The sequence below is a fragment of the Mesorhizobium sp. L2C066B000 genome (genome assembly GCF_000502335.1).
Lineage (GTDB): Bacteria > Pseudomonadota > Alphaproteobacteria > Rhizobiales > Rhizobiaceae > Mesorhizobium.
In genome coordinates, this window is record NZ_AYWZ01000001.1 from 963,655 (window position 1) to 1,019,629 (window position 55,975).

Genomic DNA, 55,975 nt, shown 5'->3' on the forward strand with positions numbered 1-55,975 from the left:
TTGTTCCAACTGAAATGAAGAAGGCCCGGTCGCCCGCTTGTTCCACGCACGAAGCGGGATCTGGTTGCGGAGGCGAGGGCGGCTGTCGGAACCCGGCCGCCACTGAAAGCGTGGTTCAACGAGGAATGCTGGTGGACAGCGGCATTGCCGTATTTGCGTTGAACTCGTTGGCTATAGAATGTGCCTAACATCAATGATTCGCCTGTATCTCTGCGCGTCTCCGACTGCCGAGGCGAATTCCGGGGCTGACATGAACATCAACTTTGAAACTAACGTTTTTCCACTGTTTCATCCGCAAAGCGTGGATGATCTCAAGGACCCGTGTCCTGTCTTCGATGGCCGTGTCTGGCACGTCTTCGGGTCAAGCGGCACGGTCACCACCGAGACGTGGAGAATCTTGCATGCCACGGCGCCCGATCTGTATGGGCCGTGGGCCGAGCATGAGCCGATCGAACTTCCAATCAACGGCACTGGTGTTGCGGCTCCCGGTGTGACCCACGAGTGCGGCGTCTTCCACATGTTCATCCAGACGGAATTCATGAAGTCGGGTGGCCGTTGCGAGCATGCGGTTTCCAACGACGGGTTCCATTGGGTAGTCCTCAGTCCGGCCATTCTGGCCATCCCGGACACGGAAGAGGACGGAATTTACGATCCGCATCCGGCAGTCATTGGCGGTGGGCGCTACCTCGTTTATTCGGCTATGCCAAAATTCACCAGGGTGCCTCAGCCCGACATCTATCTGGCGCGTAGCCAGTCCGACTCGTGGTTCGGTCCGTGGAAGCGGATCGGCAAAATCCTCGACCACAACGATGTTCCCCACCATAACACCAGAGATGATCCCGACTACGAATGGGGCATTGAGGGCGCGCAACTGATCGAATTGCCGGACGGCCGGGTGCTTCTCAATGCCACGTGCTTTCTTCCGGACGGCCTTCGGGGAAACCGGCAACGGGTGTTTTTTGCCATAGCCGACGAGGTCAGCGGACCTTACGTTTCGATCGGCCCGGTGCTGGAGCCAGGTCAACCGGGCGAGAACGGCCACTCGACAGTGATGATCGAAGGAAGTCAGCTTTCGCTGTTCTACCAGAGCCGGGTTGCCACAACCGATCACCGATGGCGCTACGGTTTGGCCAGATGCGACGTCGCTCTCTTTTCAAAGGTCGCGTGATTCCAGGCTGCCATTAGCGCCTTGAGGCCGATGCGCGTCATGAAACTCCGGAGGGTTGAAGGTGATCCGCGTCGGTGACGTTAGCAAAGTGTCATCGCGACACAGACGGATCGACGGATTGCCGCGATTGCACTTGGGGGCGGCAAGTCGGGAAGGCTGGCCTTGACTCTGTGGCTTTAGCGAAATGATTTCAGCCCGTTCGTCAATTTTCTCCGTGGCATTGATGACACCGCCAGATGCCCGACTAATGGGCTCATAGCTATTTCTTCGGTCCCTTGACAGGGAATGTCGCGTCGCCGTCTTTTTTGCCGGAGATCACCCGCGGATCGGCGCTGGCGACGCCATCGCTTCCCCCGCCCTTGTGGTCCTTTTCCGACTGACCCTTTGCGTCCTGCTCGGGTGTCCGTTTTGATGTTCGAAGCGTCTTGTCCACCATCATGGCCTCGCGTTTGCCATCCAAACTTCCGGCAATTTCGAAAGTTCCACCGCCGCTTAGCAGGTCGAAGGAACCAGTGAGTTGGAACGTCGTGGCGGGACGTGAGTTGTAAGCGAGGATATTCACCCGCAGGAGGACGCTTATGGCTAACCGCCGAGAGCAGCAGACGGACCTCACGCCCGCCGAGGCAACAGACCGCATCTGGGAACTCGCCGAGGACATCGACGTCTGCATGTTTGTGACCTGGGACGGCGAGTACAATCGAGCCCGTCCGCTATCTGCGCGTGTGGTCCGTGAAGAAAACGCCATATACTTCCTCGTCAATGACGACAGCGCCAAGAGCAAGCAGCTGTCGACCTATCCAAAGGTCACATTGGCCTGGAGTGACAACAGCCACTACAAATACGTCACGATGTCAGGCCCGGCCACAGTGACAAATGATAGGGAAAAGATCGCCGAGCTCTGGGAGAAAACTGACTCAGCCTGGTGGGATAATGCCGATGATCCCGAGATTCGTCTGATAACGGTCAAACCCGACGAAGGCGAATTGTGGGACAGCCCGGGGCTAATGATGGCTACCGCAACGATGGTGTTTGCGGCCTTTACCGGCGCCAAGCCGAATGTGGGCGACAACGCGAAGGTCGAGCTCTGAGCGAGCGGCTAAACTAACCTCTGCTTTAGAGGCAGCGTCGATGAGCATTTTGGAAACCAGCAAGAAGGTGATCGAGAACGTCACCGGTTTCGCAAGACCGCGCAAGCAAGCTGTCGCCGGATTTGTGAGGCAGCGAAAGTCGAATGAGTTCTGGTTCAAGGATGATGGACTTGTACCCAATCATCCAGCATGGCCGCTCGTCGTTTATCGCGGCGCCGTCGAATTGCCCGAAGGACTTGATCCAGCAGCCGTCATGGAGGTGCTTTTCGATGCAAACGGATGGGGCGATAGCTGGCGAAACGGCATCTATGATTACGTTCACTATCATTCGCAAATACACGAGGTTCTGGGAATTGCGCGCGGAAATGCTGAAGTCCGATTTGGCGGCAAGAAAGGACGAACGCTGTCGCTGAAGGCCGGTGACGTCGCGGTCCTCCCGGCAGGGACCGGGCACCAATGCCTCTCGGCATCCGATGATTTTTTGGTTGTCGGCGCGTATCCTCCGTTTGGGAGTTATGACGAATGTAGGAGCAAGGATCAGCATAGCGATGCGCTCGCAACCATCCCCAGCGTGGGGCGTCCGCGCAAGGATCCTGCATATGGCAGCCAAGGTCCGCTGCTGAAAAGTTGGAAGCGCTAATTTAGTCGTCGGGGTCGAAAGCCTTGGCAACTGCGTCTTTCTCAGCCTGCGGCAGGACTGTCATTGTGAGAATGAAGGCTGACAGCAGGAGACAGACGCCATTCGTGATTATGATCGGCCACTCTGCCTTCATGATGCCGAAGGCCAGCCACAAGGCGAAGCCCAACACAGTGATGGCATACGTCGGCGCGGAGATGCCGCTTGTCTCCCGTGTCCTGATGATTTTCCAGGCTTGCGGGGTGAAACTGCTCATCGAGCAGACGGTCGCGAGATAGCCGATGAGCGTGACTGTCTGCATGGAAGCGGCCCTGGCCTACGTCGCAGATATGCGCTTGAGATCAGATACGCGGACCACGCCGTGCTGGCTGACAAAGGTCAGGGTGGAGGCCGTGCTCTGGCTCTGCGAAACGCCGGATATGCGATGGTCGCCTGTGTCATAAATCTCCATCTTTCCATGATCGTCGATGACCAGGCGGCTTCGCTCAGGAAACGCTGCGTAGCGCATATTGTTTTGAGAACCAGCGGCAGACGGGCTCCCAAGCTCCTCAGGCCACCATGAGCCGGCGTGGGCCATAGCTGCAGAACGATAGCTCACATTCGTGTCGGCGCGTTTTGGCTTGGCGGGATGATCGAGCAGGTAGGCCGAGAGCTCCGCCGCGATAGCGTTGAGCTTCGCCTTGAGGCTGTCATTGAACACGTCGCCGACCATCGTCATGCCGGAAGACCATTGTGACATTCCTCCGAAGTCGACGTGGCTGAACTGGGCCATGGTTCCACCACCACGCCGCAACGCCTCGAGGACAGCCATGACAGCGCCATCGGTGACGCCATGCTGGCGTGCAAGACGCGCAATCAGTTCAGCTTCCTTTTGACTGTTTGTCATCATTGCGTCCTTTGAATCGCTTGGCGCCGGAAGTCCTCATTGCTGGCATGACATGCGGCCAAATCTAATCACGAAGGAGCGCCACTAGGTCTTCAGGCTCCTTGCCGAGGAAGCTCAATCAAGTTCTATCCAGGCTGGGGCATGATCGCTCGGCTTGTCCCATGCACGCGTTTCGGCATCTACTCCGGCATTCTTCAGGCGATCCAATAGGGATGAACTCAGCAAGAGATGGTCCATCCGGAGCCCGGAACTCCGATCGTACCCGCCGCGGTAGGAGAAGTTCCAATAGGTGTAAATTCCCTTTTCTGGATGAATGCGACGGACGGCATCGATCCAGCCCTGAGCAAGCATTTCGGCGTACGCGCTCCGGCTCTCGGGGAAGTAAACGGCATCGCCAACCCAGCGCCCCGGCACCGCCGCGTCGATCGGGCCTGGAACGACGTTATAGTCGCCGCACAGGATGGTCGGTGAGCTATCGCCGAGCAGCACCTGGCCATAGGTGATCAAACGTTGGAACCAGCGAAGTTTGTAGTCGAACTTCGGCCCCGGCGCTGGATTGCCATTGGGCAAATACAGGCAGCCGACAACAAGCCCATTCACATCAGCCTCGATGTAGCGGCTGTGCGAATCGTCGGGATCGCCCGGCAGACCTCGACGACGTTCCAGCGGCTCAATCCCGCGAGCGAGGATTGCCACGCCATTGTAGGATTTCTGTCCGTGCCAGATTGCGCCATAGCCGGCGTTTCTAATCGCATCGACGGGAAATTTTTCGTCAGAGGTCTTCAGTTCTTGAAGGCAGACGATGTCATAGCCGGTTTCGCCAAGCCACTTGAGAAGCACTGGCAGTCGGCCGTTGACGCCATTGACGTTGAAGGTTGCGATGCGGGTCATCTCGACGATTTAACGTCTTTGCGCCGATTCGATGCGACATAGGGTCGGTAGCCAAATCTTGCCTTTTGTCATCGTCCATCTGCATTTTTGCTCGAAGCATTGGTGCTTTGACCGGAAGCAGCGGATGTCTTTGCATCTTTGGAATGCGCGGCAATCGCCGGACCCGCGCCGGTAGCTTTACGCATATCGCCGCTCCCCTTGCCGTCAGTCGATTTCTTGCTCAACAGTCCTGAGAAATATTTTCCAAAGAAGCCCATCCGACTCTCCATCTTGGCGCTCATTCGGCGACTTTGCGGGCCCTGAACTCATCTCTGCGCTGTTCTCGCAACTGCCGAGGATCGCTGCGCGAACCACCAAGGGCGCGGCGCCTGACCAGCGCGGCCGAACACTCAAGCAGGAAACATTCCAGTCCTTTGTAGATATGCGTGATCATGTCCTTCATCTCGCGGGACCGCCTCGGCACATAGGTCGCCGAGGCGGTTGGGTAGGCGATCAATCAAGCCGCTTTCCGTTCTGCCGCTCGTTCGTTGACGCCGGCTTCACCGAGGGCAGTCAGCGCCTCGTCGGTGGCCTTCTCCTCCTCAAGTGTCGCATTGAGGAGCGCAACCACGTCATCCTTGCCGAGCGTCGTAGCCCAGGCAATCAGGGTTCCATACCTGGCAATCTCATAGTGCTCCACGGCTTGCGCGGCACCGACGAGCCCTGCATCGAGCGAAGTCGAACCCTTGTACTCCTGAAGGATTTCAGATCCTTCCTCCAGGATGCCGTCGATCGCCGGGCAGGTTTTGCCGCGCGCGGCCGCGCCGAGAATCTCGAAGACCTCCTCCAGACGTTCGACCTGCCCCTCGGTTTCAGCGAGGTGCTTCTCGAATGCTGCCGAAACTTGCTCTTCGGATGCGCCTTTGGCCATCTTCGGCAAGGCTTTCAGAATTTTCTTCTCGGCATAGTAGATGTCTTTGAGGCCATCGAGGAAAAGGTCCTCCAGGTCCTTGTTGTTGCCATTGGCTTTCTTGGCAGTGGGCATTGTGCCGTCTCCTCTGTTGAAAATTGCCCGTCGCGAGCATTTTCTTAACTCGGAAACCCGAACCCGGTTCCGGGATAATGGAGATATCTAAATTTAAAGGGTCCTGCGCTTCACTGAGAACAACGACCACGTCATTCTCGTCGAAGAGCCGCGGCGGGGCGCACGCCATCGGGCTCCCGCCAACGGTCGTGCGGTCTGAGGGCCTGGGACTGCAGGAGACGCAAGTTCCGCGGCGGCAGCAGAGCAGTCGGGGCAACGCCTCTCAAGCCTCCTGACCGCTCTGCAGCCGCTTGATTGCTGGCCCTACTTGCATCCAGCAATTGGGTGACTGGACGCTGCGTATGCAACCAGAATACCTCAGAATGGTTCTAGCTATGATTTGAGCGGGATGGCAGCGAGCGCCGTCCAAAGGTGGCAATTTTTATGGACGTATCACTTTCGCGAACCGCAGACGACAACATCAAGGCCGGCAAGAGCGGCTTGCTGCTTGTCTCGGACAATTATGACGCTTTCGCCGTGCGCGTGCTGGCGGCAAGGAGCGCTGAGCGCAGCCTCGACCTGATGTATTACCTTTGGCATGATGACCACACCGGCCGCTTGCTGCTTCGCGAGGTTTTTCGAGCTGCTGAGCGCGGTGTTCGGGTACGCATGCTCCTTGACGACGTCAATCCGCGTAAAAATGATGCGGCATATCTGGCGCTGAACAACCATCCAAACATCGAATTGAAGTTGTTCAATCCGAGCGGTATCAGGCGCGGCCGGATCATGCGTGGTGTGGAAGTGCTGTTGCGGCTCTTTGCATTGACGCGACGGATGCACAACAAGGCTTGGATCGTCGACGACAAATTTGCCATTGTCGGCGGTCGGAATGTTGGCGATGCCTATTTCGATGCGGCAGAAACCAATTTCCGGGACCTCGATCTGCTGCTCCTGGGGCCTGCGGTACGGCAAACCGCGGCGATATTCGATGCCTTCTGGGCTTGCAATGAAGCCAAGCCAATCAAAACCTTGGGATCAGTGGCTCAGCATGAGCATGCCAATTGGCTTGAAGGAAGCGATACCGGCCCCGATCCCAAATTCCTGAACGGCATCGGCAACCGGGGCTCGATCACAGAGTTTATTGCGGCCAGCAACGACGTTCATTGGGTGGATGGTGTGCGGGTCATTTCCGATCCGCCGGAGAAGGTTCGTGGTTGGAGACGTCGCAGCTGGCTTATGAAAGAGCTGCGTCCCATCATCCAATCCACCCGCGGATGTCTGGAAATTGTGTCGCCCTATTTCATCCCCGGCAAAAGGGGCACAGCGATCTTGCTGGACCTTGTCGGCGCCGGTGTTGACGTTTCGGTTCTGACCAATTCCCTGGCCGCCACGGACGTCGCCGCGGTCCATGGCGCTTACGCAAACTATCGCAAGCGGCTGCTGAGGAATGGGGTCAAAATTTTCGAGCTTCAGCCGTTCAACCGGCGCTCGGCAATCTCGGTGTTTGGCTCGAAGGGCGCCAGTCTGCATACGAAAGCTTTCACAGTCGACGACAAGATCGGTTTCGTCGGTTCCTTCAACTTCGATCCACGGTCAGTGTCCTTGAATTCGGAAATGGGCGTGCTGTTTGAGGATCCGAAATTGGTCGCCGAGCTGCGGCATCGATTCCAATCAGAGATCTCTCCGGAAACAAGCTATCGGCTCGAACTGAAGCACAATGTTCTGCATTGGCATGGATGCGGCGAAGGCAAGATTCAGAACTATACGCATGAACCAGAGGCCGGATTTTTTCGCCGTATCCTGGCGGCCTTCGTCCGTCACCTTCCGATCGAATCTCAGCTCTAGCATCTGACGATGGCCGAGGACCCGGCGATCCCAGCGATTGCGCTCCCGGGGAATCGCGTGAGCGAAACGTGAAACCCTGATCTACCAGCCAGACCGCATCACACCCGGTTCTTCGACAACCGCGTCGCCAGTCCCATGCTGTCCGGCGTCCGGATCACTCGGCAACACATCGGAAAAATTGACTGTGGCGACCAGATATCCCGCTTCATCGTAGACCTTGATAGTCGATCCCGATTGCTTGGTCCCTGACCCAAGGTCCGCCGCCATTGCTACGCGCGCCATCTCTATTGCTCTCGGACTGGCCATCTCGGCGCTGGCTAGCTCTTCCTCGAATGCGGTAGTCTGGCCGGATACTGTCGTCTCAAAGCGAAATTTTGGCATGGGCAACCTCCTGTTCCCATGCAATTCCCTCGTCCGGGTTGCGTTCCAAAGAAACAGAATTGGTGGGAAGCAGCTAAGATCGCCGCGATGGCCAGACCCGTGTCGCCACGAAGGTCAGCAAACCCGTGATCACAATCCAGGCCTGCACCTCGCGTTGGATGGTTGGCCCAAGGTTCGATGTCTGTCGCGACGGGCTCTCTGCCTCGATTATCGGTTGAAGGTCGGACCGACTGCCGAGACGGACGGAATAGGCTCGTGTGAACTCGGCGCCGAGCAGGAAGATCTCCGACGAATAGTAAACCCAAAGCAGCACGACCAGCAGTGCACCCGCCGCGCCATAGGAGGATGCGATCGCGCTGGTTCCGATATACCAGCCAATCAGCGACTTGCCGATGGTAAAGAGCAAAGCGGTCACTGCCGCGCCAATTGCGACGTCGCGCCAAGCGAGCGACCGGTCCGGCAGGATCTTGAAGATCGCGGCAAACAGAGCGGAAATCAGCACGAATGATACAATGCCGTTTATCGACGCGAGAATGATCGTGCCGAACGGCAGATGGGCGTTGATGACAGCGCCAAGCGCGGAAATGGCGGCACTCGCCGCCAACGAGACAAGCAGTAGAAATCCCAACGCTGCAACCAGACCCAGGCTGGCCGCCCGCGCCCGCACCAATCGCGACACAGACATGGGTGGTGGGTCAATCTTCCAGATTGTGTTGAGCGAAAGCTGCATTTCGCCAAACACCCCGGAGGCTGTCACGAAGAGGGTGACGATGCCCACCAAGGTGGCAACAGTGCCGGCGGTTCTGTGAGAAGCGCTTTCGATGGTGCTGCGCAGAAGGTCGCCGGTTTGCGATCCCATCACGCCTGCGATTTCGGCCGACAGAGCGAGTTGAGCTGCTTCATGCCCAAAGACAAGTCCAGCAATCGCAACAACGATCAACAAGATCGGGGCCAGGGACGTAACGGCATAGAACGCCATCGCCGCACCGTGGCTGAGGGCATTGTCGTTGATGAATCCGAGGATGCTCTCCTTGCCAAGAACCCAGGCTTCGCGTGCCACCCGCATGGGGAATTCCTTTTACCTCAACAAGCAACCTAGTGCTGTCGGCAACGAAAGCGAGACCTGCCGCCAGTGCGCGAGGCGCGATTGCCGAGACACGCCCGCTTGTCTCTGCACGAACGGCCAGAAATGTTCCATGCGGCGCCGGAACTCGCCGGGCTCGTAATGGTTATCGGTCATCCGATTGGAGTGATCAAAAATGCCTGATAATGAAAACCGTCGCGAGACCGGCGCAACGAAGTACCCGGCTAGAACAGGTCCTGATCCTTCGGATGCGTTCTCTCAGGATGCGGCCGGCAACAAGAAACCCAAGAGTGGGGTCGGTCTGACGCGGCCAGTCAATGAGGTGGATGACAAGACGCACCAATCCGATGGCCAGAACGCCCCGGCGAGGCCGGGCGGCGGAAACACGGTTAAGCCATGAACGTTGCCAATCTTCAGCTTGAAGGGTTGATGATGGCGGTCGCGTCAATCAACAATCTGCTCGTTCACAAAGGTCTGCTGTCAATTGACGAGATCGATACCGCCCTGCGAAAGGCAGAGGCGTCCATGACAAGTGACGAGCGGACCTACGAAGACATGTCACCGGCCAACCGTGACGCGATCTGCTTCCCGATCCGGCTTCTGCAGATCGCAAACAACGCGCAAGGCGAACTGGACATCCCACCATTTTCAGAGCTTGCAAAAATGGTTGGGCAAACCAAGGAACCTTAACGTCAGCGGTGACGACATGACGTGTAGTCTCCGTGAAGGCCTACATTTGACGGCGATGCCACTCTGAAGCGGAAAAGCAGCATCGGCGCCGTCTCGGCCATGAACCGAACCAAATCTCACCCACTGCGTTGAGTCCGGCGTTGCGTCATTAGTCGGGGCACTTCCATGAAAACGGGCGAGCTTTCAACCTACCGGGCCAAAAGGGATTTCGCGAAGACGAAAGAGCCCAGCGGCGAAAGCTCGATTGCGGGTTCGAATCGACTTCGGTTTGTCATCCAAAAACACGCGGCCACGCGGCTGCACTATGATCTTCGCCTCGAGCTTGGCGGGGTCTTCAAATCATGGGCTGTGACCAAAGGTCCATCACTGGATCCTCACGACAAACGACTTGCCGTGGAGGTTGAGGACCACCCGCTGGAGTACGGCGACTTCGAAGGCACAATTCCCAAAGGACAATATGGTGGCGGCACGGTGCAGTTGTGGGATCGCGGATATTGGGAACCGGAAGGCGCCATGTCTCCCGAAAAGGCGTTGGAAAAAGGCGACCTGAAATTCACGCTGCAGGGCAAGCGCCTGCATGGAAGCTTCGTCCTCGTGCGCATGAAGCATGACCGCAATGGCGGGAAGCGGACCAACTGGCTGCTGATCAAACACCGCGACAAATACGCGACAGAGGGCAATGGCGATGCGGTGCTGGCTCAGGACCGATCCGTCGCCTCCGGTCGGAGCATGGAAAGGATTGCAGCGGGAAAGGGGGCAGGTCCGAAGCCGTTCATGATGAAAGGTTCATCGTCGGCCGATGCGGATGCCGTTTGGGACAGCAAGCGCGGCCATGCCGACAAGCGCGCCGCCAAGTCGGCAAAGCCTGCTCCGCGGCCGAAGCGAGCCGCTGGTGCCTCAGCGGCGAAGATGCCCGACTTCATCCCACCACAGCTTTGCGCAACGCTTTCCCGGCCGCCGGCCGGGACGAACTGGGTTCACGAAATCAAGTTTGACGGTTATCGCGTCCAGTTGCGCGTGGAAGACAAGGACATCGCCCTTAAGACCCGCAAGGGTCTTGACTGGACGGAGAAATTTGGCGCCATCGCAAAGGAGGCCGCCAGCCTCCCCAACGTCATCATCGACGGCGAAATCGTAGCGCTTGACGAGAACGGCGCGCCCGATTTTGCCGCACTGCAGGCGGCGCTGTCGGAGCGCCGGACGAAAGACCTGATCTACTTTGCTTTTGACCTGCTCTTCGCAAATGGCGTCGATCTGCGAAAGATGCCTCTCTCACAACGGAAGGAACGTCTGAGCGAGATGCTCGGCGAAGTCGATCGCGGCGCGCAAAATCTCATCCGCTATGTCGAGCACTTCAGCAATGGCGGCGACGCGGTGCTGCGTTCTGCCTGTCGCCTTTCGCTTGAGGGGATTGTCTCCAAGAGGGCCGATGCAACCTATGTTTCGGGGAGGACCGACACCTGGGCCAAATCGAAATGCCGCGCCGGGCATGAGGTGGTCATCGGCGGCTGGTCGACGACCAACGGCAAATTCCGGTCATTGCTCGTCGGCGTCAATCGCGGTGAACATTTCGCCTATATCGGCCGTGTGGGGACCGGGTTCAGCGAGGCAAAGGTCAAGCAGCTAATGCCCAGGCTGCAGGAGATGAAAGCCGCGACGTCGCCGTTTACCGGCGATGGCGCACCGAAAAGGAATTCAACCGTCTTCTGGACGAAGCCGGAATTGGTCGCGGAAATCGAGTTCGCCGGCTGGACCGGGGGTGGCAATATCCGGCAGGCCGCCTTCAAAGGCCTGCGTGAAGACAAGCCCGCAAAAGACGTCGAGGCCGAGCGTCCAGCTGATCCTCAAGAGACGCCGATTGCCGACCCTGCCAAGGTGACTGGCAAGACAGGAAAAAGCCCGGTTGTCATGGGCGTCATCATTTCCAAGCCGGACAAGCCGCTTTGGCCGAATGCCGGCGACGGTCAGCCCGTCGACAAGCTCGATCTTGCAGAATATTTCGAGACCGTTGGCCCCTGGATGATCAGACATATCAAAGGTCGTCCCTGTTCACTCGTGCGCGCGCCGGATGGCTACGCCGGCGAGCAGTTTTTCCAGCGCCACGCAATGCCAGGCACATCCAATCTGCTGGAACTGGTGAAAGTCTTCGGCGACCACAAACCGTATCTGCAAATCGACCGCGTCGAGGGTCTGGCCGCGATCGCCCAGATAGGCGGCCTTGAGCTTCACCCCTGGAACTGCCAGCCGGGTCATCCCGAAATACCTGGCCGACTTGTCTTCGACCTTGACCCCGGTCCGGAAGTCCCTTTTGCGAAGGTGGTCGCGGCAGCCAAGGAAATGCGCGATCGTCTCGAAGATCTGGGCTTGGTGAGCTTCTGCAAAACCACGGGCGGCAAAGGCTTGCATGTCGTGACGCCATTGACGGCCCAACGCAGCAAGACGACATGGGCCGAGGCCAAGGCCTTCGCAAAGGCCGTCTGCATCCAGATGGCGGCAGATAGCCCGGATCTCTACCTCGTCAACATGGCCAAGAAGCTGCGGACATCCCGGATTTTTCTCGACTATCTCAGGAATGATCGCATGGCGACAGCCGTCGCCCCTCTCTCCCCTCGCGCCAGGGAAGGCGCGACTGTATCCATGCCGCTGACTTGGAGTCAGGTGAAGGCGGATCTCGATCCGAAAAAATACACCGTTCGCACGGTCCCGGGCCACCTGAAAAAGACCGTCGCCTGGGCTGACTACGACGATGGCGAACGGTCGATCAGCAGTGCCATCAAACGGATTGGTTCAGCAAAGCTCGCCGCATGACGACGTCGGTTCGCGCTGGCTTGCAGGTACGCGGCCCAAAGTCCAACCTCCTGCCTCACCGGTCTCTGGGATTGCCCAGGGTGGGGTCGCGCGCTCGGGTGTAGCCCTCGACGCGAGGCAAACCGTCATCCATCCTGATAAACGGCAGTCGCATTTCCCAATAGGCCTGGGCTTGGGGATGGAACTTCTCGGGCGCGTCCATGAATCCGATCGAGATGTAGAACTCGTTTGGCAAGCCTTCATCGGTGTACCCAATCGAGGTGCCACATTCCGAACAGAAGGAGCGCACGACGCCCCTGGTTTTCGAGAATGTTTTTGGTTTTGGGCCGAGCCAATGGACCTGATCTGGACGATAGCCAATCCAGATCGTCAGTGGGCTGCCGATCGCTCGTCGGCAGTCATCGTCGTGGTCGAAACAAATCCAAAAGGGATCGCCACTGAATTCAGCTGTGATGGCTCCGCAAAAGCAATGCCCTCGATCAATCCGGGCCGGTTTTCTGATCGTCGTTCGGGGTTTGTCGTCCATGGTAATCTTCCCGCAAGCGTGGTGGCGTAACGCCGCAGACGGCAAGCAGTTCCTTTGGACGTCACAGAGCCGCAGATGCGCGCAACCGGCGGGCTGCTGGTCAATATCATTTGAGGCAGATCAGGCCTTAATTTGTTGGGAACATTTTTTCAGGTCCGCACTTTGTTCGCCGTCTGACCAAAGGAGGCGACCTTGAAAACACGACGCGTCGACAGGGAAAAGATCGAGAGGGCGGATCGAGAAGCCAAGTTGCTGTTGGAAGCGGAGCGGCATGCCAGGGAAGCCAAGACGGCGCGGCTTAGAGAACAGCGACAGTTGTTGGAGGCATCGATAGCGCAGACCCCGCCCGCGCCCGTAGCCGCAAAGCAGCCGCCCCGCCAACGAAAGCCGACGCGCAAGGTAATCGAGGTGGACTGACGGTTTGGTCACTTGGGGCTTTTGCCAAGGTGGGGAGTTGATATGACAGGGCAGGGGATCCGGCAGCATGAATACCAAAGCGGTAAGTCCGGCCGTCGCCAAAGCGGCTGCTCGGCGTGCTGGATCGGGGTCTCATCACCGGTGTGTCCGACGACGATCCTGCGAGAGCCGCTGAAAAAGGCGCCCGAGCGGGCCGAGAACCAGCGAATCCGGCTGGACACTTACGTCGGGAACAATCGCACGCGCGGACCGTTCCCCAAGCGATCTTCACGCTCAGGATTTGCTCTTGTTGCAGCGACCGGATGAAATTCTCAACGAGGCTTCGCAAACGGTTGGTGACCCTCTTGAGCGCGACGCAGTAGGTGGGGAGCCAACTGGCGATCGCGCCATCCCGCGTCGTCTGGTTGTCGTCTCGAACAGGCTGGGGAACATTCGCGATCTGTCGCAAGCCGGCGGACTTGCTGTAGGCATCGGGGATGCGTTGGCCGAGCGTGGAGGCCTGTGGCTAGGAGCAAGCGCCGAGTATCAGGACTACGCCGCGAGCGACGAACCGCTAATCCGCTTGGAACGCGTGGGAAAGATCGAGACGGCTGCGCTTACCCTGCCGTATGAGGAGTATTCGCTCTATTACAATGGCTATGCCAACAGCACGCTGTGGCCGCTTTTTCATTACCGACTCGACCTGGTGAACCACCGGGCAGAGTTTCTACACGCCTACCGGCAGATCAATGCGCGGTTCGCGAAGGCGCTCGCAGGACTGCTGTCGGGCAACGACGACTTGGTGTGGGTTCACGACTACCACCTTATCCCCTTGGCCGCCCAGTTGCGGCGGCTGGGAGTCCGGAATCGGATCGGTTTCTTTCTTCACATACCCTTCCCGCCGCCTGACCTGTTTGTAGCCACGCCCGACCATGAAGAACTCATCGATGATCTGCTTCAGTATGACGTCGTGGGATTCCAGACCGAAACGGACGTGGGGAATTTCCGGCGCTCAGTGCAGGCGGCCAACTCCATTACTTTTGATATCAATGGTTCGGCTGAGATGAACGGCCGCACGGTGTTATCGAGGTGTTTTCCGATAGGCATCGACGTCGATTCAATCGCACGCATGGCCAATGAGGCGGCGGAGGATGTGCAGATTGATTCCATGCGCCGCCAGATTCTGGGCCTCAAGCAAATCATCGGCGTCGATCGGCTGGACTACTCCAAGGGTCTCCCCGGCCGCATGCAGGCTTTCGCGCGTCTTTTGGAAAAGCATCCGGAACACGAGCGGGCGGCAACATATTTGCAGATTGCGTCGCCGACGCGCGAGGAGGTCAGCGCCTATGCCGACATCCGGGCCCAGCTTGAGGCAACCGCCGGCGCGGTCAACGGAAGATACGCGGATTTGGCTTGGACCCCGATCCGCTACATCCACCGTGCCGTATCACGCTCTCGGCTTGCTGGCCTGTTGCGCGCTAGCCAGGTCGGATTGGTCACGCCCCTGCGTGACGGAATGAACCTCGTCGCCAAGGAATACATAGCCGCGCAGGACGAAGCCGATCCCGGAGTGCTGGTATTGTCGCGTTTTGCGGGTGCGGCCGAAGAACTTGCCGAATCCTTGATCGTGAACCCGTATGCGGTCGACGAGGTTGCTGACGCGATCGCAAAAGCGCTCGCGATGCCGCTTGAGGAAAGAATTGCAAGGCATAGTGCACTGCTCAAGCGCATCACGCGCAATGACGCAGCAGAATGGCGGCGGTCATTTCTCGCCACGCTCGCGGGCGAGAACTAGCGCCTGGCATCGATGCCTGAATCCGTCCGTGTGTCACGCGTCCCACGCGGTCATAGCCCGGCCATAACCCGGCTTGCCTAGCAGTTCGAAAGGCCTTGAAGCTGATCGTGTATCTTGTCCGTCCGCATCAGAACCTTTTCGCTCGTTTGACGGAAGCGCGATAGCCCGCCTCAATCGGTGGACTATCGAAGGTTCCACGGAACACACCGCCGGTCCGGTCGTTTGGGCTCTGATAGGAGATCTGCGATGACAAGGAACCCCACGCGAAAGGACAGTGATCTCTCTGAAAAAGAGGCAATCAAGTTGGCCGAAGCCACCGACGTGTCACCCGGGCAGGCCAAAGAGCTTGCAGCCGAGCACGGCAAAGACGGAGCCAAGAAGGAAGCAAGAAATTACAAGGCGGAGGGCTGACTATGGCGGCCAGTGGATACGCAAACGACAGAGACGCACGAGCCACCCTCTACGCACAAGGAGTAATGGAAGCCGAGCGCAAAGCGCGGGAAGAGAAAACGGCGCGATTGCGCAAAGCCCCGTTGGCGCACGAGGCGATCAATCCGCCTGCACCCGAGCGGAAACCGGCAGTGCCGAAAGCCCCAAAGCGGGCCGCCAAACCAGGCAGCCGAAAAGCTGGAGAAGATTAGCTTCAGCTTTCTTCAGCTGTGCCGGTGGCCGGCGCCGGGGAAGAGCAGACCGTGCGGTCGATCTGCACGATAAATTTGTACTTCATCGAATGACACAAAGGAGTCCAGTGATGACGGAGCATGTGTCCCGGAAGGAAGAACAGCGTGGCACCCGAAATGTACTCGGGTGGGGCGTCGTCATTGCGGCTGTGATCTTCGTCGCACTGCTAGCCTTCTTTGTGTTCATACCCCTTTCAGGCGGATCGTGGCAGACATCGCCAGTAAAGCGCACCCCGGAACAGAACCAAGGCGGCAATGCCCCCGCCGAGACATCACCCGCGCCCGGCGTTAAAAAGAACCCGCAAGAAAATACCGAGATGCCAGGGCAGCAGTGATCGACCTTGGGCTGCGACCCAAGTTGGCCCTGATCTTCCTGGTCGTCTCATCGGCGTCATGATGGGATCAGGGCCTTCTGGGCGCAGGAACCGCTGAGCTATTGAGACTGGGGTTTCGCCCACATCGAGCGCAGAAAGATTACCGCAGCAGCATCGGTCTGGCGAACGAGGCGATGACGCCATCGTGGAACTCGAGGCACATCAAGATGCCTAGCTGCAGGCCGTTCAGTTGGGATTTTTCAGCTGCTTTGACAACAGCAGTTGCTGCTGCAGCTCAAGGGCGAGCTTCAACAGCCGTTCAGGTGTTTCCTCTTCCGCGATTTCGTCGAGCAGCGCTGCGAGTGCGTCGCCCTCAACAGGATCGCGGAATGAGTCAGGTTTGGTTTGCGGAGGTTTGGCCACGAGGATTTCTAGCAGGAATGCGGCCGTATTTGCAAGACGAAGCGAAGCGCTCTTGGGAGGGGTACCGTAGCGGGGGCGGTCGACAGGGCGGCCTGCGGCAAACTATCGGACAATCTCAATTCATGATGCCAGACCTGTCGTTGCGGAGCACCTCCTCCATGAGTGTATTGAGCCATTCGCTCAAGGGAAGGTCATGCCGCGTCGACAACCGCTCCTCCAGCGCCGCCTTCAATGTCCGTTCGACGAGGCGATCGGCCGCCTGTGGGTCGCCCAGCAGCAGCCGCGCGGACAGCCTCAGTTTTGGAAGAGCGCGGAAAACATTGTCTTCACCAAGCGCTGTTGATTGCGCGGCGAGGATCCCGGCAACCGTCCTGAACCCGGCCGGCTTGGAGAGGTTTTGGGTGTACCGGAACCGCTCCGGTAGGGTGATCTGATCGTTTCCGGAGAAGAATACGAACGGGATGCCTCTGTCCGTCAGCTCATCGGCGAGGGGAAAAACAGTCTCACCGTTAAGATCGATGTCCAGCACCGCCCCGTCCGCTGAATCGATATATCGTCGAGCCCGGCTGACTGACGACACCGGCCCCAAAACGGTCGCCCCACAATCGCTGAAATAAGAGGCAAGTTCGCTTGCCAGCAAGAATTCGTCCTCGACGAGCAGAATTCGCATGCCTAATAACATAGCAGCCCTCCGGGCTTTAAACGGCGGTCGCGTCCATCGGTTCCGTGGCTATCGGCGGTGCGGGATGGGAATTCGACCAGGAACGGTTTACACATTGGATCGAAATCAGCGCTGCCGCGTTGCATTTCACTGAAGCAGGACAATTGATGCAAAAGCTGCCGAGGTTCCCCATAGTCGGTATTGGCGCCTCTGCGGGCGGCATTGCCGCCATGGAGGGATTTTTTCGCGGGATGCCGTCTTCGAGCGGGATGGCGTTCGTGATCGTCACGCATCTCAGCCCGGAACGGGAAAGTCTGCTGCACGAAGTGATTGCGCTTTACACCGGAATTCCGGTTCGTGTCGCTGAAGATGCAATGGATATCCATCCTGACACCGTCTATGTGATGCCGCACAACGCGATCCTCACCATCGAAAATTCCAGCCTAAAGCTGCGCCAACCGAATTCGGTGTCCAGGGAGCGCAAGCCCATCGACATCTTTTTCAGCGCGCTGGCCGAGGATCAGGGCGAATACGCCGTCGGCGTCGTCCTGTCGGGCGGCGATTCCGACGGTACGTTGGGCATCAAGGCAATCAAGGAGCATGGCGGCCTGACGCTGGCGCAACTCTCCGACGAGTCGGGTCCGAGCAATCCCGACATGCCGCGCAGCGCGATCAGTTCCGGTCTGATCGATATCGCCATCCCGGCCGATGAGATGGGTGCGAAACTCATGGAATTTGCCCACAGCTTTGAACTGCTCGACGAGCTTGAAGCTGACGATGGCAAGGCCAGTGCTTTGAAACTCCGCAAGGGCCAGGAAGAAATCTACGCGATCCTGCGCAGCCATTCGGGACATGATTTCTCGGGCTACAAGGCCAAGACGTTCTTGCGCCGCGTCAGGCGACGCATGCAAATAACACAGAACACCGCGATCGATGCCTATATAGAGTTGCTTCGTTCAAATGCGGAGGAAGTGCGGTCGCTGTTTCGCGACCTGCTGATCAACGTGACAAATTTCTTCCGCGATACGGACGCTTTCAAGACCCTGGAAGAAACCGTCATCCCCAAACTTTTCGAAGGCAAGGACGCCAACGATACGATCCGCGTCTGGGTGCCCGGCTGCGCAACCGGCGAGGAAGTCTTCTCGATCGGAATGCTGATGCGCGAGCATATGGATACACTTTCGGCTGTGCCGCGCATCCAGATTTTCGCCACGGACATCGATGACGCGGCGTTGGGCATCGCACGTTCGGCGCGCTATCCGGAGTCATTGCTTGCGGGCGTTTCGCCTGAACGTCGCGAACGCTTCTTCAGCAATGACGGCACAAGTTTCATCTTGAGCAAGAGCGTACGTGATCTCTGCATCTTCTCGGCGCACAGCGTCATCCGCGATCCACCCTTCTCGCGCATGGACATGGTGTCGTGCCGGAACCTGCTGATCTATTTCGGCCCCGATGTGCAAAAGCAGGTTATTCCGACCTTCCATTATTCGCTGAAGCCCGGCGGCTATCTGTTCCTTGGCACCTCCGAGAGCATAAGCCAGCATGCCGATCTGTTTGCACCGGTCGACAAGAAACAACGGATATTCAAGGCACGAGAACATACGGCGCCGCCGCGGCTGCCGATCTTGTTGAATGCTGCGCCTGCAAGCAACTTTTCCAGCGCCAATGACACTCATGCCCGCCGCGGCTTGTCTTATTCCCTAAGGCAAACCGTTGAAGCCCATGTTCTCGAACGCTACGCTCCGGCCCATGTCGTCATCAATGGTGATGGAGATGTCGTCTATTACTCGGTCAGAACCGGCAAATATCTCGAGCCGCCGCAAGGGGTGCCGAGCAGACAATTGCTTACAATGGCACGCAGCGGCCTGCGTCTGGAACTGCGCGGCGCTTTGCGGGAAGCGGCCGAAGGCCGGCGCACGGTTGTGCGCGAAGCGATAGCCATTGAAGAAGATGAAGATCGTGTCCAATTCGTCACATTGACGATCGAGCCCTTGGTTGATCGCGGCAGCGGCGAGCCGCTGTTTCTCGTCCTGTTCGAACCGGTGGGCCAGCCGCAGCCGCGGCTGGAGGCTCTAAAGGTTCGTCAGCCATCCGGGATTGCTGATTTCGAGCGCGAGCTCCGCGATACGCGCGAGCGCCTGCAATCGACGATCGAAGAATATGAGACCGCATTGGAGGAGTTGAAATCTTCCAATGAGGAACTCGTCTCCGTCAACGAAGAAGCCCAGTCCTCCAATGAGGAGCTTGAGGCTTCCAAGGAAGAAATGCAGTCCCTCAATGAGGAATTGAACACAATCAATGCCGAACTGGTTTCCAAGATCGAGGATCTCGATCGGGCCAACAGCGATCTGAAGAACCTGTTCGAGAGCACACAGATCGCGACTGTTTTTCTCGATACCAAGCTGGTTATCCGCAGCTTCACGCCGGCGGCGTCTTCGTTCTTCAATTTGCTGCCGACCGACATCGGAAGACCGCTTACCGATCTTGCCAGCCGGCTCGATTATCCGCACCTGCGCGACCATATCGCGCAGGTTTTCAGGGCCGGCGAGATGATCGAGCACCAGCTACCGCGCGATAGCGACGGCATCCACTATCTCGTGCGGCTGATCCCCTACCGCGACAGCGTGCGGAAAATCCAGGGTGTGGTGGTGACCTTTGTCGATGTGACGACCATGGCTGAAGCCGAAGCCCACCAGCGGGTATTGATCTCGGAACTCAATCATCGGGTCAAGAACATGCTGGCCGTTACGGTCAGCATTGCCAGTCAGACCCTGAAAAATGCTCCCTCTTCGGAGGCTTTCGCCGAAGCGCTCATCGGTCGCCTGCGCGCCATGGCGCGGGCCTACGGAGTGCTCTCGCGCGAAAGCTGGAAAGAGGTCTCGGTAGAGGAAATCGTGCGGCAGGAAGTCGAGCCGTTCGGGCTGGAACGCATCAACACCACAGGCGAGGACATTCGGCTCAAGCCTCAGCAGGGCCTGTCGCTTGGCATGGTGATCCATGAACTTGCCACGAATGCTGGAAAATATGGCGCCTTGTCCGTGCCAAACGGCGTGGTGTCCGTGACTTGGTCGGCGTCGGATCACGGTTTTCAGCTCGAATGGTTAGAAAGCGGCGGTCCCGCTGTCACTCCACCTGAGAAGACGGGATTTGGTCTTTCGCTGGTAAAAGGCGAAATTGAGTATCGGCTTGGCGGAAATTTTGAAACATCTTTCGGTTCCGATGGTTTGAGCTTGCGGATTGAGTTTCCGTTTGATCATCGGGAGAGCGAAACGTGACTGCATCTCGTATCCTTATCGTCGAAGATGAATGGCTGGTCGCGGAGGAGCACCGCGCAATCCTGGAAGAGGCCGGCTTCGCCATCGCCGGGCCAGTGCCGTCCGTTGCTCGCGCGAAAAAGCTGATCGAGAGTGAAGTCATATCTGCCGCGGTCCTGGACATTGGTCTCGGCGGCGAGACCAGCGCTGCCCTTGTCCCTCTTCTAGCGCAACGCGGAATTCCGTTTGTTTTCGTCAGTGGGTACACGGCATCCGACATCCCGCAAGATTTGCGTCATCACAAGATGCTGTCAAAACCCGTGTGGGCTGCTGCGCTGGTCGAGGCCGTGCGAAATATGCTCGGTGTTCAACCGACAGCTTTGGCAAGACACCAGGACAGCGGAACGGTGCCAACCCAACGAGAAGCCCGGTAACGCACTTCTCGTGGGACAAAGACACGGGTTTTTCAACAGATATGCGACGACATTCGGGTCCAGGCCCGAGACGGCGTCGCCGGCAAGTGCCTGCGATCCGGCCGGCACGATTGGCATGCTCCCGGTCTGGCGTATTCCAGAGCCGGGCGAAACTTCGCGACCGCGCGACGATTGGTCAGGCGATGAGCCTAGCAAACAACGGGCAGTTCGCCCTCGGTTTGCTTCGCGTCGAATAGGACGCCAAGGCCGTAAGTGACGGCGCCAGCGGCAATCATCTCTGCCAACGCTGCGTTTGACACCGGGCAATGCGGCATGACCGCCTTGATCGCGAGTTCGGCATTCGCGATCGACACGAAATCGTGCCGTCGCTTACGGGTCTCCAGATATTGTTCGATCAACATCTGCAGTCGCCTTCTTTCTATTTCATCGCCAGCCATTGGTTCCTCCTGTAGACAGTCTGAAAGCCCACCACGCCTAAGGAGCGGTGGCCTTGGCGGCCCTTTTTGAGGACCGTGGACTCGAGTGAGGCGGGCAGCGTTGCTGACCAGGATGTCGAGACCGCCGAGGGTCGTTGCTGCTTCATCGGCCAGCTTTCTGCAAAAGGCCTCATTGCGGATATCGCCGGCAAGCCTTTTGACCTGCCGCTTTTATTAGGTCCACCAGTTCGTCGGCGTCTTCCTGTTCTTCGGGGAGGTAGCAGAAAGCAACGTCCGCACGCTCGCGCGCGAATGCAATCGCCGCCGCACGACCAATACCGGAATCGCCGCCGGTTATCAGCGCTTTGCGGCCGGCAAGCCTGCCTGATCCTTTGTAGGTCGTTTCGCCGTGGTCCGGGCGCGGCACCATTTTGCTGGCCAAACCCGGCCACTTCTGTTCCTGTGGCTTGAAAGGCGGCTGGTGATATTGCGTCACCGGATTCTGTTTTAGCATCGGGCTCGCAGGGCCTGCTTTAGCAGGCACTGTTCCCGTATCGGCTGACGCCGTGGAAGCATAAGCGGCGAGAATTCCTCCCGCCATGCTTCCGACGACAAGTCTGCGCGCTGCGTCTGGTACATTGTCATGCTGGTCGTGGTTCATCATGGGCTCGCTTTGACGGCAGGTGACCGTTACGGAAGTGGCACCTAACCGGCCGTCGACGCGAATGTTCCCTTGTGATTGCAGTGAGTGTCGGTCGCCTTGCCCGTCTTAGCTGTGAGGCCGCGTCACGACTTTGATACAGCCATCCTGCTTGTCGCGGAACGTCTTGTAGAGATCCGGCCCTGCTTTCAGATCGGCCCGGGGGTAATCACAAGGAGGGATCGATTGCGCCGTTCTGGACCATGGCCAATAAAGGTTCCAGGTAGCGTTGCGTATGCGTCTGGCCCATCCGGAAAGCCGGTCCCTTATTCATCGCCGCCAAACGGGATGTGATCGACCAGACCAACATAGACGCCGGGAACCGAGATGGTGCCGCCCCTGCGGCAGCGATAGATTGCCTCGCGCAGCACATGCGGCCTTGGGAATGCCAGCCCTTTTGATGACGCGAATATTGGCTCAGTCGCTGGACGCCGACCCCGGCTCGGCCATCCTACGGTGCTGTTCGGCCAAAGTGCCTGCCGGCGTGACATGCGCGGCGGCGACCTGCAGCTTGTTTTTCCAACCGCTGACGACCTGTTCATCACCGGCCATCATCGCCTCGTAACCCGTCTTGGCGACATCGGCCGGATTGTCCTTTTCATCGGAGCCGACCTTGGTATCCATCATTTCAGCGCGCTCGAAGAATCGCGTCTGCGTGGGGCCAGGCATCAGCACGGTGACCGTCACGCCGCTATCTTTCAGCTCATGGCGGAGCGCGATGGAGAAGGAATCGATGAACGCCTTCGTGCCGTTGTAGACGGCCTGGAATGTTCCGGGCATGAAGCCGGCGATCGACCCGGTGAACAGGATGCGTCCGCGACCTCGCCGGGCCATCTTGGCGCCGAGTTCATGCGCCAGATAGACCGTTCCGGTGACATTGGTGTCGATGATCCGGCGGACTTTTCGCCAGTCCTGGTCGACGAAGCCGTTGCCGAGCCCGCGTCCCGCATTGAGAAACAACAGGTCGATATCCCGATCGCCGATCTGGGAGATCAACCGATCGGCGCCCTCGACGGTCGCCAGATCGGCCTCAATGGCTTCGACCGTTACATTGTGGGTCTCAAGTGCCTCTGCCGCCTGCCGGATAGCCGGCTCGTCGGCGGCGATGATCAGGTCGTAACCGTCTTTAGCGCACAGCTTTGCGAGTTCCCTTCCGATGCCACTCGAGGCGCCGGTCACCACAGCGAGTTTGGCGTCCGTCATCATATCCTCCATCTTCGTGCCATCGGAACCACGAGCGGGCACAATTGTTCCGCGGCGTTTGGGCTGGATTGATCGTGCGCTGTCATGACGGTCAGGCGACGGTCGTCGTCGCGGTCCTTGCGCGCATTCATAGAGAGCCGTTGCGACAAAAACCGTTCTACGCCATGAGAACTCGCGATGGCCTACCTTCAAAAAAAGGCCCCCCGAACGCATGGATTGAGTACTCAGAACGGATCAGTTGAAGTTGGAACAAGTGGCCCAGTTGGAAGTTCGAACCGTGCAGCGTTGTTGCCCTCCCATGTTGATGCTGCGCGATCGGGTCATCCCCTCAGCCCGATCTGCCCGCGCTTCTCCGCGCCAAAGAGAAGCGCGGGCCCCCCCCCACTTTCACGGCTGTCCGGGATGGAGCGTTTTGTTACGTGGAACTAGCCGACCTCACAGGCTCGTCGTCGGTTTCGTTTGACGAGCTCTCCGAGCGCTCTAGATCATTGCTGCCGGACGCAGTTGGTTCGGGCCGGGGAGGAAATCCGCGTGGCGCATCCAACGCGCGCTGTACCCCATAACGACCGTCATTTTCCGGTTGGCTGGCTGTGCTTGCTTCTGATGCTAGCCGGGTTGGCCGGATGCTCGTCTTCCAATCAGGTGGCGCAGCAATCACGAACAGCGGCCTCCGCGGCACAGACCGTATCGATGGTACTGGATGCCTGGGTGGAGGGAGCGGCACCGTCCGCCTATGCCACGGCCGCACTGCACTCGGTCGGAAAAACGCTGGCCGATGTCGAGGCGCAAATTCGATCGGCCGAGACCGCTGAACCAGCCGGGCGAGCAGGACTGACGGCAGCAGTCAACAGTTTGTCGGTGGCGGTGGCGCATGCCGAGGCGGGATTGCGGGTGAACAATCGCACTGAGGTGAAAAGCGCACAACAGGATCTTCGGGCGGCCATGCGCTCGCTCGCCGCCGCTTACACCAGCGCTTTCGGACCAAAGCCGTGAAGAAGCTTCTGGAAATATCGCTTGGCGTCGTCACCAGTGTCGGAGGTTTCCTCGAAGTCGGGTCGATGGCTACGGCGGCGCAGGCGGGTGCCGCCTTCCGATTCCAGCTGATCTGGGCCATAGTTCTCGGCACCATATGCATCATCTTTTTGGTTGAAATGGCCGGTCGGTTCGCCGCGATGAGCCATCACACGATCTCAGAGGGCATTCGTGAAAGGTTTGGGTTCAACGTCTTCCTATGGCCGTTGCTCGTCGTCCTTCTCGTCAATTTCATGGTGCTGTCCGCTGAGATCGGCGGTGTGGCCATCGCACTCGAACTTGCCACCGGCATAGGCTTCCAGAGGTGGGCACTGCCGGTGGCGTTGCTGGCATGGCTGCTGCTGTGGAAAGGCACGTTTGGCTTTATCGAGAAAGGCATTTCGGTCCTCGGCCTCGTGACGCTGTGCTTCGTGGTCGGTGCGGTGATGTTAAAGCCCGACTGGACAGCGGTCGCTGTCAGCGCCGTGCCCTCGCTGCCGGCTCACGATGCCATCAATTACTGGTTCATGGCGGCCAGCATTCTCGGCGCCTCGATATCGCCTTATCTTTTCATGTTTTATTCCTCGGGAGCTATCGAGGACAAATGGGATGAAAGCCACCTTGGGGCCAATCGTGCCATCGCCGGGCTGGGCATGACCTTCGGTGGGACCATTTCGATCGGCGTGTTGATCGTCGCTGCTCTCGTTCTCGCGACGCGCGGCATCGACCAGGTGGACGACTATCACCAACTGCCGTTGATGCTGATCCCTATATTCGGCTTCTGGGGGTTCGTTCTTTTCGTTGCCTCGCTCGCCATTGCCTGTTTCGGCGCCGCACTCGAAGTCGGGTTGCAACAGGCATATCTGGTGGCACAGGGCTTTGGCTGGACCTGGGGTGAGGATCGCAAGCCGCGCGATGATCCGGGCTTCAGTGCCGTCTATACGGCATCATTGTTTTTGACCGCCATTCCGATCATGCTTGGCCTCGACCCACTGAAGCTGACCATCTTTTCCATGGCGGTAACGGCGGCGAGCCTTCCGCTGACGGTAGTTCCATTTCTCTTCCTGCTGAATGACGAACGCTATGTCGGCGAACATCGCAACGGCATCATTTCGAATGCCGCCGTTGTCTTCATTATCGCGCTTGCCTTCGTGCTCGCCGTGGTGACGATTCCGCTGCAGATATTCGGAGGCACATGATGGAATTGATGCGTGATCTCCTGGACAAGCAGGTGTTCGACCGCCGGCGGGTCAAGATCGGCAAGGTCGACGGAGTGGTGGCCGAGTTGCGGCGGGGCAAACCACCAAGGATTGTCGCGATAGAACTCGGCTCCATCACTTTGGCGCGCCGCCTTGGCGCGCGGCCCGGGGAATGGATGGCGCAACTGGCGACGAGGGTGGGTGGCAAACGCCACGCCGTGCCACACAGGATTGCGTGGAAAAAGGTGCAGGACAACGGGCTCGACATCGAATGTGACATCGAGGTGGGCGAGACGTCGATTTTCGCCTGGCAGGACTGGTTGCGCGATCATGTCATCGGGCGCATCCCAGGAGCGTGATGATGAGGACAGTCAACCTCGAACATCTTGCCGGGCGACGCGTGCTCTCGCAGCGCGGAAAGAGCATCGGTCACATCGAAGAGATTCTCGCCGAACAGCGTGGCGACGAGCTCGTCGTTACTGAATTCCACGTTGGCATCTACGCCGCGTTCGAGCGTCTGTCGGCTTCGACCATCGGCATCGCGATGCTCGACCTCTTTCGGCTGCGCCGCCGCGACGGCCTGTACCGCATTCCCTGGGATAAACTCGATATCTCCGATCCGGCGCGACCGCGGCTGCTATGCCCGATGACCGAGCTTCCTGGATGGAAAGGGCAAAAGGACCTTCGGGAGTAGATGGCTACGGCTCGGGAGGGCTAAGGCGCCGGCGTTTTGCCGGCGAACAGCCGTTCGTGCAGATGGCGCCTCCGCAAAGATTACTGCAGGTTCTTGCGAAGGAAGATGCGGGCGTGTCCTGGAATAACGAATTCGACCTTGCCGAATTCCTCAAACCCATGATGCCGGTAAAATTGAGGCGCCTGGAAACTGCTCGTCTCGACGACGGCTCTCTTGCATCCACGCCTAACGGCTTCCTCCTCGATCGCCATAAGAAGCTGTGATCCATAGGATCGGCCACGCAATTTTTCAGGCAAGAAGAACATGTCGAGAAACAGGAGCCCTAGTTCCGTTCTGCCCCAAATTCCACCCCAGATCTTTCCGGAGGGGTCGGTAAGCTCCGCGCCGATCACTGCCCGGTCATCGATTCCGGTTTGTTCGATGTTGTGTCGATAGAGCGCAGCGGCCGCCTGCGTTCGTGCATCCCCGTTGTGAGCCAGAGCGATTGTAAATCCTTCGGATCGAGCCGGCATGCGTTCTGCTCCTGCCTCGGAATGGTCTTGAGATTCAACCGTCAGATTAACATCAAGGCGGCCGGTTCGCTCGCAGCTCTGATCGCCGCTTCTGTTGTAACCCGTCTTGCCCACATTCCGCATCGCGATCCGCGTCGGATGCATGCAGCCGCGCCCAACATATCGCTTTGGTGTTGAACAAAGCCCATCCTGCCCTTGTCAGGTCTCATCACAATTCGTGCGCCGTCAAGAGTGTCCACCTCGACGAAGGCTGCTGCGGATCACAATCCATTACGCCGGGAACAATGAGAAAAACCTGTCGTTGGGAAAGCGATCGCAATTCGGCGATTCAAACACGGAGACTCCAATGTTGAAGAAAATTCTAGCCGCGTCGGTGCTAACTATTGCCTTGGCCGGTTCCGCCTTGGCGCAGACAAATGGAACGGGTGCTGGCGGCACGGCTGGCACGGGTAATGGAACTGGTACTGGAACTGTTGGCAGCGGCGGCGCCGCTGGCAATGGCACTGGCAGCGGGAATGCGGCCGTGCCAACCGATCCGAATTCCACAAACTCGACTACAAAATCGAACGGCATGACCGACCGTTGCAAGGACGCCGCAGGCAATGACATCGATAACAACACTGCAAGTGGCACAACGACCTCGACCGTGCAAAATTGCAACAAGTAGCCGATGGACCTAGCGGCTTCGGCCGCCCGAAGGCCCGCCATCAAGACAATGGCGGGCCTCCGAATACGTGCCTCGCATGGCTGGATACATAGGAGCACATGTGTCCAAAGAGACCCGGCGGGCCAAACTCGATCGCTTAGCAGCCTCCATTCCGAAGCACGAATTCGAATTCCTAATGAAGATTGCAAAGCTAAGCCGTCATGACTTACTTGGCCTGATCGCTAAACACGATGGCGGCAGGGACAAGGTCTATAGGGACCTTGCGGCCCACTTGGCCGCAACTGAGGCCGCCCCGGAGCCCATACATGAGGCGGCAGCTGACGACGGCCAAACTGCTGGAGCATCTCCAGCCACGAACTCGCCCGCCGGCAAGTAGCGGCGAAGATCATTTCGGTGCCAGCCCTGACGCTCCACGGAAGCGACGACCGTGTCGTCCTTCCAAAGTCTTCGAATGGGTTGGACGAGCATTTCACCGCGCCTTACCAACGAGAACTGCTGGATACGGCAAGCGGTAGGCGCTTTAAGTCCGGCCCGCCATTCAGCTTCATCGGACATGCCGGAACCTGAAGCGTCGCCGCGCATTTCGTCTCCAGGCATCTTGCGGTCATCGCCAGGGAGAAATTCAGATGCAAACTTCAGGCGCAACTTCACAGCAAAACCTTGGCCGATTGGCCATAGAACCGTTTTCCGGCACAGTGACGGTGCGGTTTTCCGACGCCATCGTCGCAGCCACGGAGCGGGCGAAGGTCCTGCGTGAAGACGGGCACGAGCCCGTTTTCTATATCCCCTTCGAGGACATCTATTTCGATCTGTTCGAAAAGACCGACACCACCACCCGGTGCCCGCTTAAAGGCACCGCAAGCTACTGGCGTGTCCACGCCGTCGGCAGTTCTTCCGACGATTTCATGTGGGCCTACGAAACGCCCGATGCGGCTGCTCTGGCTATTGCAGGTCACGGCGCTTTCGATCCGGAAAAGGCCCGTATCGATGTCGACCCTGCCGAGGACAAGCGACACACGCCACATATCGTCGAATAGGTTTCATCAGGCAGAGACAATCACGGTAACGACAGGCGCGATGAGCATTTTCTACCAGGCGGCAAAGATTGCGGAGGAGGTTCACGCGTCGCAGCGCGATAAGACCGGGCGGCCCTACATCGAGCATTGCCGCCGTGTCGTCGACGCTGTCGAGACAATCGATCAGAAGACTGTTGCCTACCTTCATGACGTTCTGGAGAAAGGCGAGGGCTGGACCCGCGCCAAGCTCGAAGAAGCAGGCTTCGGACCGACAATTACCGCGGCGGTCGACGCCATGTCGCGCAGGCCGGATGAGGAGTATTTCGCCTTTGTCCGGCGGGCTGCGTCGAACCCAGTGGCGCTCCCCGTAAAACGCGCCGATCTGGAGGACAACATCTGGCAGTCGAGGCAGGTCGGAGCGTCGGCGGCCAAATATGAAGAGGGCCTTCGCATACTTGACCAAGAGTTCTCCCGACAATAGTGCGCGCCCGACGCTGGCATTGCATCTGCCGAAGCAGCCATCGCCTGCGAGAGCTTGCGGCGCACAGCACGTTTCGGCTCTCCTGGCCGTCAGTTTTTCCGCGCCGGCGTGCGCCTGAGGGTCCTCGCTGGACCATGGAACGTGTGATCGGGTCAAAGCTCCTCCGGAGATGGACCGCAGCGTCTCGAAAAGGAGTAACGGCCGGCTCGGAATTAGGAACTCCTCCAGCACCGGTGCGTTGACCAGCAAGCCGGGACGAGTTCCCGGCCTCCGCGGGTGGCGGGCAAGCCGCCGCCGAACCCGAACTTCTGCACAATGAAAGGTAAGGCCATGGGCTTCTTTTCGAAGGACATCAAGACACTCGACGATCTCTTCGTGCACACGCTGCGCGACATCTATTACGCCGAAAAGCAGATCGAGAAAGCGCTGCCGAAGATGATCGGCAAGGCAACCGATCCGCAATTGAAGGCCGGATTCGAAAAACACCTCGAGCAGACCAAAGGCCATATCGAGCGCGTCGAACAGGTGTTCGAATTGCATGGCGTCAAGGCCAAGGAGGTCAACTGCCCGGCGATAGACGGCATTCTGGAGGAAGCCGACGATGTGAGCGGCGACGTCGACGACAAGGAGGTTCTAGACGCGGCGCTGATAGCGTCGGCGCAGGCGGTCGAACACTATGAGATGACCAGATATGGCACGCTCATCGCCTGGGCCAAGCAGCTTGGCCGCAGTGACTGCGCCAACGTATTGGCCAAGAACCTGAAAGAAGAGCAGGCGACCGATCGAAAGCTCACCGAAATGGCGGAACGCAAGATCAACATGCAGGCTGCCGAGTAGACCGTCCCAGGTCATGATGAGATTGGTTGAAATCTCATCATGACCTAACCCTGTTGGAGCATGATTTTTTCCAAAGCCGGCACCAGTGCTGCGTTGAGTCGATCTCCATCGTTGTCCACGGAACTTTCATGACGGGCGAATCTGCCATCTCTCGCGATCTGCCGACGAGTGTAAAATCGTCTTTCGGCGTGGCGTTGAGCACGGCGCCGATGGAAGCAAAGGCTGCCGACACGTTGCCGGCCGATGCTGGCCGATGGCAATACGAACCCAAATGGGACGGGTTCCGCTGCCTGGCCTTTAAATCCGGCGCGGCCGTGGAGTTGCGTGCAAAATCCGGCAAGCCGTTAGGGCGGTATTTCCCGGAAGTCGTCGCGATGTTGCATGAACTGAAAACAAAAGAGTTCGTGGTCGATGGTGAGATCGTCATCGAAATTGCAGGCTCTCTTTCTTTCGACGCCTTGCAGATGCGGCTGCATCCGGCGGAAAGCAGGATCCGGAAACTGTCGGTCGCGACGCCGGCAAAGCTGATCCTCTTTGACATGTTGGCGACCTCCGAGGGCGTCTTGATGCAGCAGCCGCTCTCGGTTCGGCGCGCTGCACTCGAACTGTTCGTAAAGTCGGCCGGGCGAAAGGATCTCGAACTGTCTCGGGCAACGCTTGATTTGGCGGCGGCAGGCAGATGGCTAGGCCAATCCGGACAAGGTTCGACCGACGGGGTCGTTGCCAAGCTTCTCGATGACGAATATCGACCCGGCGAGCGCGCCATGATCAAAGTCAAGCGCCTGCGCACGGCCGATTGTGTCGTCGGAGGGTTCCGCTACCTGGCGAATTCGCGTGAAGTCGGCTCCCTGTTGCTCGGCCTGTACAATGACCAGGGGCAACTCGACCACGTCGGGTTCACTTCGACGATCGCCCGGGAGGACAGGGCCAAGCTTACGCGACAACTTGAAGCTTTGCGATCGGCTCCTGGCTTTACGGGAAAAGCGCCGGGCGGTCCCAGTCGGTGGAGCACGGAAAGAAGCGGACAATGGGAGCCATTGCGGCCCGAACTGGTGGCGGAGGTGCGGTTCGATCATGTCACCGGCGATCGTTTCCGTCATGGCACCAAATTTCTGCGATGGCGTCCTGACAAAGGCCCGAAGCAATGCACGTTCGAACAGATACTTGGAAAATGAGGCTTGGCGAGGCGTCGATAGGTCCACACCATCGAGACCAAATCCGTCAAGCATTCGGCGCAGCCAAATCCAGTCGCATTTCACTGGCGATCTTGAACCCGGCGGCGAGATAAACGCCTTTGCAGGAGGATGCCGGACCAAACTCGTTGTTCAGTCTGTCACCACGCCTCGCTTTGGCGGATCACGGTTCTCGTCCGGATTAGGAACTGGCACTTCGTCGGGAAGAAGATCCGGCTCAGGCTCGCGTATGTCCGGCGTCCACGTCGGCGCATCCACTGGCGGCTCTTCGGTTGGCTCTGGTTTGGGGGGCACATCTATTCTCCGGGTTTCGCTTGGGCGTGGGGTTCGGCCCGCCACCGGTCGCGCGTCGCCGCGTCTGGAGGCGAAAGGGTCTTTTCACACCCCATGTATTTTTACCGATGGCCAGCGGTCCTGGGGCTTCTCGGCGCCCGATCAGAGTCCTGCGTTCCGGCTCCTTTGAGCGCAATGTTGGCATCCGCTGCCTCTGGCTCTTTGAGGACTGCCCTGTCGACGTTCTTGATCTCGGCCATAAGGCATCGTCCTTGGTGGCCAACGGGCAACCGCGAGAATTGTTCCGAGCGATTAAGGGCGGCTGGAGCTGCTGTGCGGACCTTCTGGCTGGGCAGTTATCAACTATGCTGTCTTGCGTTTCGGTGAGGCTCTCTTTGTGGATCTCGCCAGCCCTTCCTGTTTGAGGCTCTTCTTCAGCACCTCAGCGAGGTTGATGACATTCTCCTGTGGCCTTGGTGCGGGCTTCGGCAGCTTCTTGCCTTTGCGCTTTGCATCGATCATGGCGATCAGCGCGTCTTCATAGGTGTCTTCAAATTTCGAGGGATCGAAGGTCGTCACTTTTTTGTCAATAAGCATGCCGGCGATTTCGAGCAGATCGGGGTCGTATTTCTGCTTGGCCAATCCATCGAACACAGTGCTTTCCGAAACCATTTCGTTGTGGTTGCGAAGCTCGGTCATCACCATCCCCTTGCCATAGGGCTGAATCAGCACTTCGCGGCCGCGCTGGTAGAGCACCACGCAGGATCGAGCGGCCACGCCCTTGTTCTTCATGGCGTCGCGGATCACTCCGTATGCTTCGATTGCGGCGCCGTCGGCCGAGATCAGATAGTAGGGCTTCTCGAGATAGCGCGTATCGATATCGTCAATCGATACGAATTCGCCGACTTCGAGCGTGTGCTTCGACGTCAGCTTCAACGCCTTTATGTCGTCAGGTTCGATCTGGAGAAATTCGTCCTTTTCGATCTCGAAACCCTTCACCTGATCCGCTGCATCCACCAGCTTTCCGGTCTCCTCGTCGGCGTAGACGCTCCTGACCGGCAGACCGTCCTTGCGGTTCAAAATCTTGAAATGGATCTTGGATGCTTCGCTGGTTGCGCCGACAATCTTCACGCCGCAAGTAACCGAACCAACCTTCAAGAAGCCCTTCCAAGCAGCACGTGGCGCGGCCATTTTGCGCTTATCCCGTTTCCAGCTAGGGCAACGCGTTTCCGTTCGAATTGTTCCTGCGGCGGGGGCTCGGTGCACCGTGAATGTCCGGTGGGGAAGTCCTGTCGGTCTCGACAGCCGGGCCGGCGCCTGCATCCGCAGGAACCGAAAGCGCACCATGAACATTGTCAGACACAGGCAGGAGAGTGTCATGCAAGTCGTTCGAACCGAAGTGGTGAATGCCAGGGCGCCAGACGGGCAGTCGGTTCGCCGGGTGATATTTTGCGGCGAGGGCGGCGACTGCGTTACGGTGGACATGGCAAACGTCGGGATACAAGCTGAAGATGACGTGCTTGCCCGCGCAAAGGCAATCCTGGTCCAGACAGCGACCTTTGATCTCGCAGCCAATGAATATGACGCGAGCAGCAACGGCAATTTCGACCAGGTCGAGATAACCTCTGCAAGCGACGGCGCCGGCGACGTATATGTCTTTGAGTATCGCGATGGCGGAACCAGCCGACGCATACCGCCGTCGAGGATGGCGAGCCTTGAGGCGGCCCGGTCCGAAGCTATCCGCTGCGCAATCGATCTTCTCGCCGACCTGCAGCCTGGCACGGACGCTCTGTCCGGCTGGCTTGTGAGGGTATCCAACGAAAACGGTGAATTGCTTTACACTGTTGATGTGGCTGAGGCCGATGCAGCGCGGCAGGCAGGCCAGTAACCCAAACCCGACGGAATCCACCAGTGGCCGCCCAAGGATTGATTCACGGACCAATAGGCGACGATGGCCTGCATCTGTGCGTCGACATGCAGCGCCTGTTTGCGCCGGGTGGACCTTGGCCCGTGCCGTGGGCTGAAAAGGTGGTCCCGGCGATCGAAGAACTGGTCGCCAGACATGCCAGCCGTACCCTGTTCACGCGCTTCATTCCTGCCGCCCGCCCGGGCAAGGCGCCGGGAATGTGGGCAAACTACTATCGTCGGTGGGCGGAGGTAACCCTTTCCAACATCGATCCGCGCCTGATCGAGCTGATGCCTCAACTTGCACGATTTGTACCGCCGGCGACGGTGGTCGACAAACATGTCTATTCGCCCTGGACCGAGGGACGGCTCGACGCGCTGCTGAGTGGCTCCGGCGTGCGTGCGCTCGTGATCACCGGTGGCGAAACCGACGTTTGCGTTCTCGCGACCGTGCTTGGCGCCATCGATCGTGGCTTCCGCGTCATTCTCGTCACCGATGCCATCTGCAGCTCTGCCGACCAGACCCATGACGCACTGATGGAAGTATACCATTCCCGCTTCAGTGAGCAGATTGAGGCGGCCAGCATGGCGGAGGTGTTGGAGTGTTGGCCACAACTCACTCGCTGACCTGGGGGGCTTGAAGTGAAAGGGCCGACAATCGTCATTCTGGTCGGGCGGACTGTTTCAGTTGGCGGACGGCACTACAGTGAACCGGAAAACGTATATGAACGGCACGATTGCCTGATTGGGTCGCTCGCGTGAATCAGTGTCTGGAAGCGTACAAAGCCTTGCAGAGCTATCGACAGCGCGGCCAACCGTCATAGAATGAACAGGATACAGCGCCGAAGACTCGATGCCGGCGTCTAGCAATCTTTGCGAGACATCCGGCGCCTCTGCCGTCGGCCTTCCGCACGGAGGGTGATGTGCTGAAAACCGAAGTCATTGACCTTGAGACCTATAGCGCAGTCTACGCGGTGATCTCTGGCTATCGCGCTGACGACATTATCTCGACGGCGTTTGCGGTCGATGAAATCCGCGCAAGGTTTCCTGAGTGTCGCTGCGACGACGAGGAATTGGTCGGGCTTATGGTCCATGCCATGTCCGGCAAGAAAATTGCCGTGAGCTTCGACCACCGGGTGGAACCGGTCAGGCGGCGTGCTGCGCTGCCGATCGCTTCGGAGAGCAAAGGACTGCGATAATTGGACCACCATAGGTCCGTTGCGATTTTGGAAGACGAGGCGTTTATCGCGCTCGAACGAATAGCTACGTTGCTTGACGCCCGAAACATCCCCTTTGTCGTCCATTCGGCAAGCTACGCCAATTCGGGTTTTCACGATCCGATTTTCCTTCACGGGACATGGGTCGCAAAGCCTGCCTCGCCTTCCGAGTTGCGCAACGCAATTCATGCCTCTCTGGCAATGGCAAACGGCGATGACGTGTCGTGGTCGGCTAAAGCCCGATAAATCCACAACCGCATCATGAAATCCGGCGTTCAAACCAAGGCGCAATCGTCGGCCTGGAATTCACGGCACGATGGAACAAAATGGAAAATGCCGCGTTTGGGGTCTTGCGGCGCGATCCACCATTGGCCGCGGGGGCAATTTTATCCGTATAAATCCATAGGGCTGGGAGTGGCGCTGTGACCGTGCAGGCATCCAAGAAGCAATTGGACCGTCGAAGCATCCTGAATTCTCTGAAAGCCTTCCGGCGCGGCGATTTCTCCGTCCGCATCGACAATGTTTATGAAGGCCTCGATTCCGAGATAGCTGAGACTTTCAATGAGATCGCTGATCTCAACGACCAAGTGACGCGCGAGTTCGAGCGCTTGAGCCGGGTCGTCGGCAAGGAAGGGCGGATAGGCGAGCGCGGCCGGGTTCGCAATGCCACCGGCAGTTGGGAATCCAGTGTCCGTTCAGTCAATGATCTCATCGAAGACATGGTTCAGCCGACGGCTGAGGTTGCGCGCGTTATCGGCGCCGTCGCCAAGGGTGACCTGTCGCAGACCATGATGGTCGAAATTGACGGCCGACCGCTGCGCGGCGAATTCCTGCGCATCGGCAAGATCGTCAACACCATGGTCGGCCAGTTGGCCTCCTTCGCCTCCGAGGTGACGCGCGTCGCGCGCGAGGTCGGTACGGAAGGCAAGCTCGGCGGCCAAGCCCGGGTCAAGGGCGTCGCCGGCACGTGGAAAGATCTGACCGACAACGTCAACGCGATGGCCACGAACCTGACCGGGCAAGTGCGCAACATCGCGGAGGTTACGACCGCAGTCGCGTCGGGCGACCTGTCGAAGAAGATCACAGTCGATGTCAAGGGCGAAATCCTAGAACTGAAGAACACCATCAACACGATGGTGGACCAGCTCAATTCCTTCGCTTCGGAAGTGACGCGCGTGGCGCGCGAGGTCGGCACTGAAGGCAAGCTTGGCGGCCAGGCGCAGGTGCGCGGCGTCGCCGGCACCTGGAAGGACCTCACCGACAACGTCAANATTCCTTCGCTTCGGAAGTGACGCGCGTGGCGCGCGAGGTCGGCACTGAAGGCAAGCTTGGCGGCCAGGCGCGCGTTGAGGGTGTTGGCGGTACCTGGAAGGATCTGACCGACAATGTGAATTCCATGGCCGAGAACCTGACTGGCCAGGTGCGCAACATCGCCGAAGTGACGACCGCGGTGGCTTTGGGCGACCTGTCGAAGAAGATTACGGTCGACGTGAAGGGCGAGATTCTCGAGCTGAAATCCACGATAAACACAATGGTGGACCAGCTGAATTCATTCGCGGGCGAGGTCACGCGCGTGGCACGCGAGGTTGGCACCGAAGGCAAGCTTGGCGGCCAGGCGCAGGTGCGCGGCGTCGCCGGCACCTGGAAGGACCTCACCGACAACGTCAACTCGATGGCCGAGAACCTGACCGGTCAGGTGCGCAATATCGCCGAGGTGACGACGGCGGTCGCGTCGGGCGATCTGTCCAAGAAGATCACGGTCGCCGTGCAAGGCGAAATCCTGGAACTCAAGGACACCATCAACACGATGGTCGACCAACTGAACTCCTTTGCCTCGGAAGTGACGCGCGTGGCACGCGAGGTCGGCACCGAAGGCAAGCTGGGCGGCCAGGCAGAGGTAAGGGGCGTCGGCGGCACATGGAAGGATTTGACCGACAACGTCAATCTCATGGCCGCCAACCTGACTGGCCAGGTTCGAAACATCGCAGAAGTCACCACCGCCGTGGCGCGCGGCGACCTGTCGAAGAAGATCACCGTCGACGTCAAAGGCGAGATCCTGGAGCTCAAGGACACCGTCAACACGATGGTCGACCAACTGAACTCCTTCGCCTCTGAGGTCACGCGTGTGGCCCGCGAAGTGGGATCGGAAGGCAAGCTTGGTGGCCAGGCGCATGTCGAAGGCGTCGGTGGCACCTGGAAGGATCTGACCGACAACGTCAACGCCATGGCCGGCAATTTGACGGTGCAATTGCGCGACGTGTCCAAGGTGGCAACGGCCATCGCGACCGGCGACTTGACCCAGAAGATCACCGTCGACGCGCTGGGCGAGATCTTGCAGATCAAGGACGTCATCAACACGATGGTCGACCAGCTCAATTCCTTCGCTTCGGAAGTGACACGTGTGGCGCGCGAGGTCGGCTCCGATGGCAAGCTCGGCGGCCAGGCCCAGGTGCGCGGCATCGGCGGCACGTGGAAGGATCTGACCGAAAACGTCAACGCCATGGCGGCCAACCTGACCGGCCAGGTGCGCAACATCGCCGAGGTGACCACCGCCGTGGCGCTCGGGGACCTTTCGAAGAAGATCACCGTCGATGTCCGCGGCGAGATCCTGGAGCTGAAGGACACCATCAACACAATGGTGGACCAGCTCAATTCCTTCGCTTCGGAAGTCACGCGCGTGGCACGCGAGGTCGGCACGGAAGGCAAGTTGGGAGGCCAGGCGCAGGTGCGCGGCGTTGCCGGCACGTGGAAGGATCTCACAGACAATGTGAACTCGATGGCCGAGAATCTGACCGGCCAGGTGCGCAACATCGCCGAAGTCACGACCGCCGTGGCGCGCGGCGACCTGTCGAAGAAGATCACCGTCGATGTGAAGGGCGAAATCCTGGAGCTCAAGTCGACCATCAACACCATGGTGGACCAGTTGAACTCCTTCGCCGGCGAGGTCACCCGAGTCGCGCGTGAGGTTGGCACCGAGGGCAAGCTTGGTGGCCAGGCGCGCGTCGAAGGTGTTGCCGGTACCTGGAAGGACCTGACCGACAACGTCAACCTGATGGCGACGAACTTGACCAATCAGGTGCGCGGCATCGCCGATGTCGTGACGGCGGTCGCGCAAGGCAATCTCAGGCGCAAACTGACGGTCGACGCGAAGGGAGAGATCGCCCTGCTGGCCGACACCATCAACGGCATGATCGAGACGCTTGCCACCTTTGCCGACCAGGTGACCAACGTCGCCCGTGAGGTGGGCATCGAGGGTAAGCTCGGTGGTCAGGCGCGTGTGCCAGGTGCCGCCGGCCTCTGGCGCGACCTCACCGACAATGTCAATCAACTCGCTGCCAATCTGACCACCCAGGTGCGTGCCATCGCCGAGGTTTCGACGGCGGTGACCAAGGGCGATCTTACCCGTTCGATCAGCGTCGAAGCCTCCGGCGAGGTCGCCGCGCTGAAAGACAACATCAACGAAATGATCCGCAATCTGAAGGATCAGACGCTGAAGAATGCCGAGCAGGACTGGTTGAAGACCAATCTCGCCCGGTTTTCGCGCATGCTGCAAGGCGAGCGCGACCTTGCCACCGTCTCGCGGCTCATCATGTCCGAACTCGCTCCTCTGGTGAACGCCCAGTATGGGGTGTTCTACGTCACCAATCGCGACGAGGAGGAATCCTATCTTGAGCTGGCGGCTTCCTATGGCGCCGAGAGCAAGGCTGCCATCAAGCAGCGGCTTGATCTGCGAGAGGGCCTGGTTGGGCAAAGTGCCGCCGACAAGCGCGCCATCATGCTGGACAATGTGCCGCCAGAATTCCTTCGGGTCACATCTGGTCTTGGCAGCGCCTCGCCAGCCAATGTCATCATCCTGCCTGCCCTGTTCGAGGATGAAGTCAAAGCCGTCATCGAGCTCGCCTCGTTCGGCGAGTTTCGTGACACACACCAGTCGTTCCTCAACCAGCTCATGGAATCCGTCGGCATCGTTCTCAACACCATCGCTGCGACGATGCGCACGGAGGGCCTGCTCAAGCAGTCGCAACTGCTGACGTCGGAATTGCAAGCGCGTCAAACCGAGCTGACAAAAAAGCAGGAAGAGCTGCATGCGACGAACGAGGAGCTGCAGGAAAAGGCGCAGCTGCTCGAGAACGAAAAGAAGCAGGTCGAAAACAAGAATCTCGAAATCGAGATGGCGCGACGCGCGCTGGAGGAAAAAGCCGAGCAACTGGCGCTCACGTCGAAATACAAATCCGAATTCCTGGCCAATATGAGCCACGAACTGCGCACGCCGCTCAATTCGCTGCTCATTTTGTCAAACCTACTGGCGACCAACCAGCACGGCAACCTCAACGAAAAACAGGTAGAGTTCGCCCGCACCATCAATTCGGCAGGAACCGATCTTCTCAGCCTCATCAACGATATCCTCGATCTGTCGAAGATCGAGTCGGGCACTGTTTCCATCGACATCAACGATATGCCGGTGACGCATCTTCGCCAGCATATGGAACGAACTTTTCGTCAGCTGGCAGCCGACAAGGGACTTGGCTTCACCATCAAGGTCGATCCGGCGCTTCCCGACACGGTCCGCACAGATGAGAAACGCTTGCAGCAGATTGTCCTCAACCTGCTTTCCAACGCATTCAAATTCACCTCGGAAGGCGAGGTCAGCCTGAACTTCCGGGTTGAAAAGGCCGGCCGCCGCAATGGCGCGACGCAGCCGGTGAAGGCTCTCGCGATCGCCGTCACCGACACCGGCATTGGCATTCCAGAAGACAAACAGAAGCTGATTTTCGAGGCCTTCCAGCAGGCCGACGGCACCACCAGCCGCAAGTATGGCGGCACCGGCCTTGGGCTCTCGATCAGCCGCGAGATCGCTCGCTTGCTTGGCGGCGAATTGCGGGTCGAAAGCACGCCGGGTAAGGGGTCGACATTTACCCTCATCATCCCGTTCGACGGCCCCCGCGTGACGACAGTACAGTCGACCTTGGCTCCGGCGGCGGAGGCGGTTGCTGCGACAGCTCTGCTCAGCAGTCCGCCCTCGGCAGAGCTGATCGACGACCGCGATTCAATCCTACCCACCGATCGGATCGTGTTGATCGTCGAAGACGATCCGACCTTTGGCGGGTTGCTGCTTGGCCTCGCCCGGTCGGCCGGGCTGAAAGGCGTTCTGTCGACTGCAGGTTCCGGCACGCTGGCATTGGCCCGCAAGCTCGTTCCCGACGCAATCACACTTGATCTCGGACTTTCGGATATCGATGGCTGGGTGCTTTTCGATCTGCTGCGGCATGACCAGAAGACGAGGGGAATTCCCATCCATGTCATCTCGGGTGCCGAAGACATCGACAGTCTCGCACGCAAGGGGGCGTCCAGCATTTCCACCAAGCCCGTTTCCTCGGACGAGCTGATGAAGGTGTTTCAGGATATCCACTCGAAGAAGCTCCGCGTTCAGCGCCGCGTTCTGGTCGTGGACCCTGACCCGGAGCGGCGTCTGGCGCTGGTCGAGGCAATCCGCGACGGCGTAACGTCGGTCACCGCGATCGGTCGTGTTGCGGCAAATGCAGAAGACGTTGGCCTCGCCTCCTATGATGCCGTCGTGCTCGGCTTTGGACGCTCCGCCAAGGACAACGCAAAGGCGCTGGACGAGATCACCGGCCAATTCGGCGAAGCCTTGCCGCAACTGCTGTTCTTTACGCCTCACCCGGACGCGGTTGAACAGGTACTGGCATTGAACCCGGCCTTGGCGGAAGCACCGCGGGCGGAGAACTTCGCTCAATTGGCGCTGCATATTTCGGCAACGCTGCCGGGAGAAGGTCGCCAAGAGGCCTGGGCAGGAACTGAACACAACGGCAAGTCCGATCTCGCCGGGGCGAAAGTTCTCATCGTCGACGACGACATTCGCAACATCTATTCGCTCACCAGTGTTCTGGAGACCTATGACATACAGGTTCTGCATGCCGAGCGGGGCCGTGATGGCATCGCGCTTCTTGAACAGGCGCCCGATGTCGACGTGGCATTGATCGATATCATGATGCCGGAGATGGACGGCTACGAGACGATGCGGCGGATTCGCGGCACACCGGCGATTGCTCATATCCCGCTGATTTCCGTCACCGCAAAGGCGATGAAGGGGGATCGGCAAAAATGTCTGGATGCCGGGGCTTCCGACTACATCGCCAAACCCGTCGACCTGGATCTCCTGCTGGCGCTGCTTCGTGTCTGGATCGGGCGTGCCCGATCCCGTGTCGAGAGCCCGGAAAAAATTCTCCTGGCAGCGAACTGACGGCCGTTCGATGCAAAAGCTGGCAAGAAACAGGGTAAGGAAACTTGAGGTGGCAGCTCTTGCCGAAGGGCCGGCAAGAGCCCGCATCCTGGCGGTGGACGACGATGAGCGCAATCTGCTGGCGATCAGCGAAGTGCTCGCGACTATCGGAGAGGTCATCTGCGCCCAATCGGGCGAAGAGGCTCTGCGCTTTCTGCTGAAAGAGGAGTTCGCCGTCATTCTCCTGGATGTCCTCATGCCAGGGTTGGACGGGTATGAAACGGCCGCACTTATCCGCCAGCGCGAGCAATCCAAGCGCACCCCAATCATCTTCTTGACCGCCATCAACAAGGAGGATGCGCATATGCTGCGCGGCTACGACGCCGGCGCAGTCGACTATGTGTTCAAGCCATTCGATCCGATCATGCTGCGTTCGAAAGTCGCGGTTTTCGTCGAACTCCACGAGAAGACGCTCGAGATCCAGCGCAAGGCGGAGGTCGAGCAGGGACTATTGGCGCAGGCGTTGCAGGCGCACAAGGACAAGCTTCAGGCCGAACGCGCGCTGCGCAGCGCCGAGCAACGGCAGGACGCCATCCTGAATTCGTTGCCGGTCTGCTTTCATGCTCGGGCAGCCGAGCCGCCCTTTGCGGCGCGCTTTGTTACGGAGGGCGTCGAGCGCTTGACCGGCTTTGCGCCTGAATACCTGACATCGGATCCAGAGTTCGGTCTCAGCCGCGTTCATCCGGACGACCTGCCGCGATTGAGGGAAGCGCTGCTGGCGGCAAAAACCACCGGCTCCTATACGTGCGAGTTCCGCTGGCAATGCGCCAATGGCGAGTATCGCATTTTTCTCGACCAGGGGGTGATGTCGGACGGCTTAGATGGCCGTGAACCGGAAATCATCGGCACATTGCTTGACATCACCGAGCGGCGCGGTCTTGAGGATCAGCTGCTTCAATCCCAGCGCATCGACGCTATCGGCAAGCTAACCGGCGGCCTGGCGCATGATTTCAACAACCTGCTCGCCGCAATTCTCAGTGGGTTAGGGCTGCTTGAACGCCGGGCTACGTTGGATGATCAGGCGCAACAGGTACTCGACCTGACGCGGCGTTCTGCAAAACAAGGCGCTGACCTTGTCGCGCGAATGCTGGCATTCTCGCGGCGCCAGACCCTGAAGCCGGAAGCGGTGCGCCTTGCTGCGCTGGGCGACACGATGAACGGATTGGTGGCGCCCGTGCTGGGGGGGTTGATCCGTTTCGACTGGCAGATCGATGACACGATCTGGCCGGTGCATGTCGATGCAGGCCAACTTGAATTGGCCTTGATGAATCTGGTTTTCAACGCGCGTGACGCCATGCCCTCTGGCGGGACAATAACCGTGCATGCGCAGAATCGATCGATCGGGACGCCAACAGAGGATATTCCGCCGGGCGACTATGTCATGATCGCCGTCAAGGACACCGGATCCGGCATACCCCCCGATCTTGTCGCCAAGGTCGTCGAACCGTTCTTCACCACCAAGCCGGTCGGTAAGGGAACGGGCCTCGGCCTCAGCACGGTCTACGGCTTCATGAAGCAGTCAGGTGGGACACTTCGCATAGAAAGCGTCGTCAACCGCGGAACTACCATGCAACTCTGGCTGCCACGATCGACCGAACAGCCGGTCGATCCTGTGTTGGAACCCGACATTGAACGAGCGTTCGCCGATGCCGGGATGGAGCACCCATCAATCCTCCTGATCGACGACAGCCATGTTTTGCGGCAATTGACCGCCGAGTCCCTTCGCCAACGTGGTTTCGAGGTGACCTGCGCGGGAGGAGGGGCGGAGGCGCTGGCCATGATGGAGCGCACTCCCAACCAGTTCGACGTCATTATCACCGACTTCGCCATGCCACTCGTATCCGGCGTCGACGTGATCCGCTTCGCGCGCAATTTGCGCTCGGACTGGCCAGCGGTCATGATCACGGGCTATGCCGATGCCCGGGAGATTGCCGATCGGCCGGCCGACGTGCCCTTGCTCGGCAAGCCCTTCCGCGACGAGGATCTGTTCGAAGCGATTTTCCTCGCGATAGAGAATGCGGCCCCCCAAAGGATCAAAACCGGCTAGCGCTTAGGGCTTGTCGACGGTCTGGCCACGTCGGCAGGCCGGGCAGATCGAGACCGCACTTTCGGGGCACGGCGACAAGGGCCGCATTCCTGATCGGCAATCTAGGTCATTCGCAACGGCGGCGCTACCAGCGCTCCTCGGTGTCGCGGTCCGGTAGGTCTATTCCGCAGCACACCCAACCAAGGCGCTGCGCTGAACCGTAGTTGTACCGAGGCACCAGGTGAGCCGGATCATCGAAGGTACCGACGTGCAGCGCGATCTCGGTTGGCGACGCGTCGTAGCAAAGGCTGAGCGGCGACCCGCATTCTGGGCAGAAGCCTCTTTGCGCGATCGGCGAAGACCTTCGATATGTTGGCGTTCCGGAATTCCAGGTCAGGCTTTGGCAGGGCATCCAGGCAAGAACTGCAAACGCGCTGCCGGTCGCTCGTCTGCACATATCGCAGTGGCAGTAGTGAACCCTCGGTTCGATCCCGGCGCTGAATCGGATCCTGCCACAGAGACATCCGCCCTTGATGGCCAAGGCGCCGGGTAGGCGCTTGCCAACCTCACGCATTAAGATCGATCAAGGCGGCGCCGAACGCTCCGATCGCAGTCAAAGAGGCACTGCCGATGTTCTTGTCGGCGATGTTCTTGTCGGTTGCGAAGGCGGTCAGCGCGGCGAAGCCTTCGTCGCCGAGGTCGAGCACCACGACGAAAATTCTTTGCCCGCTGACCTGATTGACGAGCTTGGGTTTCATGGCGTTCCGAACCTGTTGCGGGGCAGTTAATGGGCATGGTGCTCGGCATTCCGCTTGCGTGTTGCCGCTGCCTTCTTTGCCGATTCCGATCGGCTTGCGGCTGACCGTGAAGCCGATGCCTTGCCGCCGCTTTTCCCACCCTTGTGGGCCGCGGGGTGTCCGGTGTGTTTACCACGACCCGAGCCGCCTTCTTTCTTGCCGCCGCCATCGTCCTTGTTGACGGTCGCCCATGCCCGGCGCTCGGATTCCTTCTCGGAAACACCGCGCTTCTCATAGCCTGCGGCAATGTGGTCGGCTTTACGTTCCTGTTTGTCGCTGTATTTCGATTTGTCGCCTCGTGGCATGGTCGTTCTCCTGGCTCAATGATGTTTGAACGGTATGCCGGCGGGAGAGTTCCAAGCGGAAATTCAGAAAATTGAAAACGCGAGCGAGGATTTCGACCAACACGGAGCGCTATTGCTCCGGAGCCGTGGCGGGTGCCGTGTCGCGGCGGCGCACGGCACCGATCACGCGTTTCTTGAAGCGATCGAGCGCGGCAAGCGTCTCCCTGGAGACGACGTCGTCGCGTGCCGTCTACTCGGTAGCCCAATGCAACGAAATACGTTCCGCGACCTCAGTAGCCACCGACCACCGGCAGGATCTCTCCCGTGATGTAACTCGAGCAATGCGACGAGGCGAGGAACACGTAAGCCGGGGCAAGTTCTTCCGGTTGCGCTGGCCGTTTCATCGGCGTATCCGCGCCGAATTTCGAGACTTCGTCGGCTTCCTTGTCCGAAGGGTTGAGCGGCGTCCACACCGGACCTGGCGCGACCGCGTTTACCCGGATGCCCTTGCCGATCAGATTGCCCGAAAGCGCTCGTGTGAAGGCATGAATGCCGCCCTTGGTCATCGAATAGTCAACCAGTTGCTTGGAACCGTCGATGCCGGTCACCGAACCGGTATTGATGATCGCGGAGCCCGGCTCCATGTGCGGCACGCTCTCCTGCGCCATATGAAAATAGCCGTAAAGATTGGTCTTCAGCGTCGTGTCGAAATGTTCCTCGGTCAGGTCGTTGAAGTCACTGGAATGGATTTGGAAAGCGGCGTTGTTGACCAGCACGTCGATCCTGCCGAATTTTTCGACCGTCAGCGCCACGGCGTTGCGGCAATGCTCGCGTTCACTGACATCGGCTTTTATCAGTATGCAACGCCGGCCTTCCTTTTCGACGGCGTTTTTGGTCGCTTCGGCGTCCCTGTCTTCGCTCAGGTATACGATCGCAATGTCGGCGCCCTCGCGGGCGAACAAGACTGCCACCGAACGGCCGATGCCGGAATCACCACCCGTGATAAGCGCTACCTTGTCGTCGAGTTTTTTCGATCCGAGGTAGTAAGGCGCATCGTAGAGCGGAGCGGGCTCGATCGCCCATTCATGCCCCGGTTTGGGTTGATGCTGCTCGGGAAAAGGTGGCTCGGGATATTTGCGGGCGCCGGCTTGCATCGCTTGTTGCATTTTGCCATTGCTCTTCGTCTCGTCTTTGGCGTCGATACCACGCTGGATATGGCGTTGCTTGGCGGCTTCGGCTGAAGTCTGCGACTTAGTCTGCATGGCTTTCTCCTGTGCTCGGAGAACGAACAACGCATGCCGGGCAAAAAAGTTTGCGCAAATATCTCGATCCCGAAAGGGCTCGCCATTGCGAACAGCCCGCGAGGAGCGTGGAGCATTGGTCGTCAATGAGACTGGAATTGCCATGCCGGTGGCGTTCAGACAAACACCACATTCATTACCCGCTCAAAGCACGCTCTTCTCAGAACCATAGGGTTTGGCAATGCGGACCATGCCTTTCGTCCGGAGGCGCTGGTATAAATAGAAAATCGTCATCAAGCCGATTGCTGTTCCAGCGCCAAGACACAGCGCGAGCAATAGTTCTGCACCGACACGAAACGCAAGCAGAGTAACGCCCGCCGCAGCGACGATGGCATTTATGAATGCGATCATAGTCGCTGCAGTGGTCAGGTACGCCAGGAGAGGCCCAGTACGAAGAGAAGGTTCGGCGTCATTTTCGGGCCAGCGACCGAATTCCTTGGAAAACTGGAAGGCAGCCTCGTCGCCCAAAGTTCGATAGTAGGCTCTGATCCGGGCAATGCCGATATGGGCCTGCATGTTCTCAGCGGCGATGTCGACCAACCTCAAGACGGTAAAGGCACCCAGTAAAAAGACCGATGGCAGCACAACCGCGACAAACGGCAGGAAGAACTCGGAGGACTGCGTAACAAAGCCCGTTGCCACCAGAGCGCTCGACAGAGACATAATGTAGATGGTCGTTCGCGACGCCATTTCACTTATAGACGTGCTGATCGCTGTCTGCTGCACGAAATGCTCTGTCGTCAGGGCCGCGAGAAACGAAGCATCGGGTGTCGGCGTGTCAGCCATGGAGTATGCTCCTGTCGGGTAGACCTGAGTTTTTCTTCGATATAGTGCTTGCGAGGCTGGCCGCCACTGGATGCTCCCGACGTCTGACCCATGCCGGTTTTATTGTGCCATATCCAGCGAGCCCGCATCACCGATCAAAAAGGGCCGATCATGTGGTCAGCAGATGCTGGCCATATCGCAGGCGAAATGTCTGCCGTGTTCAATCTGTATGGCCTCCTGTTGGGGATCCGGGTCGATGCGCATTCGCGGCGCGGTTGCAGTTGGGAGCGGTTCTGCGGCGGCGCTGATGCGAGTTCGCGCATTCGTGGCAGCGGCCTCGAAACGAATTCGGTCCCTAGGCCGGCAACGCGAATTCACCCGCAAGTTCAATGGTGCGGGCTTGCGGGCCGACTTTTCGGTGGCGAAGCCCATGACCACGGTCCACCAGACTCATAAATCAGCAGCCCGGATCCTGCCTACTGCGGTATCGCCAGGCCCTGCCGCAATCCTGTCGCCACGACTGAGACCCTGAATTTTCCGGCGAGTGCCCGGTCGAATATGGCGCCGACGATGATGTCGGCGTCGGCGTCGACCTCCTCGCGGATACGGGTGGCGGCCTCATCGACTTCGAACAGCGTCATGTCCATGCCGCCCGAGATCGAGACCAGGACGCCCTTGGCGCCGATCATCGAGGCTTCGTCGAGAAGCGGGTTTGCTATCGCCGCTTCGGCGGCCTTCCTGGCGCGGTCCTCGCCCGTGGCTTCCCCGGTACCCATCATTGCGCGGCCCATGTCGCGCATCACCGACTTCACGTCGGCGAAGTCGAGATTGATCAGCCCCTCCTTGACGATGAGATCGGTTATGCAGCCGACGCCGGAATAAAGGACGCGATCAGCCATGGCGAAGGCGTCCGCGAAAGTCGTCTTTGCGTCGGCGATCCTGAAGAGGTTCTGGTTCGGAATAACGATCACGGTATCGGCGCATTCGCGAAGCTGCTCGATGCCCTCTTCGGCGGCTTGCATGCGGCGCTTCCCTTCGAAGGTGAACGGCTTGGTGACGACCGCCACCGTCAGGATGCCGGCTGCCCGTGCAGCGTTCGCTATGACGGGCGCGGCACCGGTTCCAGTTCCGCCTCCCATGCCGGCGGTCACGAAGCACATATGGGTTCCCGCTAGGTGGTCCCTGATCTCGTCGATCGATTCCTCGGCTGCCGCGCGGCCGACCGCCGGCAGCGACCCGGCGCCCAGGCCTTCCGTGACATGGGCACCCAGCTGGATCAGCCGCGATGCTTTCGACATGGTCAGTGCCTGGGCATCGGTGTTGGCGACGATGAACTCCGCCCCCTGCAGATTTTCGGCAATCATGTTGTTGACCGCGTTGCCGCCGCCACCGCCGACACCAATAACGGTTATCTTCGGCCGCATTTCCGAGATGACGGGCCTTGCCGCGGTGCTCATCGTCTTGTCTCCTTGGAATTGATCGACAAAAAAGTTCCCGGAACGCGCCGCTTGAACACGCCAGGTGCAAGAATCACGTTCTATCGCCTTGGCACAGGGAATCAGAGGGTGAACTTTGCGGCAAGACAAGATGTGGGACTTGTACCATATGCGCCTCAATGAGCCGACCTTTTGAACGGGTCTCCAGTTCAATCTTCCGGAATCGGCTCGGATTCTGGCCAGCGAAAATCCACAATCTCCGGGATCCAACCCCTCCAAGCTTCACGCGCCCGCCTCACGCGCGAGGACCTTGAGAATGTGGCGGCCGAGCGACGCCTGAGGCTTACCGGATCGGCATCTTGCCGCGAAACAGCGGCTGATGGGCCCGCATCAGGGCGGCAATACGGTCGGCAACCTTTCGTACTGGCGGGGAGTGGCGTTCCTCATGATGGGTGACGATCCACTGGTCGGTTTCGAGTTCGGGGATAGGATGAGCGACGCGAACCAGCCGCGGATCGCTGTCACCGACGAAGCACGGAAAGATCGAAAGGCCGGCGCCTGCGGCCACCAATTCGCGCACTGAATGGGTGTTGTTGCCGCGCACGGCGATGCGGTCGCCGTGATGGGCTTGCAGCCAGCGCGCCGGGGCAATGTTTGCCCCTTCGCCGGTGACGCCGACGAACAAGCCGGCAGCGATGCCGTTGATCAGGTGGCGTCCGGAATAGATGGCATGCGCGACCTTGCCGCTCTGACGGCCGGCCAGCCATTGTTCGGTCGGGCGCTCGCTGCGGATGCCGATATCGGCGGCACGGCGACCGATGTCGACCCGGTCGGTGGTGGTGACGAGTTCCACCCTGATGCCGTCATCGACCGTCCAGATTTCGCCGATATGGCCCGAAACGAAAGCGGAGGTCCATGGCCCGGCCGAGACGCGGACAATGCGGTCGGGCAGATTTCCCTCGCGCCAGCGGGTCAGCGACTGCATTGCTGCTTCGACGTCTTCGGCGCGCCGCAGCAGTTCTTCACCGACCGGGGTTAGCCGGTAGCCGGTCTGCTGCCGTACGAACAGCGCTTCGCCGATCTGCTTTTCGAGCGCGGTGACGCGTCGTCCGAGTGTGGCTGCGCTGAGGCGCGTGGTTGCCGTCGCCGCGCTCAGGCCACCCAGCCGCGCAACGTCGAGAAACAACCTCAGATCGTCCCAGCCAATATCCATTTTGCAGAAATGAAAAACTCCTTGCGACCGTGGCTGTAGCGCGAAGCGGCCATCACGCGCAAGTATGCAGCCGTTGGAGGCGCTGGAAATTCCTGCCCTGGTGGGTCAATGACAGGCACCTCGGTTGGCCAGGAAGTCAGTCCAATCCTTTGATCGTGCATACGCTTTGCGCGATTGCTTTGCGTTTTCGACCAACTCAAGAGCGTGAGGTATTTCGCTCTCAAGGAGACGATCATGTTGCATGAACTTCGACACCGTTTCGCCCGCTGGCTTGCCTATCGCCAGACGCTTGCGAGCTTGAGGCGGCTTCCAGACAGCATATTGGCGGATGCGGGCCTTTCTCGCGAAGAGCTCCGCGAGCGTGCCCGCGACGCCAGCCTGCGTCGCTGAGATTGGAGGCGGGCATGCAGAGAATGGAGCCGGCGGCGAGAAGCAATCAGGCGTCGTCTCCTCACTGCTGAGCTGCGGCGGCTGAATGCGCCAATACGGTTGCCACGCTTGATGCCGCCGCAGTTTCGCTCCACATCGAAAGGGATGAAGACCGAGACATCCGAGCGGCGGCGGACTTTGCTGTGGGCCTTGCCCGCATCGCTGGTCCTGCATGCGCTCATCACCGCGTTCCTGGTCTATGGCCTGCCCGTTCCTGCCCAGCAGCCGCAGGAGGAGCAACCTATCAATGTCGCACTCGTGCCGCCGCCCGAACCACCAAAGCCGAAACCCGAAGCCAAAAGTCAGCCTGAAAAGAAGGTCGAAAAGTCGGTACCGGACAACCTGCCGTCAGAGAAAGTCCTGAAGCCTGCATTCCAGTTCGGTGACAAAGACACCGGCCCCAGGAAATCGCTGGATGGGAGAAGCGCTCAGGACCAAGCGTCGTCCACCGCCAAGGACAGCGAGCCCAAGCCGGCTGCCACGCCAACCGATGCGGAGAGCAGATCTGAACCGACGCCCGACGCTGCAAAGCCGGCGGAGCCAGCCAGCATCGATGAGAAGCCGGAAGCTGACAAACAGGAGGCGGGAGCTCCTGACGCCGACAGGCACGAATCGGCCGCTGCAACACCTTCGGCTGATGATGGCGGTGAGATCGAGCTTCCTGCGTCGGCTCAGGCGCCTGAGGCCAGACCCGACACTGCACCGAAACCCAGCCCGGCGAAGGCCGCGAAGCCGCCGCGCGCAAAGGCCGCAGAGCCAAACCCCACGGCCAACTCACTAGCGTATGCGGGGCTTCCGGGTGTTCGCAAGCTTTTTTCAAAAGGCGCTACCGGCGATCCCTTCGCAACGAACTCGATGGCCGACGTGCCACGGGGGCAACGCGTAGCCGACCTTTGCTCCAATCTTCTGGGTCAGCAACTGAACGACGCCGCTTATCGCCCCGTATTGCTCCCAAGCATTCCACTAGAGGTCGGCAATCTTCTGGACGCCCCGGATACCGCTTTTCGTACCGCGACGACTTGGTATCATGTGCGCTTTCACTGTGGGATCGACACCAATGCGACGCATGTGACGTCCTTCACCTTCCGTATCGGAGCCGCCGCTTCACCCGAGGAAAGCGTTTTTCTGGATCGGGAGGCCCGTCGGCAGGGTTTTCGAGTGGGACCAGGCATGTAGCCGAAGGCAAGGGTCTCAAAACCCACGTATTGCGGGCAACAATCACCTCTTGAACGGCTGCATGCCGAATGCCGTTGCTGCCGGGCCTCAGCCCTTCACTGGATTGGCTTTGCGCCACTCCTCATATTCGCCGCGAGCATCGTCGTGCAGCGGATAATAGCGCTGCAGCGGGGCGCCCTGCATGAGCTTCTCGCGCGAGAACTCCTCCCAATCGTGATGTTTTTTCGATTCTTCAATTACCTTTGCCGCCATTGCGACGGGAAGCACAACCGCCCCATCGTCGTCTGCGATGATAATGTCCCCCGGGATCACCGTGACACCACCACAGGCTATCGGAACGTTGACGGCGTTCGGATAGATGCTGGTTTGCACATGGTAGTTGGGCGTCCACCCGCGCAGCCATAAAGGCAGATCGAGCTTTTCGACATTCGGCCGGTCGCGCATGCATCCATCGATGACGATGCCCGCGCCGCCTCTGCCCTTGAAGTAGGTCGACATCATATCGCCGAAGACGCCCGAGCTCATGTCACCGCGCGCGTCGACGACGACCACATCGCCTTCCTGCGCGTGATAGAGCACGTGCCGGTGCAGTTGCGTTTCCGGGTCGGCGTATTCTCCCTCGCTGAAGAGGTCCGGCCGCTGCGGCAGGAACTGCAGCGTCAGCGCCGGCCCGACGATCGACTTCCCATGGTTCTGCGCCACCGGACCGACCATGTGCGGATTGCGGAAACCCATGTGGCCAAGCGTGCCGGCAACGGTCGCGGCGCCGATTTCTCTCAGGGCGTCAATGAGGTCTTTGGACGGTCGTGTGATGTCAGGGATATGCGTCATTGTGGACTCCGGTTGAGATGGAACTACCAGTTCGTAACAGACCCGTCCCGGCGCCTGAGGTGAGGCGCTTCCCAGAAACGAAAAGCCTCCGCCTGGACCGCCGCTTCGTTGACCTCGACGCCGAGCCCCGGCAGGTCGCTGACCGGATAGTCGGGACCGTCGAGCCGTGGCTGCACGGGGAAGAAGTCGGAATTGTCGAAGCCCAGCTTCGTCTCGGGTTCCCTGGTCTCGAGCCACGCGAAGTTGGGTACCGCGGCGGCGAGATGCAGGGTCGCGGCCGTGCACACCGGACCAAGCGGATTGTGCGGCATCAGGTCGACATAGTGCGCCTCGCTCCAGCCAGCGACCTTCATCGCCTCGGTAAGCCCGCCGACATTGCAGACATCGAGCCGGTTGAACTGATGGATGCCGCGCTCGATGTAGGGCAGGAACTGCCACTTGCTGGCAAATTCCTCGCCGATGGCAAACGGGATGTCGGTCATCCTGCGCAGGGATTCGTAGGCTTCAGGTGTCTCGTCTCGTATCGGCTCCTCGAGGAAATCCAGCACGCCGCGGCCGAGTTTGTTGCAGAAGCTCGCCGCCTCTGCCACCGACAGCCGATGATGATAGTCGATGCCGAGAACGACGTCGTCGCCAAGCGCCTCGCGCGCCTTGTTCAGCATGCTCGCGGTAGCGCCGATCGACTCGCGGGGTTCGAAGATGTCCCTGCTGCTTTGCCCTGCGGGGAAGAAGCGGATCGCCTGCCAACCCCGTGCGCGCAGCTCCCGGGCTCGTTCGATGGCGACGTCGCCCTCGGCCTCGTCTCCGGTCGAGGCGAAGGTGGGGATGCAGTCGCGCTGCTTGCCGCCCAGCAGTTCGTAGACAGGCACCCCAAGCGCCTTGCCCTTGATGTCGTGCAGGGCGATGTCGATGGCGGAAATCGCCGCCTGCAGAACGCGCCCGCCCTCGAAGTACTGGCTGCGATATGCCTCCTGCCAGATCCGCCCGATCTGCATCGGGTCGCGGCCGATGAGAAACTCGCGATAATGCTCGACCGCGCCGGCAACGGCCTTTTCGCGCCCGCTCAAGCCGCTCTCGCCCCAGCCGAAGACGCCTTGGTCGGTCTCGATCTTGACGAGCATCTGATTACGCGTTCCAACCCATACAGGATAGGGTTTGATCGCGGTGATCTTAAGCTTTTCAGTCATCCCCAACGTTCCCAATGAACCCCGTCTTGTCTCAGCCGGCCTTGAGGGCCAGTTCAGTTTCGCCATCGAACAGATGCAGCCGCTCCTGGTCGAACTCGAGCCAGATCTGCTCGTCAGGTGCGACGGAGATGTTGGGGGACACGCTGATGTTGACGATGGCGCCGGACAGCAACGCCTGCACGAAGGTGACGTCTCCGGTCAGCTCCACTGTATAGGCCTTGGCCGGGACGCTGCCTGGCACCGCGCTCTTGTGGAGCCTGATGGTCGAGTGACGTGCGCCGAGCACGACTTTCCTCGACGTTGCCTTCGCAACCTTCCGGGCGTTGAGCGGCGAGAGCTCAAGGCTCCAGCCCTCCGCGCCGGTCAACGCAGTGTTGCCGTTTGCTGTCGATGCCTCCAGTGGAACAAGGCTCATCGCCGGGCTGCCGACGAAGCTGGCGACGAACATGTTCACCGGATGGGCAAAGACCTGCGCCGGAGAATCGTATTGCAACAGGTAGCCGCCGTTCATCACCGCCATCTTGTCGGCCATGGTCACGGCTTCGAGCTGGTCGTGCGTGACATAGATGATGGTCGCCTTGAGGTCCTGGTGGAAGCGCTTGATCTCCGAGCGCATCTGGACCCGCAGTTTGGCGTCGAGGTTGGAGAGCGGCTCGTCCATGAGGAAAACGGCAGGGTCGCGGACGAGGGCGCGCCCCAAGGCGACACGTTGCTGCTGCCCGCCTGAAAGTTCGCGCGGCTTGCGCTCGAGCAGGTGCGTCATGTCGAGCACGCGCGCCGCTTCCTTGACCTTCCTGTCGATCTCGTCCCTGGGCAGCTTGCGCATCTGCAGCGGGAACGCCAGGTTCTTGTAGACCGATTTCTGCGGGTAGAGCGCGTAGTTCTGGAACACCATCGCGATGTCCCGGTCCTTGGGGTCGAGGTCGTTCACCACGCGGTCGCCGATGACGATGTCGCCCGATGTGACCGGGATCAATCCCGCGACAAGATTGAGCGTGGTTGTCTTGCCGCAGCCCGAAGGGCCGACGAGCGCAACGAACTCGCCGTCATTGACCGTCAGCGAAACGTCGTTGACAGCTTTGAAGCCGCCATAGGTCTTGACGAGATCTCTCAGGACCACGTGGGCCATCGGCAACTCCCTACGGCATGATGCCGAAAAGTGTGAAGCGGTTTTCGGACGACATCATGCTCTATCTCTTTGATTTAGAGGCGCATTCAGATTTCAGGTCGAACAGACCTGAAATCATCCGGCTCTAGTGTTTGACCGCGCCTTCTGTAAGGGCGCGTACGAAGTATCGTTGCAGGAGGAGGAACAGCACCACGACGGGCACGCTCATCATGAAGCTGGCCGCCATCAGGCCCGGAAAGTCCGTCGTATTCTCCGAGAAGAAACGCTGTATGCCGACCGGCAGGGTCAACTGCTCGTTCTTGGAAAGGAAGGTGTAGGCATAGATGTACTCGTTCCAGGCGCCAATGAAGGAATAGATCGCGGTGGCGATGATACCGGGCGTCGACAGAGGCATCACGATCAGGATGAAGGCCTGGAACCGGGTCGCCCCATCGATCCGCGCCGCCTGCTCGAGCTGCACCGGAATGTTGTCGTAAAAGCCCTTGAGCAGCCAGATCGCCAGCGGCAGGCCGAAGGTGAGATAGGTGAGAATGAGCGAGCCATGCGTGTTCACCAGCCCGATCGCGCGCATCAGGATGAAGAGCGGCACGAGAAAGATCACCGCCGGGAACATGTTGCGCAAAAGCACGGTGAAGAACAGGAAGTTTCGTCCGGGGAAACGAAAGCGCGAAAACGCGTAGGCCGCAGGAACGGCCACGATCACCGAAAGGATTGTGGTGACCGTGGACACGTAGAGGCTGTTCCAGAAAAAACGCAGGAAGTCCTGGCCGACGCTGTTTTGCGGATCGAGCAGCTTTTGGTAGCTGGCCAGGGTAGGCTCTTCCGGCCACCATTGCGGCGGGAACTGCATCGCCGCGAACCCGGACTTGATCGATGTGATCAGCATCCAGATCATCGGCAACGCGGTGTAAAGCAGCATGAACACGAGGAAGACGCGCCCGGCCCAACGCCATCCGTCGATGCGCATGCGGCGCCGGGCCGGACGTCGAGGGGCTGTCTCGACGATCGTGCTCATGCGCTCCCCTCTTTGCGCTCGTTGCCGGCCAGCGCACGAACGTAGAAGTAGCCCAGCACCATCAGCATGAGGAACAGGAGTACCGAATAGGCCGATGCGACGCCCCATCGCTGCCGGCCGAAAGCGAGCTCATAAATGTGGGTGATCCAGATGTGCGAAGCGTTCGACGGCCCGCCACCGGTCATGATCCACGGGATGATGAAGGAATTGAAATTGGCCACTGCGAGCAGCAGGATCGTCACCGTGGAGACGTTGCGCAGATGCGGGAAGGTGACGTGCCAGAAACGCTGCCATGCATTGGCCCCGTCGACTTCCGCGGCGCGCAGCAGCTGGTCGGGGACCGTCTGCAAACCGGCCATCATCATGATCATGGCAAACGGAAACTCGCGCCAGATGTTGACGACGATCAAGGAGGGCAGCACCGTGCTGACGTTGTCGATGAAGTTCGGCGGCCGGTCAGCCAATCCGAGGCCGACCAGCACCGCGCCGATGATGCCGAAGTCCGAATGGTAAATCCACTTCCAGATATAGGAGGCGGCAACCGCGCTGATGACCCAGGGAATGATCAGGATAGCGCGCAGGACACCCCGGCCGATAAACTCGCGGTGGAGGGCCAGCGCAGCGGCAAATCCCAAGGCAAAGGCAACGAAGGTGGATGCAATCGTCCAGATCAGGGTGTTCAAGGTGACTTTCCAGAACACCTGACTGGTGAGGATGGCCGTGTAGTTGTCCAATCCGATAAAGGTCTTGTCGCGGAGCTGCAGGCCAGGCGGCGTTTTAAAGAACGACAGCTCGACCGTGTAGTAGATCGGATAGGCGATGACGATGAGCATCACGGCGATCGCTGGAAGCACGTAAGCGTAGTCGGCGCGATGCTCCCAGATATTCCGCAGCACCCCGGAGCTACCGGGTTGCAATCTTCGGCGAGCCTCGGCCTTGCCGGTCACGATCGTCACGATGGCGTGCCCTTGTTGTTCGGAGCAAACCGGCTGCACGCACTATCGGCGCAGCCGGTCGGATCGCAGGTCAGGCCCGGACTAGAGTCCGTCCATCAGGTTCTTCACCTTCTCGGCCGCGTCGTCCGCTGCCTGGTCGACGGTCATCGCTCCGGTCAGGGCGTTCTGCAGCATGTCCGGGACGATGATATTCATGATCTCGGGGGATTGCGGCAGCGCCGGGAACGGAATGCCGTATGGCAACATCGAGGTGGTGACATCGAGGAACTTGATGTTGTCCAGACGTTCCTTCATCCATTTGGTCTTGAAGCCGTTGAGGTTGCCCGGGTTCGAGCCGGCATACGCCATCTTCAGCGACCATTCAGGGCTCGTCCACATGCAGATGATGGCCTTTGCAGCCGGCTCGTCCACCTTGCCGCCCTCGACATATTCGGGCTTCAGGATGTGAATGTTCGAGCCGCCAAACACGACGGCGCGCTTGCCGTCGGGGCCGGTCGGGATCAGGCCGTAGCGCATGTTGTCGATGACGGTCTGCGCCTTCTCCTTGTCGGCGCCCGTTGCCTTCTTCTGCAGGTCGAGCATGACGTTATAGTCGGACGGGTGCGAGACCATCATGCCGAGTTGGCCGGCGACGAACAGGGGCTGGTTATCGGCCTGCTGGTTGGTGAGGGCCGAAACCGGAACCGACTTGTCGCGAACATACATGTCGTAGGAGGCTTGCAACGCCGCCTTGCTCTGCGGGCTATTGAGCTCGACCTCCTTATAGGTCGGGTTCGCGGAGGCTTCGTCGAAGACACCGCCGCCATAGGCCCATAGTTGCGGCATGAAGCGGTACGGCGTG

At 59.4% G+C, this 55,975-nt stretch carries 55 protein-coding genes and 3 pseudogenes (1 of these 58 cut by a window edge); 27 read left to right on the top strand and 31 right to left on the bottom strand.

Features of this window, described 5'->3' with window-relative positions; all coding sequences use genetic code 11:
• The first annotated feature begins 250 nt into the window (after positions 1-250).
• Positions 251-1,168 (top strand): hypothetical protein, encoded by a 918-nt coding sequence (locus X733_RS161325; protein WP_023681142.1) that lies wholly within the window; start codon positions 251-253, stop codon positions 1,166-1,168.
• 259 nt (positions 1,169-1,427) lie between these two features.
• Here the strand turns inward: X733_RS161325 and X733_RS161320 are convergent, their stop codons facing one another.
• Positions 1,428-1,730, bottom strand: coding sequence for a hypothetical protein (locus X733_RS161320; protein WP_155923928.1), 303 nt, complete (start codon positions 1,728-1,730; stop codon positions 1,428-1,430).
• 16 nt (positions 1,731-1,746) lie between these two features.
• Between X733_RS161320 and X733_RS161315 the strand changes: the two genes are divergently transcribed.
• Together X733_RS161315 and X733_RS161310 are read left to right on the top strand one after the other, a co-directional pair.
• Complete coding sequence (locus tag X733_RS161315; protein WP_023691415.1) at positions 1,747-2,256, top strand: pyridoxamine 5'-phosphate oxidase family protein; 510 nt, start codon at positions 1,747-1,749, stop codon at positions 2,254-2,256.
• Between the two features lie 40 nt (positions 2,257-2,296).
• Positions 2,297-2,896: a cupin gene (locus X733_RS161310; protein ID WP_023691414.1), complete on the top strand. Its 600-nt coding sequence runs from the start codon at positions 2,297-2,299 to the stop codon at positions 2,894-2,896.
• Position 2,897: 1 nt separating this feature from the next.
• On the opposite strand, the gene X733_RS161305 is transcribed toward X733_RS161310, so the two are convergent.
• The 6 genes from X733_RS161305 to X733_RS161285 form a co-directional block, all read right to left on the bottom strand.
• On the bottom strand, positions 2,898-3,194 hold the full coding sequence (locus X733_RS161305; RefSeq protein ID WP_023681146.1) for a SemiSWEET transporter: 297 nt from the start codon (positions 3,192-3,194) through the stop codon (positions 2,898-2,900).
• A 15-nt stretch (positions 3,195-3,209) separates the two neighbouring features.
• Complete coding sequence (locus tag X733_RS161300) at positions 3,210-3,779, bottom strand: hypothetical protein (protein WP_031193040.1); 570 nt, start codon at positions 3,777-3,779, stop codon at positions 3,210-3,212.
• 114 nt (positions 3,780-3,893) lie between these two features.
• Positions 3,894-4,670: an exodeoxyribonuclease III gene (gene xth, locus X733_RS161295; protein ID WP_023696334.1), complete on the bottom strand. Its 777-nt coding sequence runs from the start codon at positions 4,668-4,670 to the stop codon at positions 3,894-3,896.
• Between the two features lie 68 nt (positions 4,671-4,738).
• Positions 4,739-4,951: a hypothetical protein gene (locus X733_RS1000000167605; protein WP_245259911.1), complete on the bottom strand. Its 213-nt coding sequence runs from the start codon at positions 4,949-4,951 to the stop codon at positions 4,739-4,741.
• Complete coding sequence (locus tag X733_RS161290) at positions 4,948-5,112, bottom strand: hypothetical protein (protein WP_023681149.1); 165 nt, start codon at positions 5,110-5,112, stop codon at positions 4,948-4,950. Before X733_RS161290 ends, X733_RS1000000167605 begins: the two co-directional genes overlap by 4 nt.
• A gap of 54 nt (positions 5,113-5,166) precedes the next feature.
• Complete coding sequence (locus X733_RS161285; protein WP_023681150.1) at positions 5,167-5,694, bottom strand: ferritin-like domain-containing protein; 528 nt, start codon at positions 5,692-5,694, stop codon at positions 5,167-5,169.
• Between the two features lie 423 nt (positions 5,695-6,117).
• Here X733_RS161285 and X733_RS161280 point away from each other — a divergent pair, with 423 nt between their 5' ends.
• Positions 6,118-7,518: a phospholipase D family protein gene (locus tag X733_RS161280; protein WP_023817829.1), complete on the top strand. Its 1,401-nt coding sequence runs from the start codon at positions 6,118-6,120 to the stop codon at positions 7,516-7,518.
• A gap of 81 nt (positions 7,519-7,599) precedes the next feature.
• On the opposite strand, the gene X733_RS25015 is transcribed toward X733_RS161280, so the two are convergent.
• Both X733_RS25015 and X733_RS161275 read right to left on the bottom strand, forming a co-directional pair.
• Positions 7,600-7,899: a hypothetical protein gene (locus tag X733_RS25015; RefSeq protein ID WP_023817830.1), complete on the bottom strand. Its 300-nt coding sequence runs from the start codon at positions 7,897-7,899 to the stop codon at positions 7,600-7,602.
• Between the two features lie 73 nt (positions 7,900-7,972).
• Positions 7,973-8,965, bottom strand: a complete 993-nt coding sequence (locus X733_RS161275; protein ID WP_023817831.1) for a YihY/virulence factor BrkB family protein — start codon at positions 8,963-8,965, stop codon at positions 7,973-7,975.
• A gap of 414 nt (positions 8,966-9,379) precedes the next feature.
• Here X733_RS161275 and X733_RS161270 point away from each other — a divergent pair, with 414 nt between their 5' ends.
• Together X733_RS161270 and ligD are read left to right on the top strand one after the other, a co-directional pair.
• Positions 9,380-9,673 (top strand): hypothetical protein, encoded by a 294-nt coding sequence (locus tag X733_RS161270; protein ID WP_023817832.1) that lies wholly within the window; start codon positions 9,380-9,382, stop codon positions 9,671-9,673.
• Positions 9,674-9,838: 165 nt separating this feature from the next.
• Complete coding sequence (gene ligD / locus X733_RS161265; RefSeq protein ID WP_023817833.1) at positions 9,839-12,481, top strand: DNA ligase D; 2,643 nt, start codon at positions 9,839-9,841, stop codon at positions 12,479-12,481.
• Positions 12,482-12,536: 55 nt separating this feature from the next.
• On the opposite strand, the gene X733_RS161260 is transcribed toward ligD, so the two are convergent.
• Positions 12,537-13,007, bottom strand: coding sequence for a GFA family protein (locus X733_RS161260; protein WP_023817834.1), 471 nt, complete (start codon positions 13,005-13,007; stop codon positions 12,537-12,539).
• A 703-nt stretch (positions 13,008-13,710) separates the two neighbouring features.
• Between X733_RS161260 and X733_RS161250 the strand changes: the two genes are divergently transcribed.
• From X733_RS161250 to X733_RS161245, 3 genes are all read left to right on the top strand, one after another.
• A complete protein-coding gene (locus X733_RS161250; protein WP_023817835.1) occupies positions 13,711-15,198 on the top strand; it encodes a trehalose-6-phosphate synthase in 1,488 nt (495 codons plus the stop codon).
• Positions 15,199-15,444: 246 nt separating this feature from the next.
• The gene (locus X733_RS1000000170130) at positions 15,445-15,609 is read left to right on the top strand and encodes a hypothetical protein (protein ID WP_023817836.1); all 165 of its coding nucleotides are present in this window, start codon (positions 15,445-15,447) and stop codon (positions 15,607-15,609) included.
• 340 nt (positions 15,610-15,949) lie between these two features.
• Positions 15,950-16,213, top strand: a complete 264-nt coding sequence (locus tag X733_RS161245) for a hypothetical protein (protein WP_023681159.1) — start codon at positions 15,950-15,952, stop codon at positions 16,211-16,213.
• Between the two features lie 225 nt (positions 16,214-16,438).
• Here the strand turns inward: X733_RS161245 and X733_RS1000000169390 are convergent, their stop codons facing one another.
• On the bottom strand, positions 16,439-16,615 hold the full coding sequence (locus tag X733_RS1000000169390) for a hypothetical protein (RefSeq protein WP_023681160.1): 177 nt from the start codon (positions 16,613-16,615) through the stop codon (positions 16,439-16,441).
• A gap of 115 nt (positions 16,616-16,730) precedes the next feature.
• A complete protein-coding gene (locus tag X733_RS161240) occupies positions 16,731-17,285 on the bottom strand; it encodes a response regulator (protein ID WP_050588792.1) in 555 nt (184 codons plus the stop codon).
• A gap of 158 nt (positions 17,286-17,443) precedes the next feature.
• Between X733_RS161240 and X733_RS161235 the strand changes: the two genes are divergently transcribed.
• Positions 17,444-20,551 carry a CheR family methyltransferase gene (locus X733_RS161235; RefSeq protein ID WP_023687842.1) on the top strand — a complete coding sequence of 1,036 codons (3,108 nt, stop codon included), beginning with the start codon at positions 17,444-17,446 and terminating at the stop codon, positions 20,549-20,551.
• A complete protein-coding gene (locus X733_RS0134025; RefSeq protein WP_023804850.1) occupies positions 20,548-20,964 on the top strand; it encodes a response regulator in 417 nt (138 codons plus the stop codon). The genes X733_RS161235 and X733_RS0134025 overlap by 4 nt, the downstream gene beginning before the upstream one ends.
• A 188-nt stretch (positions 20,965-21,152) precedes the next feature.
• Here X733_RS0134025 and X733_RS161230 read toward each other — a convergent pair whose 3' ends face one another.
• From X733_RS161230 to X733_RS161225, 4 genes and pseudogenes are all read right to left on the bottom strand, one after another.
• A complete protein-coding gene (locus X733_RS161230) occupies positions 21,153-21,401 on the bottom strand; it encodes a hypothetical protein (protein WP_023681163.1) in 249 nt (82 codons plus the stop codon).
• Positions 21,402-21,491: 90 nt separating this feature from the next.
• Positions 21,492-21,894: pseudogene (locus X733_RS24960) on the bottom strand (SDR family NAD(P)-dependent oxidoreductase); the annotation flags it as partial.
• 255 nt (positions 21,895-22,149) lie between these two features.
• A pseudogene (locus X733_RS1000000170640) lies at positions 22,150-22,460 on the bottom strand (glutathione-dependent formaldehyde dehydrogenase); the annotation flags it as partial.
• Positions 22,461-22,497: 37 nt separating this feature from the next.
• Positions 22,498-23,283, bottom strand: a complete 786-nt coding sequence (locus tag X733_RS161225) for an SDR family NAD(P)-dependent oxidoreductase (protein WP_031193044.1) — start codon at positions 23,281-23,283, stop codon at positions 22,498-22,500.
• A gap of 531 nt (positions 23,284-23,814) precedes the next feature.
• On the opposite strand from X733_RS161225, the gene X733_RS161220 reads away from it, so the two are divergent.
• From X733_RS161220 to X733_RS161205, 4 genes are read left to right on the top strand one after another with little or no spacing between them, the layout of a single operon-like run.
• Positions 23,815-24,276, top strand: a complete 462-nt coding sequence (locus tag X733_RS161220) for a hypothetical protein (protein ID WP_245260252.1) — start codon at positions 23,815-23,817, stop codon at positions 24,274-24,276.
• Positions 24,273-25,493: a divalent metal cation transporter gene (locus tag X733_RS161215; protein ID WP_023817839.1), complete on the top strand. Its 1,221-nt coding sequence runs from the start codon at positions 24,273-24,275 to the stop codon at positions 25,491-25,493. Before X733_RS161220 ends, X733_RS161215 begins: the two co-directional genes overlap by 4 nt.
• On the top strand, positions 25,490-25,852 hold the full coding sequence (locus X733_RS161210; RefSeq protein ID WP_245260609.1) for a hypothetical protein: 363 nt from the start codon (positions 25,490-25,492) through the stop codon (positions 25,850-25,852). The genes X733_RS161215 and X733_RS161210 overlap by 4 nt, the downstream gene beginning before the upstream one ends.
• A 2-nt stretch (positions 25,853-25,854) precedes the next feature.
• Positions 25,855-26,187 (top strand): hypothetical protein, encoded by a 333-nt coding sequence (locus X733_RS161205; RefSeq protein WP_023681169.1) that lies wholly within the window; start codon positions 25,855-25,857, stop codon positions 26,185-26,187.
• A gap of 80 nt (positions 26,188-26,267) precedes the next feature.
• Here X733_RS161205 and X733_RS0134035 read toward each other — a convergent pair whose 3' ends face one another.
• Entirely contained in the window at positions 26,268-26,843 is a 576-nt protein-coding gene (locus X733_RS0134035; RefSeq protein WP_023817840.1) for a GNAT family N-acetyltransferase, read from the bottom strand.
• Positions 26,844-27,045: 202 nt separating this feature from the next.
• On the opposite strand from X733_RS0134035, the gene X733_RS0134040 reads away from it, so the two are divergent.
• The 5 genes from X733_RS0134040 to X733_RS161180 all read left to right on the top strand — a co-directional run bounded on the left by X733_RS0134040 (position 27,046) and on the right by X733_RS161180 (position 30,875).
• Positions 27,046-27,366, top strand: coding sequence for a hypothetical protein (locus tag X733_RS0134040; protein WP_031193045.1), 321 nt, complete (start codon positions 27,046-27,048; stop codon positions 27,364-27,366).
• A gap of 626 nt (positions 27,367-27,992) precedes the next feature.
• Entirely contained in the window at positions 27,993-28,403 is a 411-nt protein-coding gene (locus tag X733_RS161195) for a DUF427 domain-containing protein (RefSeq protein ID WP_023704637.1), read from the top strand.
• 40 nt (positions 28,404-28,443) lie between these two features.
• Positions 28,444-28,863 carry an HD domain-containing protein gene (locus X733_RS161190; RefSeq protein WP_023681173.1) on the top strand — a complete coding sequence of 140 codons (420 nt, stop codon included), beginning with the start codon at positions 28,444-28,446 and terminating at the stop codon, positions 28,861-28,863.
• Positions 28,864-29,193: 330 nt separating this feature from the next.
• Positions 29,194-29,700 (top strand): ferritin-like domain-containing protein, encoded by a 507-nt coding sequence (locus X733_RS161185; RefSeq protein ID WP_023817843.1) that lies wholly within the window; start codon positions 29,194-29,196, stop codon positions 29,698-29,700.
• A 128-nt stretch (positions 29,701-29,828) separates the two neighbouring features.
• Positions 29,829-30,875, top strand: a complete 1,047-nt coding sequence (locus tag X733_RS161180; RefSeq protein WP_050588618.1) for an ATP-dependent DNA ligase — start codon at positions 29,829-29,831, stop codon at positions 30,873-30,875.
• A 654-nt stretch (positions 30,876-31,529) separates the two neighbouring features.
• Here the strand turns inward: X733_RS161180 and X733_RS161175 are convergent.
• A complete protein-coding gene (locus tag X733_RS161175; RefSeq protein WP_023817845.1) occupies positions 31,530-32,357 on the bottom strand; it encodes a Ku protein in 828 nt (275 codons plus the stop codon).
• Positions 32,358-32,511: 154 nt separating this feature from the next.
• On the opposite strand from X733_RS161175, the gene X733_RS161170 reads away from it, so the two are divergent.
• The 6 genes and pseudogenes from X733_RS161170 (at position 32,512) to X733_RS161155 (ending at position 42,636) form a co-directional block, all read left to right on the top strand.
• The gene (locus X733_RS161170) at positions 32,512-33,054 is read left to right on the top strand and encodes a hypothetical protein (protein ID WP_031193047.1); all 543 of its coding nucleotides are present in this window, start codon (positions 32,512-32,514) and stop codon (positions 33,052-33,054) included.
• Between the two features lie 23 nt (positions 33,055-33,077).
• Positions 33,078-33,698 carry an isochorismatase family cysteine hydrolase gene (locus tag X733_RS161165; protein WP_023748082.1) on the top strand — a complete coding sequence of 207 codons (621 nt, stop codon included), beginning with the start codon at positions 33,078-33,080 and terminating at the stop codon, positions 33,696-33,698.
• A 296-nt stretch (positions 33,699-33,994) separates the two neighbouring features.
• Positions 33,995-34,270, top strand: a complete 276-nt coding sequence (locus X733_RS161160) for a hypothetical protein (RefSeq protein ID WP_023725485.1) — start codon at positions 33,995-33,997, stop codon at positions 34,268-34,270.
• Between the two features lie 446 nt (positions 34,271-34,716).
• A pseudogene (locus X733_RS24885) lies at positions 34,717-35,556 on the top strand (HAMP domain-containing protein); the annotation flags it as partial.
• 128 nt (positions 35,557-35,684) lie between these two features.
• Positions 35,685-40,550, top strand: coding sequence for a HAMP domain-containing protein (locus tag X733_RS24880; protein ID WP_023817847.1), 4,866 nt, complete (start codon positions 35,685-35,687; stop codon positions 40,548-40,550).
• Positions 40,551-40,599: 49 nt separating this feature from the next.
• A complete protein-coding gene (locus tag X733_RS161155; RefSeq protein WP_245274383.1) occupies positions 40,600-42,636 on the top strand; it encodes a response regulator in 2,037 nt (678 codons plus the stop codon).
• A 124-nt stretch (positions 42,637-42,760) separates the two neighbouring features.
• Here X733_RS161155 and X733_RS1000000171255 read toward each other — a convergent pair whose 3' ends face one another.
• From X733_RS1000000171255 to X733_RS161130, 7 genes are all read right to left on the bottom strand, one after another.
• On the bottom strand, positions 42,761-43,189 hold the full coding sequence (locus tag X733_RS1000000171255; protein WP_081740586.1) for a GFA family protein: 429 nt from the start codon (positions 43,187-43,189) through the stop codon (positions 42,761-42,763).
• On the bottom strand, positions 43,182-43,373 hold the full coding sequence (locus X733_RS161150) for a hypothetical protein (RefSeq protein WP_023815879.1): 192 nt from the start codon (positions 43,371-43,373) through the stop codon (positions 43,182-43,184). The genes X733_RS1000000171255 and X733_RS161150 overlap by 8 nt, the downstream gene beginning before the upstream one ends.
• A 26-nt stretch (positions 43,374-43,399) precedes the next feature.
• Positions 43,400-43,717: a hypothetical protein gene (locus X733_RS161145; protein ID WP_023687854.1), complete on the bottom strand. Its 318-nt coding sequence runs from the start codon at positions 43,715-43,717 to the stop codon at positions 43,400-43,402.
• A gap of 269 nt (positions 43,718-43,986) precedes the next feature.
• On the bottom strand, positions 43,987-44,958 hold the full coding sequence (locus X733_RS161140; RefSeq protein ID WP_023817849.1) for an SDR family oxidoreductase: 972 nt from the start codon (positions 44,956-44,958) through the stop codon (positions 43,987-43,989).
• Positions 44,959-45,141: 183 nt separating this feature from the next.
• The gene (locus X733_RS161135; RefSeq protein ID WP_023702102.1) at positions 45,142-45,783 is read right to left on the bottom strand and encodes a hypothetical protein; all 642 of its coding nucleotides are present in this window, start codon (positions 45,781-45,783) and stop codon (positions 45,142-45,144) included.
• Positions 45,784-46,238: 455 nt separating this feature from the next.
• Positions 46,239-47,219 (bottom strand): cell division protein FtsZ, encoded by a 981-nt coding sequence (gene ftsZ / locus X733_RS0134055; protein ID WP_031193049.1) that lies wholly within the window; start codon positions 47,217-47,219, stop codon positions 46,239-46,241.
• Positions 47,220-47,541: 322 nt separating this feature from the next.
• Positions 47,542-48,411 (bottom strand): LysR family transcriptional regulator, encoded by an 870-nt coding sequence (locus X733_RS161130; protein WP_023817850.1) that lies wholly within the window; start codon positions 48,409-48,411, stop codon positions 47,542-47,544.
• Between the two features lie 534 nt (positions 48,412-48,945).
• On the opposite strand from X733_RS161130, the gene X733_RS161125 reads away from it, so the two are divergent.
• The gene (locus X733_RS161125; RefSeq protein ID WP_023681185.1) at positions 48,946-50,016 is read left to right on the top strand and encodes a DUF930 domain-containing protein; all 1,071 of its coding nucleotides are present in this window, start codon (positions 48,946-48,948) and stop codon (positions 50,014-50,016) included.
• An 87-nt stretch (positions 50,017-50,103) separates the two neighbouring features.
• Here the strand turns inward: X733_RS161125 and X733_RS161120 are convergent, their stop codons facing one another.
• The 6 genes from X733_RS161120 to X733_RS161095 form a co-directional block, all read right to left on the bottom strand.
• Positions 50,104-50,847 carry a ribonuclease activity regulator RraA gene (locus X733_RS161120; protein ID WP_023681186.1) on the bottom strand — a complete coding sequence of 248 codons (744 nt, stop codon included), beginning with the start codon at positions 50,845-50,847 and terminating at the stop codon, positions 50,104-50,106.
• Positions 50,848-50,870: 23 nt separating this feature from the next.
• On the bottom strand, positions 50,871-52,034 hold the full coding sequence (locus X733_RS161115) for a mandelate racemase/muconate lactonizing enzyme family protein (RefSeq protein WP_023817851.1): 1,164 nt from the start codon (positions 52,032-52,034) through the stop codon (positions 50,871-50,873).
• Between the two features lie 31 nt (positions 52,035-52,065).
• Entirely contained in the window at positions 52,066-53,163 is a 1,098-nt protein-coding gene (locus tag X733_RS161110) for an ABC transporter ATP-binding protein (protein ID WP_023817852.1), read from the bottom strand.
• Positions 53,164-53,287: 124 nt separating this feature from the next.
• Entirely contained in the window at positions 53,288-54,178 is an 891-nt protein-coding gene (locus tag X733_RS161105) for a carbohydrate ABC transporter permease (protein WP_023817853.1), read from the bottom strand.
• Positions 54,175-55,134, bottom strand: a complete 960-nt coding sequence (locus X733_RS161100; RefSeq protein WP_023681191.1) for a sugar ABC transporter permease — start codon at positions 55,132-55,134, stop codon at positions 54,175-54,177. Before X733_RS161100 ends, X733_RS161105 begins: the two co-directional genes overlap by 4 nt.
• Positions 55,135-55,215: 81 nt before the next feature.
• Positions 55,216-55,975 carry the 3' portion of a sugar ABC transporter substrate-binding protein gene (locus X733_RS161095; RefSeq protein WP_031193052.1) on the bottom strand. Its footprint extends 719 nt past the window's final position, so 760 of the gene's 1,479 nt are visible here — the last part of the coding sequence; its start codon lies off the right edge, out of view — the gene reads right to left on this strand; its stop codon occupies positions 55,216-55,218.

Bases quoted from the DNA above. Each gene is read 5' to 3' on its own strand.
- X733_RS161140 (WP_023817849.1), bottom strand. From the start codon at position 44,958: ATGCAGACTAAGTCGCAGACTTCAGCCGAAGCCGCCAAGCAACGCCAT.
- X733_RS161270 (WP_023817832.1), top strand. From the start codon at position 9,380: ATGAACGTTGCCAATCTTCAGCTTGAAGGGTTGATGATGGCGGTCGCG.
- X733_RS161280 (WP_023817829.1), top strand. From the start codon at position 6,118: ATGGACGTATCACTTTCGCGAACCGCAGACGACAACATCAAGGCCGGC.
- X733_RS161195 (WP_023704637.1), top strand. From the start codon at position 27,993: ATGCAAACTTCAGGCGCAACTTCACAGCAAAACCTTGGCCGATTGGCC.
- X733_RS0134040 (WP_031193045.1), top strand. From the start codon at position 27,046: ATGTTGAAGAAAATTCTAGCCGCGTCGGTGCTAACTATTGCCTTGGCC.
- X733_RS161130 (WP_023817850.1), bottom strand. From the start codon at position 48,411: ATGGATATTGGCTGGGACGATCTGAGGTTGTTTCTCGACGTTGCGCGG.
- X733_RS161150 (WP_023815879.1), bottom strand. From the start codon at position 43,373: ATGAAACCCAAGCTCGTCAATCAGGTCAGCGGGCAAAGAATTTTCGTC.
- X733_RS161210 (WP_245260609.1), top strand. From the start codon at position 25,490: ATGATGGAATTGATGCGTGATCTCCTGGACAAGCAGGTGTTCGACCGC.
- X733_RS161175 (WP_023817845.1), bottom strand. From the start codon at position 32,357: ATGGCCGCGCCACGTGCTGCTTGGAAGGGCTTCTTGAAGGTTGGTTCG.
- X733_RS161305 (WP_023681146.1), bottom strand. From the start codon at position 3,194: ATGCAGACAGTCACGCTCATCGGCTATCTCGCGACCGTCTGCTCGATG.
- X733_RS161125 (WP_023681185.1), top strand. From the start codon at position 48,946: ATGAAGACCGAGACATCCGAGCGGCGGCGGACTTTGCTGTGGGCCTTG.
- ftsZ (WP_031193049.1), bottom strand. From the start codon at position 47,219: ATGAGCACCGCGGCAAGGCCCGTCATCTCGGAAATGCGGCCGAAGATA.
- X733_RS161110 (WP_023817852.1), bottom strand. From the start codon at position 53,163: ATGGCCCACGTGGTCCTGAGAGATCTCGTCAAGACCTATGGCGGCTTC.
- X733_RS161190 (WP_023681173.1), top strand. From the start codon at position 28,444: ATGAGCATTTTCTACCAGGCGGCAAAGATTGCGGAGGAGGTTCACGCG.
- X733_RS161275 (WP_023817831.1), bottom strand. From the start codon at position 8,965: ATGCGGGTGGCACGCGAAGCCTGGGTTCTTGGCAAGGAGAGCATCCTC.
- X733_RS161120 (WP_023681186.1), bottom strand. From the start codon at position 50,847: ATGACGCATATCCCTGACATCACACGACCGTCCAAAGACCTCATTGAC.
- X733_RS161235 (WP_023687842.1), top strand. From the start codon at position 17,444: ATGCAAAAGCTGCCGAGGTTCCCCATAGTCGGTATTGGCGCCTCTGCG.
- X733_RS161185 (WP_023817843.1), top strand. From the start codon at position 29,194: ATGGGCTTCTTTTCGAAGGACATCAAGACACTCGACGATCTCTTCGTG.
- X733_RS161300 (WP_031193040.1), bottom strand. From the start codon at position 3,779: ATGACAAACAGTCAAAAGGAAGCTGAACTGATTGCGCGTCTTGCACGC.
- X733_RS161115 (WP_023817851.1), bottom strand. From the start codon at position 52,034: ATGACTGAAAAGCTTAAGATCACCGCGATCAAACCCTATCCTGTATGG.
- ligD (WP_023817833.1), top strand. From the start codon at position 9,839: ATGAAAACGGGCGAGCTTTCAACCTACCGGGCCAAAAGGGATTTCGCG.
- X733_RS0134035 (WP_023817840.1), bottom strand. From the start codon at position 26,843: ATGCATCCGACGCGGATCGCGATGCGGAATGTGGGCAAGACGGGTTAC.
- X733_RS161180 (WP_050588618.1), top strand. From the start codon at position 29,829: ATGACGGGCGAATCTGCCATCTCTCGCGATCTGCCGACGAGTGTAAAA.
- X733_RS161205 (WP_023681169.1), top strand. From the start codon at position 25,855: ATGAGGACAGTCAACCTCGAACATCTTGCCGGGCGACGCGTGCTCTCG.
- X733_RS161240 (WP_050588792.1), bottom strand. From the start codon at position 17,285: ATGCGAATTCTGCTCGTCGAGGACGAATTCTTGCTGGCAAGCGAACTT.
- X733_RS161245 (WP_023681159.1), top strand. From the start codon at position 15,950: ATGACGGAGCATGTGTCCCGGAAGGAAGAACAGCGTGGCACCCGAAAT.
- X733_RS1000000167605 (WP_245259911.1), bottom strand. From the start codon at position 4,951: ATGAGCGCCAAGATGGAGAGTCGGATGGGCTTCTTTGGAAAATATTTC.
- X733_RS161225 (WP_031193044.1), bottom strand. From the start codon at position 23,283: ATGACGGACGCCAAACTCGCTGTGGTGACCGGCGCCTCGAGTGGCATC.
- X733_RS161170 (WP_031193047.1), top strand. From the start codon at position 32,512: ATGAACATTGTCAGACACAGGCAGGAGAGTGTCATGCAAGTCGTTCGA.
- X733_RS25015 (WP_023817830.1), bottom strand. From the start codon at position 7,899: ATGCCAAAATTTCGCTTTGAGACGACAGTATCCGGCCAGACTACCGCA.
- X733_RS161290 (WP_023681149.1), bottom strand. From the start codon at position 5,112: ATGAAGGACATGATCACGCATATCTACAAAGGACTGGAATGTTTCCTG.
- X733_RS161105 (WP_023817853.1), bottom strand. From the start codon at position 54,178: ATGAGCACGATCGTCGAGACAGCCCCTCGACGTCCGGCCCGGCGCCGC.
- X733_RS161135 (WP_023702102.1), bottom strand. From the start codon at position 45,783: ATGGCTGACACGCCGACACCCGATGCTTCGTTTCTCGCGGCCCTGACG.
- X733_RS161260 (WP_023817834.1), bottom strand. From the start codon at position 13,007: ATGGACGACAAACCCCGAACGACGATCAGAAAACCGGCCCGGATTGAT.
- X733_RS1000000171255 (WP_081740586.1), bottom strand. From the start codon at position 43,189: ATGCGTGAGGTTGGCAAGCGCCTACCCGGCGCCTTGGCCATCAAGGGC.
- X733_RS161230 (WP_023681163.1), bottom strand. From the start codon at position 21,401: ATGGCTGGCGATGAAATAGAAAGAAGGCGACTGCAGATGTTGATCGAA.
- X733_RS161315 (WP_023691415.1), top strand. From the start codon at position 1,747: ATGGCTAACCGCCGAGAGCAGCAGACGGACCTCACGCCCGCCGAGGCA.
- X733_RS24880 (WP_023817847.1), top strand. From the start codon at position 35,685: ATGGCCGAGAACCTGACTGGCCAGGTGCGCAACATCGCCGAAGTGACG.
- X733_RS161310 (WP_023691414.1), top strand. From the start codon at position 2,297: ATGAGCATTTTGGAAACCAGCAAGAAGGTGATCGAGAACGTCACCGGT.
- X733_RS161325 (WP_023681142.1), top strand. From the start codon at position 251: ATGAACATCAACTTTGAAACTAACGTTTTTCCACTGTTTCATCCGCAA.
- X733_RS161145 (WP_023687854.1), bottom strand. From the start codon at position 43,717: ATGCCACGAGGCGACAAATCGAAATACAGCGACAAACAGGAACGTAAA.
- xth (WP_023696334.1), bottom strand. From the start codon at position 4,670: ATGACCCGCATCGCAACCTTCAACGTCAATGGCGTCAACGGCCGACTG.
- X733_RS1000000170130 (WP_023817836.1), top strand. From the start codon at position 15,445: ATGACAAGGAACCCCACGCGAAAGGACAGTGATCTCTCTGAAAAAGAG.
- X733_RS161285 (WP_023681150.1), bottom strand. From the start codon at position 5,694: ATGCCCACTGCCAAGAAAGCCAATGGCAACAACAAGGACCTGGAGGAC.